The organism is Paenibacillus sp. LK1 (assembly GCF_002750415.1).
Taxonomy (GTDB): Bacteria; Bacillota; Bacilli; order Paenibacillales; family Paenibacillaceae; genus Paenibacillus; species Paenibacillus taichungensis.
The window spans coordinates 230687-287491 of record NZ_PEII01000001.1 but is presented as its reverse complement, the minus strand read 5'-3'; the positions used below and the strand labels follow the sequence as shown (position 1 = coordinate 287491).

At 41.6% G+C, this 56805-nt stretch carries 70 protein-coding genes and 1 pseudogene (2 of these 71 only partly in view); 67 read left to right on the top strand and 4 right to left on the bottom strand.

The window, feature by feature from the left end; all coding sequences use genetic code 11:
* The 26 genes from CS562_RS01295 to CS562_RS01170 all read left to right on the top strand — a co-directional run.
* Positions 1–419, top strand: partial view of a GNAT family N-acetyltransferase gene (locus tag CS562_RS01295; RefSeq protein WP_099853081.1) — the 3' portion only. It extends 106 nt beyond the left edge of the window; the window shows 419 of its 525 coding nt (coding positions 107–525); its start codon lies off the left edge, out of view; its stop codon occupies positions 417–419.
* Positions 420–662: 243 nt separating this feature from the next.
* A complete protein-coding gene (locus tag CS562_RS01290; RefSeq protein ID WP_099853078.1) occupies positions 663–1211 on the top strand; it encodes a GNAT family N-acetyltransferase in 549 nt (182 codons plus the stop codon).
* 24 nt (positions 1212–1235) lie between these two features.
* Entirely contained in the window at positions 1236–1754 is a 519-nt protein-coding gene (locus CS562_RS01285; RefSeq protein ID WP_099853077.1) for a GNAT family N-acetyltransferase, read from the top strand.
* Positions 1755–2279 carry a P-loop nucleotide/nucleoside kinase family protein gene (locus CS562_RS01280; protein WP_076289615.1) on the top strand — a complete coding sequence of 175 codons (525 nt, stop codon included), beginning with the start codon at positions 1755–1757 and terminating at the stop codon, positions 2277–2279.
* A 305-nt stretch (positions 2280–2584) separates the two neighbouring features.
* Positions 2585–3316, top strand: a complete 732-nt coding sequence (locus CS562_RS01275) for an alpha/beta hydrolase family protein (RefSeq protein ID WP_099853074.1) — start codon at positions 2585–2587, stop codon at positions 3314–3316.
* Positions 3317–3553: 237 nt separating this feature from the next.
* Positions 3554–4063 (top strand): DUF1572 family protein, encoded by a 510-nt coding sequence (locus CS562_RS01270; RefSeq protein WP_099853070.1) that lies wholly within the window; start codon positions 3554–3556, stop codon positions 4061–4063.
* Between the two features lie 72 nt (positions 4064–4135).
* Positions 4136–4588: a GNAT family N-acetyltransferase gene (locus CS562_RS01265; RefSeq protein ID WP_257219290.1), complete on the top strand. Its 453-nt coding sequence runs from the start codon at positions 4136–4138 to the stop codon at positions 4586–4588.
* Between the two features lie 103 nt (positions 4589–4691).
* Entirely contained in the window at positions 4692–5165 is a 474-nt protein-coding gene (locus CS562_RS01260) for a GNAT family N-acetyltransferase (RefSeq protein ID WP_099853066.1), read from the top strand.
* Between the two features lie 207 nt (positions 5166–5372).
* On the top strand, positions 5373–6149 hold the full coding sequence (locus CS562_RS01255) for a class I SAM-dependent methyltransferase (RefSeq protein WP_099853063.1): 777 nt from the start codon (positions 5373–5375) through the stop codon (positions 6147–6149).
* Positions 6150–6192: 43 nt separating this feature from the next.
* Complete coding sequence (locus tag CS562_RS01250; protein ID WP_099853061.1) at positions 6193–6678, top strand: NUDIX hydrolase; 486 nt, start codon at positions 6193–6195, stop codon at positions 6676–6678.
* A 16-nt stretch (positions 6679–6694) separates the two neighbouring features.
* A complete protein-coding gene (locus tag CS562_RS01245; protein ID WP_076289621.1) occupies positions 6695–7117 on the top strand; it encodes a GNAT family N-acetyltransferase in 423 nt (140 codons plus the stop codon).
* Between the two features lie 245 nt (positions 7118–7362).
* Entirely contained in the window at positions 7363–7785 is a 423-nt protein-coding gene (locus tag CS562_RS01235) for a DUF1801 domain-containing protein (protein ID WP_099853056.1), read from the top strand.
* A 33-nt stretch (positions 7786–7818) separates the two neighbouring features.
* Positions 7819–8250: a GNAT family N-acetyltransferase gene (locus tag CS562_RS01230; protein WP_099853053.1), complete on the top strand. Its 432-nt coding sequence runs from the start codon at positions 7819–7821 to the stop codon at positions 8248–8250.
* 13 nt (positions 8251–8263) lie between these two features.
* Positions 8264–9151 (top strand): class I SAM-dependent methyltransferase, encoded by an 888-nt coding sequence (locus CS562_RS01225; RefSeq protein WP_099853049.1) that lies wholly within the window; start codon positions 8264–8266, stop codon positions 9149–9151.
* A gap of 125 nt (positions 9152–9276) precedes the next feature.
* Positions 9277–9678, top strand: coding sequence for an NUDIX hydrolase (locus CS562_RS01220; protein WP_099853047.1), 402 nt, complete (start codon positions 9277–9279; stop codon positions 9676–9678).
* An 18-nt stretch (positions 9679–9696) separates the two neighbouring features.
* Positions 9697–10122: an NUDIX hydrolase gene (locus tag CS562_RS01215; RefSeq protein WP_099853045.1), complete on the top strand. Its 426-nt coding sequence runs from the start codon at positions 9697–9699 to the stop codon at positions 10120–10122.
* Between the two features lie 64 nt (positions 10123–10186).
* A complete protein-coding gene (locus tag CS562_RS01210; protein ID WP_099853042.1) occupies positions 10187–10648 on the top strand; it encodes a GNAT family N-acetyltransferase in 462 nt (153 codons plus the stop codon).
* Between the two features lie 60 nt (positions 10649–10708).
* Positions 10709–11263, top strand: coding sequence for a GNAT family N-acetyltransferase (locus tag CS562_RS01205; protein ID WP_099853039.1), 555 nt, complete (start codon positions 10709–10711; stop codon positions 11261–11263).
* 29 nt (positions 11264–11292) lie between these two features.
* Positions 11293–11571 (top strand): hypothetical protein, encoded by a 279-nt coding sequence (locus CS562_RS01200; protein ID WP_099853036.1) that lies wholly within the window; start codon positions 11293–11295, stop codon positions 11569–11571.
* 12 nt (positions 11572–11583) lie between these two features.
* On the top strand, positions 11584–12177 hold the full coding sequence (locus tag CS562_RS01195) for a hypothetical protein (RefSeq protein WP_125477220.1): 594 nt from the start codon (positions 11584–11586) through the stop codon (positions 12175–12177).
* Between the two features lie 46 nt (positions 12178–12223).
* Positions 12224–13030 (top strand): N-acetyltransferase, encoded by an 807-nt coding sequence (locus tag CS562_RS01190; protein ID WP_099853031.1) that lies wholly within the window; start codon positions 12224–12226, stop codon positions 13028–13030.
* Between the two features lie 27 nt (positions 13031–13057).
* On the top strand, positions 13058–13336 hold the full coding sequence (locus CS562_RS01185; RefSeq protein WP_063563283.1) for a hypothetical protein: 279 nt from the start codon (positions 13058–13060) through the stop codon (positions 13334–13336).
* 12 nt (positions 13337–13348) lie between these two features.
* Positions 13349–13495, top strand: a complete 147-nt coding sequence (locus CS562_RS33295; protein ID WP_257219289.1) for a hypothetical protein — start codon at positions 13349–13351, stop codon at positions 13493–13495.
* A gap of 4 nt (positions 13496–13499) precedes the next feature.
* Complete coding sequence (locus CS562_RS01180; RefSeq protein WP_257219288.1) at positions 13500–14144, top strand: phosphotransferase; 645 nt, start codon at positions 13500–13502, stop codon at positions 14142–14144.
* A 30-nt stretch (positions 14145–14174) separates the two neighbouring features.
* Positions 14175–14636 carry a GNAT family N-acetyltransferase gene (locus CS562_RS01175; RefSeq protein WP_099853028.1) on the top strand — a complete coding sequence of 154 codons (462 nt, stop codon included), beginning with the start codon at positions 14175–14177 and terminating at the stop codon, positions 14634–14636.
* A gap of 21 nt (positions 14637–14657) precedes the next feature.
* A complete protein-coding gene (locus CS562_RS01170; RefSeq protein ID WP_099853025.1) occupies positions 14658–15026 on the top strand; it encodes an NIPSNAP family protein in 369 nt (122 codons plus the stop codon).
* Positions 15027–15173: 147 nt separating this feature from the next.
* On the opposite strand, the gene CS562_RS01165 is transcribed toward CS562_RS01170, so the two are convergent.
* A complete protein-coding gene (locus CS562_RS01165) occupies positions 15174–15521 on the bottom strand; it encodes a hypothetical protein (RefSeq protein WP_063563286.1) in 348 nt (115 codons plus the stop codon).
* A 305-nt stretch (positions 15522–15826) separates the two neighbouring features.
* On the opposite strand from CS562_RS01165, the gene CS562_RS01160 reads away from it, so the two are divergent.
* From CS562_RS01160 to CS562_RS01045, 24 genes are all read left to right on the top strand, one after another.
* Complete coding sequence (locus tag CS562_RS01160; RefSeq protein WP_099853022.1) at positions 15827–16363, top strand: GNAT family N-acetyltransferase; 537 nt, start codon at positions 15827–15829, stop codon at positions 16361–16363.
* 211 nt (positions 16364–16574) lie between these two features.
* Positions 16575–17129, top strand: a complete 555-nt coding sequence (locus CS562_RS01155) for a GNAT family N-acetyltransferase (protein ID WP_099853019.1) — start codon at positions 16575–16577, stop codon at positions 17127–17129.
* A gap of 63 nt (positions 17130–17192) precedes the next feature.
* A complete protein-coding gene (locus CS562_RS01150) occupies positions 17193–17669 on the top strand; it encodes a GNAT family N-acetyltransferase (protein ID WP_076289635.1) in 477 nt (158 codons plus the stop codon).
* Between the two features lie 170 nt (positions 17670–17839).
* On the top strand, positions 17840–18775 hold the full coding sequence (gene cysK, locus CS562_RS01145; RefSeq protein WP_099853016.1) for a cysteine synthase A: 936 nt from the start codon (positions 17840–17842) through the stop codon (positions 18773–18775).
* Positions 18776–18910: 135 nt separating this feature from the next.
* Positions 18911–19378: a hypothetical protein gene (locus CS562_RS01140; RefSeq protein ID WP_099853012.1), complete on the top strand. Its 468-nt coding sequence runs from the start codon at positions 18911–18913 to the stop codon at positions 19376–19378.
* Positions 19379–19451: 73 nt separating this feature from the next.
* The gene (locus CS562_RS01135) at positions 19452–20510 is read left to right on the top strand and encodes an alpha/beta hydrolase (protein WP_099853010.1); all 1059 of its coding nucleotides are present in this window, start codon (positions 19452–19454) and stop codon (positions 20508–20510) included.
* Positions 20511–20589: 79 nt separating this feature from the next.
* Positions 20590–21531 carry a GNAT family N-acetyltransferase gene (locus CS562_RS01130; RefSeq protein WP_099853007.1) on the top strand — a complete coding sequence of 314 codons (942 nt, stop codon included), beginning with the start codon at positions 20590–20592 and terminating at the stop codon, positions 21529–21531.
* Positions 21532–21812: 281 nt separating this feature from the next.
* A complete protein-coding gene (locus CS562_RS01125) occupies positions 21813–22334 on the top strand; it encodes a DinB family protein (protein ID WP_099853005.1) in 522 nt (173 codons plus the stop codon).
* A gap of 56 nt (positions 22335–22390) precedes the next feature.
* Positions 22391–23857, top strand: coding sequence for an amidase family protein (locus tag CS562_RS01120; protein ID WP_099853001.1), 1467 nt, complete (start codon positions 22391–22393; stop codon positions 23855–23857).
* A 62-nt stretch (positions 23858–23919) separates the two neighbouring features.
* Positions 23920–24366 (top strand): hypothetical protein, encoded by a 447-nt coding sequence (locus CS562_RS01115; protein WP_099852998.1) that lies wholly within the window; start codon positions 23920–23922, stop codon positions 24364–24366.
* 157 nt (positions 24367–24523) lie between these two features.
* Positions 24524–25381 (top strand): MBL fold metallo-hydrolase, encoded by an 858-nt coding sequence (locus CS562_RS01110; protein ID WP_099852994.1) that lies wholly within the window; start codon positions 24524–24526, stop codon positions 25379–25381.
* 265 nt (positions 25382–25646) lie between these two features.
* The gene (locus CS562_RS01105) at positions 25647–26288 is read left to right on the top strand and encodes a FusB/FusC family EF-G-binding protein (RefSeq protein WP_099852992.1); all 642 of its coding nucleotides are present in this window, start codon (positions 25647–25649) and stop codon (positions 26286–26288) included.
* Between the two features lie 152 nt (positions 26289–26440).
* Entirely contained in the window at positions 26441–26884 is a 444-nt protein-coding gene (locus tag CS562_RS01100) for a GNAT family N-acetyltransferase (RefSeq protein ID WP_099852989.1), read from the top strand.
* 53 nt (positions 26885–26937) lie between these two features.
* Entirely contained in the window at positions 26938–27573 is a 636-nt protein-coding gene (locus tag CS562_RS01095; protein ID WP_099852985.1) for a hypothetical protein, read from the top strand.
* Between the two features lie 38 nt (positions 27574–27611).
* Positions 27612–28112 carry a GNAT family N-acetyltransferase gene (locus tag CS562_RS01090; protein ID WP_099852982.1) on the top strand — a complete coding sequence of 167 codons (501 nt, stop codon included), beginning with the start codon at positions 27612–27614 and terminating at the stop codon, positions 28110–28112.
* Positions 28113–28162: 50 nt separating this feature from the next.
* On the top strand, positions 28163–28675 hold the full coding sequence (locus CS562_RS01085) for a DUF6886 family protein (protein WP_099852979.1): 513 nt from the start codon (positions 28163–28165) through the stop codon (positions 28673–28675).
* A 62-nt stretch (positions 28676–28737) separates the two neighbouring features.
* Positions 28738–29214: a GyrI-like domain-containing protein gene (locus tag CS562_RS01080; RefSeq protein ID WP_099852976.1), complete on the top strand. Its 477-nt coding sequence runs from the start codon at positions 28738–28740 to the stop codon at positions 29212–29214.
* Positions 29215–29313: 99 nt separating this feature from the next.
* Complete coding sequence (locus tag CS562_RS01075) at positions 29314–29862, top strand: glutathione peroxidase (RefSeq protein ID WP_076289649.1); 549 nt, start codon at positions 29314–29316, stop codon at positions 29860–29862.
* Positions 29863–30020: 158 nt separating this feature from the next.
* Positions 30021–30881, top strand: coding sequence for an AraC family transcriptional regulator (locus tag CS562_RS01070; RefSeq protein ID WP_099852974.1), 861 nt, complete (start codon positions 30021–30023; stop codon positions 30879–30881).
* Positions 30882–30933: 52 nt separating this feature from the next.
* Positions 30934–31704: an acyl-[acyl-carrier-protein] thioesterase gene (locus CS562_RS01065; protein WP_099852969.1), complete on the top strand. Its 771-nt coding sequence runs from the start codon at positions 30934–30936 to the stop codon at positions 31702–31704.
* Between the two features lie 182 nt (positions 31705–31886).
* Positions 31887–32132: a hypothetical protein gene (locus tag CS562_RS01060; RefSeq protein WP_099852966.1), complete on the top strand. Its 246-nt coding sequence runs from the start codon at positions 31887–31889 to the stop codon at positions 32130–32132.
* 143 nt (positions 32133–32275) lie between these two features.
* Positions 32276–32878, top strand: a complete 603-nt coding sequence (locus tag CS562_RS01055) for a nitroreductase family protein (protein WP_099852963.1) — start codon at positions 32276–32278, stop codon at positions 32876–32878.
* A gap of 150 nt (positions 32879–33028) precedes the next feature.
* Positions 33029–34660: an S-layer homology domain-containing protein gene (locus CS562_RS01050; protein WP_257219286.1), complete on the top strand. Its 1632-nt coding sequence runs from the start codon at positions 33029–33031 to the stop codon at positions 34658–34660.
* 198 nt (positions 34661–34858) lie between these two features.
* Entirely contained in the window at positions 34859–35788 is a 930-nt protein-coding gene (locus CS562_RS01045) for an NAD(P)/FAD-dependent oxidoreductase (RefSeq protein ID WP_099852960.1), read from the top strand.
* 130 nt (positions 35789–35918) lie between these two features.
* Here CS562_RS01045 and CS562_RS01040 read toward each other — a convergent pair whose 3' ends face one another.
* Positions 35919–36107: a hypothetical protein gene (locus tag CS562_RS01040; RefSeq protein ID WP_099852957.1), complete on the bottom strand. Its 189-nt coding sequence runs from the start codon at positions 36105–36107 to the stop codon at positions 35919–35921.
* Positions 36108–36278: 171 nt separating this feature from the next.
* Between CS562_RS01040 and CS562_RS01035 the strand changes: the two genes are divergently transcribed.
* From CS562_RS01035 to CS562_RS01005, 7 genes and pseudogenes are all read left to right on the top strand, one after another.
* Positions 36279–37679: an FAD-binding oxidoreductase gene (locus CS562_RS01035; RefSeq protein ID WP_257219285.1), complete on the top strand. Its 1401-nt coding sequence runs from the start codon at positions 36279–36281 to the stop codon at positions 37677–37679.
* On the top strand, positions 37676–38230 hold the full coding sequence (locus tag CS562_RS01030; RefSeq protein ID WP_099852953.1) for an MFS transporter: 555 nt from the start codon (positions 37676–37678) through the stop codon (positions 38228–38230). Before CS562_RS01035 ends, CS562_RS01030 begins: the two co-directional genes overlap by 4 nt.
* 116 nt (positions 38231–38346) lie before the next feature.
* Positions 38347–38700, top strand: a complete 354-nt coding sequence (locus CS562_RS01025; RefSeq protein ID WP_072732493.1) for a DUF3243 domain-containing protein — start codon at positions 38347–38349, stop codon at positions 38698–38700.
* A gap of 236 nt (positions 38701–38936) precedes the next feature.
* On the top strand, positions 38937–39500 hold the full coding sequence (locus CS562_RS01020; RefSeq protein ID WP_083678925.1) for a hypothetical protein: 564 nt from the start codon (positions 38937–38939) through the stop codon (positions 39498–39500).
* Between the two features lie 158 nt (positions 39501–39658).
* A complete protein-coding gene (cyoE, locus tag CS562_RS01015; RefSeq protein WP_099852949.1) occupies positions 39659–40516 on the top strand; it encodes a heme o synthase in 858 nt (285 codons plus the stop codon).
* 194 nt (positions 40517–40710) lie between these two features.
* Positions 40711–41193 (top strand): annotated as a pseudogene (locus CS562_RS01010) (tetratricopeptide repeat protein).
* Positions 41194–41240: 47 nt separating this feature from the next.
* A complete protein-coding gene (locus CS562_RS01005) occupies positions 41241–41444 on the top strand; it encodes a hypothetical protein (RefSeq protein WP_099852946.1) in 204 nt (67 codons plus the stop codon).
* A gap of 16 nt (positions 41445–41460) precedes the next feature.
* Here CS562_RS01005 and CS562_RS01000 read toward each other — a convergent pair whose 3' ends face one another.
* Positions 41461–42336 carry a LysR family transcriptional regulator gene (locus CS562_RS01000; protein WP_076289660.1) on the bottom strand — a complete coding sequence of 292 codons (876 nt, stop codon included), beginning with the start codon at positions 42334–42336 and terminating at the stop codon, positions 41461–41463.
* A gap of 165 nt (positions 42337–42501) precedes the next feature.
* On the opposite strand from CS562_RS01000, the gene CS562_RS00995 reads away from it, so the two are divergent.
* From CS562_RS00995 to CS562_RS00980, 4 genes are all read left to right on the top strand, one after another.
* Positions 42502–43449, top strand: a complete 948-nt coding sequence (locus CS562_RS00995) for a DMT family transporter (protein ID WP_076289661.1) — start codon at positions 42502–42504, stop codon at positions 43447–43449.
* Positions 43450–43651: 202 nt separating this feature from the next.
* Positions 43652–44677, top strand: a complete 1026-nt coding sequence (locus CS562_RS00990; protein ID WP_099852944.1) for a LacI family DNA-binding transcriptional regulator — start codon at positions 43652–43654, stop codon at positions 44675–44677.
* 256 nt (positions 44678–44933) lie between these two features.
* Entirely contained in the window at positions 44934–47483 is a 2550-nt protein-coding gene (locus CS562_RS00985) for a beta-mannosidase (protein ID WP_099852940.1), read from the top strand.
* A gap of 203 nt (positions 47484–47686) precedes the next feature.
* On the top strand, positions 47687–49597 hold the full coding sequence (locus CS562_RS00980) for an AraC family transcriptional regulator (protein WP_099852938.1): 1911 nt from the start codon (positions 47687–47689) through the stop codon (positions 49595–49597).
* 104 nt (positions 49598–49701) lie between these two features.
* Here CS562_RS00980 and CS562_RS00975 read toward each other — a convergent pair whose 3' ends face one another.
* Entirely contained in the window at positions 49702–51696 is a 1995-nt protein-coding gene (locus CS562_RS00975; protein ID WP_099852936.1) for a beta-galactosidase, read from the bottom strand.
* Between the two features lie 192 nt (positions 51697–51888).
* Here CS562_RS00975 and CS562_RS00970 point away from each other — a divergent pair, with 192 nt between their 5' ends.
* The 6 genes from CS562_RS00970 to CS562_RS00945 all read left to right on the top strand — a co-directional run.
* Positions 51889–52728, top strand: coding sequence for a helix-turn-helix transcriptional regulator (locus CS562_RS00970; protein WP_180286997.1), 840 nt, complete (start codon positions 51889–51891; stop codon positions 52726–52728).
* A 110-nt stretch (positions 52729–52838) separates the two neighbouring features.
* A complete protein-coding gene (locus tag CS562_RS00965; RefSeq protein ID WP_099852930.1) occupies positions 52839–53516 on the top strand; it encodes an SOS response-associated peptidase in 678 nt (225 codons plus the stop codon).
* A gap of 250 nt (positions 53517–53766) precedes the next feature.
* Complete coding sequence (locus CS562_RS00960) at positions 53767–54897, top strand: NADH-dependent flavin oxidoreductase (protein ID WP_099852927.1); 1131 nt, start codon at positions 53767–53769, stop codon at positions 54895–54897.
* Positions 54898–55047: 150 nt separating this feature from the next.
* Positions 55048–55815: a DeoR/GlpR family DNA-binding transcription regulator gene (locus tag CS562_RS00955; RefSeq protein WP_099852925.1), complete on the top strand. Its 768-nt coding sequence runs from the start codon at positions 55048–55050 to the stop codon at positions 55813–55815.
* A 19-nt stretch (positions 55816–55834) separates the two neighbouring features.
* Positions 55835–56293: an OsmC family protein gene (locus tag CS562_RS00950; protein ID WP_076289670.1), complete on the top strand. Its 459-nt coding sequence runs from the start codon at positions 55835–55837 to the stop codon at positions 56291–56293.
* A 58-nt stretch (positions 56294–56351) separates the two neighbouring features.
* A protein-coding gene (locus CS562_RS00945) for a DUF2062 domain-containing protein (RefSeq protein ID WP_076289671.1) crosses the window boundary here: on the top strand, positions 56352–56805 show its 5' portion. It continues 137 nt past the right edge of the window; only the first 454 of its 591 coding nucleotides appear in the window; the start codon lies at positions 56352–56354; its stop codon lies beyond the right edge, outside the window.

The window sequence follows — 56805 nt, the reverse complement described above, 5'->3', positions numbered from 1 at the left end:
GACCAGAGACTGAGGAGAAAATACTAGCTCGCCATAAGCGCTATTATGAAATCGCCCAAAATGGAACAGGGAAAATGTTTAAGATTCTCTTGCTCCCGCATCTTGAAGTCGTGGGTAGTGTAGGGTATTGGGATCAGTCGTTGAAAGAAGAATCTATTTTCGAGATAGGTTGGAGTGTTTTATCGGAATATCAAGGTAGAGGAATAGCGACAGAAGCAACAGCAAAAGCCATAGCTTCTATCCGTTCTGAAAAGAAGAAACATAAATTCATTCACGCTTTTCCTAAAACCAAGAATCCCGCTTCAAATGCCATTTGTCGCAAGCTGGGCTTTTCGTATATTGGCGAGTGTGATTTTGAATACCCTATTGGGACTACCATACGATGTAATGACTGGAGATTGGCAGTCGAGGAAAATTAAGATCAAGAGCATGGAGGGGATTTTAAATCAGCTGCATGGCTTTCTCCATATTTCAGGGCAGATGAGATACCATCTGTTTTTTTTTGCTTGATTTACTTCATATATGTAATAATATGGTTAGCGATTAGTGCATATAATTTCCTGATTAAAGGGACATGAAAGATCCCAGTTTCTATAGATTTATTTTTATTTGAATCCTAGAGATGCTGAGTGAAACAACTTAAACCATTAAGGAGAATTAAAATGTCGCAGTTTCCCAAGTTAGAAACAAAAAGACTTGTATTAAGAGAGCTAACAAAGAATGATTCCAAAGATATATTTCAATGTTTTTCATTGGATGAAGTTACGAGGTTTTATGATGTGGAGAGTTTTACAAACATCAAGCAAGCAGAAGAATTAATTCAAAGATGGAATGAAAGATATGAAACAGGACAAGCCATTCGTTGGGGAATCACTTTGAAGTCGGAAAACAAAGTCATCGGAACATGTGGCTTTCATGGCTGGATGAAAAATCATTATAAGGCTGTCATTGGATATGAACTATCACCAGAATATTGGCATCAAGGTTTTATGACCGAGGTGGTTGAAAAGGTAATTGAATATGGCTTCAATAATCTTGGGTTAAACCGAATTGAAGCATTTGTAGAACCATCGAATTTGGGGTCAAGAAAGGTTCTTGAGAAAATCGGCTTCAGAGAAGAAGGAATATTGAAGGAAAATTATTATTGGAAGAATCGATTTGTTGATAATGCCATTTATGCATTTCTTAAGAAAGACTATAAAGGTCATTAACAACTAAGAAAGAAGGATAACCAGATGATTACAATTAGATTTGTTTCAAATAAGGATATCCCACACATTCAATCCATAGCTCAAGAAACATGGAATTATACTTATAAAGGCATATACTCCGAAGGCTACATACAAAATTTTCTAAGTAGAGCATATTCAGATGAGAATTTAAGTCGATCTGTCGAGAGAGATCTTCAAAGTGCCCAACGGAGTTTTTTAATAGCTGAATTCAATGACAAAGTCGTTGGATATGCTCAAACAAGACAAGTGAAAGAAGAAGAACACGAATTACTAAGAATCTATATACGACCTGAATATCACAAAATGGGAATAGGAAAAGAATTTATTCAGAGATTCACTCGAGATTTAAAGCCAATAAATAATCTGTTTGCCTGGGTAGGGAAAGAGAATTATATAGGAAGAGCATTTTATGAGAAAAGTGGATTTAAAGAAATAGAAGAAATGATCGAAACCATAGAAGGGCATAGTAAAACGCAAGTTAAATATGAATTGGAAATCTCCAAGGGAAAGGTGGTTTCATAGATGTTTTTTCTTCAAATGTCGGGATTTCCTGGTTCCGGTAAGTCGACTCTTTCAAGAAGGATCGCTAAAATTACGGGTGCCATAATTATTGATCATGATATCTCAAAGTCTTCCATATTAAAATCCATTGGGGATAGTAATTTAGAATTAAAAGTTTTAGGTATGACTTCATATAATATTGATTGGGCCCTGATAGAGTTTTATCTTTCCCAAAGCTATGACGTAATATTCGATAGTCCATGCTTTTATCCTGAGATGATTGAAAGAGGTTCGTCATTAAGTAAAAAGTATAATGCTAAATATAAGTACGTTGAATGTTACCTGAATGACTATCAGGAAATAAGTAAAAGATTACAAAATCGAGAACGGATGATAAGTCAGATTTCGGATACATCTGAAGAAGAGTTTGAAAATAATGTTAATGAAAGTAAGAGACCTAATGATATTCAATGTTTGCGTGTTGATTCGTCACAACCTATAGAGAAGTATTTAAATAACGTTTTAAATTATATTGATGAAGAATAAGGGATGTCTCGTGAAATCGAAAATCCAATGATCCAATGTGAAAAAATGCAAACGCTTTAAAACATTTCCCGAAAGTCATGATTCTAAGAATAAAGAAAGAAGGCTGAATTTGGTGCATGACATCTTATTACATTGGAATATTTCAGAATGTATATGGTTTAATCGTGAATACATTATTTTTAGCAAAACCGATTGGTGGAAAAATTGAATATTGTTTAAGGCCGTAGAAAATATGTGAAGAACTGAGTCGCTTAAACTTTGCGATTTCTTCAATATATAATTACATAAAGAATAATGGAGAGCTAATGGATAGTTATTATGAACAATTAATTGCGCGGATTCCTTGTATATGGATTAAGCCTAACTGTCAATCTAAAGGGATACTCATTTTATATCATGGATGGGTTTCAAACATTAAGGATTACATTTTCTTTGGTTCGTTGATTTCTGATTGGGGATACACGGTTATCATACCTGAAATTCCATATCACGGTACCAGAGGGGAGCTTAACTATTTTGATCCTAAAGAAATACAAAAATATTTTTGGAATGTAGTCATTCAGACAGTTGAAGAGGCTGGAGATCTTATTTCTGAATTAACCTTATATGACAAGATAGTGGGAGTTGTGGGTAATTCTACTGGCGGTTTTGCAGCGGCAGGTGTTTATGCAAATAACATAAGTATCAAATCTGCAATAATAATGAACGGTTCATGCGCTTGGGAAAGGTTTGAAGAACTCATTTGTGAAAGAGATGGAAGGACACCTTGGACTTCTATGGATAAGAATACAATCCTAAAGCTAGATCCGGCTAAATTAACAGGAAATATGAAGAATAAAGCGATGCTTATTTTACATGGAACAGAAGATACAACTATTCCAATTGATAGTCAGAAGTATTTTATGAAGGTCATTGAACAGAACAATAATCTAAATAATTCAGTGCAATTTGTTGAGTACTCCAAAGTAAATCATCAAATTACTTTAAGCATGTTAGAAGAATCTAAGAGATGGTTAGATGAGCGGACACATAATTAAATCCTGAAGATAGTAGTAGCTACTTATAACAAAATAGTCCCATATCAGGGATTTGCACATCCAGGTCTGGCAGGAGTTCGAGGAGTATTAGAAGAACTAATTGGCAGTAGTTGCAATTGATCCGTTTGCTGAACAACAACATTATAGGAAATCAGCGCAAGGATGTAATGAATTAAAGGAAATACTTTTTCGGTTGTTTAGTAGATTAGCTGAAAAATTATAGACTGGAGTGTGCTCATGGAAATTGAATTAGAAGTAATTCAAAGTATGTTAGTGAAATTTATATCTGAAAGAAAATGGATTCTCCAAGCGATCTCACAATTATCAGAAGAAGATATCACCTGGTCACCAAATCAAGAAAGTAATAGTATTGCAAATCTCGTTGCACATATAAGAGGTTGTGTTCACTCAAGAATTGAAACGATATTTTATGATATTGCTGATTCAAGAGACAGGGATAAGGAATTTGAATCAGGACTTAAAATGTCGATAGAAGAAGCCTATAACATGACCAAGGAATCATTCGATATTATCATTCAATATCTCGAACACCTCAGTTTCAACCCAAATTTGTTGTTGTCTCAACCTTTCATTAATCGTCCCCCTCTCACATTCAGTCAAGTAAAAAATGAAACAACGGTTTTGAATCTAATGATCGCAATGGTAAGAGAAATTCACTATCACACGGGTCAAATCATATATGCAGCCAAAACAAGGAGAGGACAGCTGATTTGGCAATACGATTGATATTAACAGAATGTAATAACAAATGTCTGACCTAAAAAGGAGATGGGACCTATCTATTCTTATAGATTTCTAATGAATGAAGACTTAAAAAGTATAAGTTCTTTTCCTCAGTCAAAGGAAGAATTGTTTTATATTAGTCCCCTGTTTAAATATCCTTTAACACCAGATCAGATATTAAAGCTTCTTAAGAATCGATACGAACCAACAGTTATTGTTAATGAGGAGTCAGGTCAAGCTGTAGCTTATGCCAATTTATATGACTATAAAGATGATGTATGTTGGTTGGGCAACTTTATTGTATCGAAGGATTTTAGAGGAAAAGGTGCTGCTAATTATTTGTTGGAAACGATGATAATGAAGGCAAAATCGATTTATAAAGTTAAACACTTATTATTATCATGTCATAGCACGAATTCAAGAGGACTAGCATTTTATCACAAGCAAGGATTTGAACCCATCGATATGCGAATAACGAATTTAGATGAACAAAAAATAATAACTATACTAATGAAGTTAGAGATTTAGAATGCATTCAAGAAGAACGAAACCGCATATTATACGTGGTAATGTTGGGAACTAACATAGAAGCAAAACACTAAATTGCTTTAATAACGGAGGATGATATGAAATGGAAATCTCATTATCCAAAGCAGGACTTAAAGAAGCTTCAATTATTCACGAAATGCAAATAAAAGCATTCATGCCTCTTTTAAATAAATATAAAGACTATGAAACAAGCCCAGCAAATCAAACGGTAGAAAAAATAGAAGATCGAATAAATCAAAGCTATACAGATTATTACCTAATAAGAGAAGCAAATATTCCTGTGGGGGCCATTAGAATAGTAAAAAAGGAGAATAAAAACTATCGAGTAAGCCCTGTATTTATTTTACCCGACTACCAAGGGAGAGGGATTGCGCAAAAAGTATTTTCAATGATAGAAGATAGGTATAGCGATGCGAGAATATGGGAGTTGGCTACAATCTCAGAAGAGCAGAGGAATTGTTACCTTTATGAGAAATTAGGATATAGACAGAAGGGAGATACGAAACAAATTAACGACAAGATGACGATTGTGATTTATGAAAAATGCATGATTTAGGTAATCAAGAAAAAATCAAAGACTATATCGATGCGCGTGAAGGCTAACAAAATTGTATAACGTAATATTCAAGCTTTGGTCCTGACGGAAGTTTGATCTGAGGGATGGAGATTGGAGAAGCATCTCAATTGAGACCCCTTTTTAGGGTTCATAGATACAGAAACGTTATTGGAAATAACCAAAATCATAATAAAGGGAGTATGACCAGTGGAGAGTAAAGAGACGTTTAATTGTATTGCTAGTGAATATGAAAAATATAGACCCACCTATCCAGATGAAATGTTTGACGATATTTTTAATTATTCAAATGCAGGAAAAGAAGATAAAATCCTTGAAATCGGTTGCGGAACTGGACAAGCAACAAGTGGATTAGTTAATAGAGAATATAAAAATATTACATGTATTGAATTGGGGGACAAATTAGCCCAGCTCACTGAAGAAAAATTCAAATCCTATACATCTCTTAAAGTGATCAATACATCGTTCGAAGAGTGGGACGGTGAAGGTAGTCCTTTTAAATTAGCAGTTTCGGGTACTGCATTTCATTTTATTGATCCTCAGTTTGGTTATCGAAGGGTATGGGAGTTACTTGAGGATTCAGGTGCAATTGGTTTCTTCTGGACCATTCATGTGCCAATGTACGATGAAATCCATAATGAAATACGATCTCACTATAAAGAGTTTGCACCACATTTGGACGATTCAACATTACAAACACCTGAAGAAACCATAAATGAAAGAAAAGCGATCACTGAAGGAACAGGTAATTTTAAAAGAATAGAAGTCAAAGAATATAGCCAAATCCTTTCATATACAAGCAGCGATTATATTTCTTTGCTTAATACCAATTCAAAGCATAGACAACTGTCTGAACCGGACAGAAACAATTTGTTAAATAGAATCAAAAATTCTATTGATAGATCAGGTGGATATATTTTCAAAGACCATAGAGTTGCTTTGTTTTTAGGAAAGAAGTTGAAGTAACTGAATTGTTCATTTCGAAAAACCTTATAAAGGACTGATTTGGATGTTCTATGTTAACTCTAGAGCTATCATTGAAAGAATTAATAATGAAGCTATCGAAGTCGTTATACAAAGAAGAACAAAGATAGATTCCTCTTTTCAGTTTGAACTTCCTGGAGGTAGAATTGAACCGTTTGAATCGTTGATCCAAGCTCTGGTAAGAGAGGTTAAAGAAGAAACCGGATTAGATGTTTATGAAATTGAAGGTACTGAAACAAGAATTGATACAACTGGAATTAATCCTGAATTTGAAGTGGAATGTCTTAGACCATTCGCTGCTTATCAAACCATTAAGGGACCAATTGATTCTGTTGGATATTATTTTAGATGTAAGGCAAGTGGAGATTTGCTAGAAGCTGGTGACGAAACAATAGATATTCAATGGATTGACATTAAGAAACTAAATAAATTATTTATGGAGAATCCATTAGATTTTTCTGATGTTGATCGTGCCGGAATTAAGTATTACTTGAATCATCATGGATTTTGAGAGGAGCTGGGATTGAATGGATTTTATATATGGAGAATATCTTATCAGTGATAACAAAGAACTTATGGACATCCATGCGGTAAAGGGTTTCTTATCTAGAAGCTATTGGGCCAATAAGAGATCCGATGAAAAAATTGAAAAGTCCATCCATTCTTCAATATGTTTTGGGATATATAAAGAGGCAATTCAAGTTGGTTTTGCAAGGGTTGTCACAGATGATGCGACAATGTATTGGCTTTGTGATGTTTTTATTCATGAGGAATATAGGGGCCAAGGACTTGGTAAGAAACTAATTGAAGTGATTACACAATCGGATCGCTTTAAAGATTTAATGGGGTTACTCGGAACATTGGATGCACATGAATTATATGAACAATATCAATTTAATAGAAATAGTGAACGCTTCATGATAAGACTTCCTGATTATTTGAGGGCTTGATGGCATTGAAGAGAGCTGTTTATTTTCTTTCTTTGATCATTGGAATCGTTTTCACAGCCCTAGGAGTACTAACAGCTATTTTTGACCATCCATACAATGATGAACCAAACTCCGGGCCGGCAAGTTTTTGGGAACTGATTCTAATCATTAGTTACGAACAATGGATATTGTTTCTGATTGTTGGTCTGATATTAAGTCTGTTCCCTGCGTTAAAGCAACGGAAGACATGAAGGGAGATTTTATCAATGTATAAACTTAAAACAAAAGAAACAGACAACAGCGTCATTGAATTTATTGAAAGTGTTGATAGTCCCAAAAAACGTGAAGACGCGTATCAGCTATTAGATATTTTCACTGAAACAACAGGGTATACAGCAAAGATGTGGGGACCGAGTATTATTGGATTCGGCTCCTATCATTATAAATATGAATCTGGTCATGAAGGTGACGCACCCCTGGTGGGCTTTTCTCCTCGAAAAGCAAAAATCAGTTTGTATTTTGCGACAGGTGATGCAGAGCGAGAGAATCTGTTAAAAGACTTTGGAAAACATACGACAGGAAAAGCATGTGTATACGTCAATAAAGTTGCAGATATCAATCTAGATGTATTACAAGCGTTGATCAACCAATCCATCAAGTTCTTGAAAGAAACCTATCCGGATCATTAATTTCTGTACACTGTTATTATTGGAGGTCACGTAATGAAAGAAGAGAACATTCATATACGTTGGGCGAACGAAAATGATGCAGAGGACCTTCTTAAGCTCAATGATGCTTTTAATGGCGTAGGTACATCCGTAGAAGAAGTAATAGATAGCCTTGCTTTATCTAATGAGTTGATTGCTCTAGCTGTGATTGACGATCAGGCAGTTGGATTCGCTTGTGCTCAATATTTTAAATCTTTTTGTTATCGTGCACTCCAGGGAGAAATCACAGAAATGTATATTGCCGAAGTTGTCCGGAGAAGAGGATTAGCTACGTTGCTAATTGCTTTTATAGAGGAGGAACTCAAAGCAAGAGGTGTTACCAGTGTAAAAATTCTGACAGGCCAAAGTAATGAAAGGGCTATAAAGACATACGAAAAATCAAACTATGCCAGAACGGAAGAAGTATTGCTACAAAAAAAACTATAAGGAGCATAATCGAATGTCTGAATATTATTGGGATAATAAAATTGAATACCTTAAAAATACGAGATGGCTGTACTACAATGACGATTACCTTCAATTTTTAATGCAATTTGTTTGGAAGATAGATAAACCTGTAAGCGTTATCGATTATGGGTGTGGGTTTGGTTATTTGGGTCTTAAACTGCTGCCTTTTTTACCAAAAGGGTCAACCTACACTGGAGTAGATAAGGGTGAAATTTTAATCAATGAAGCTAAGACGATTTTCTCCCAACTTCCTTATGATACAGAATTTATTACTTGTGATATAGAAGACGTTGTATTGGAGAGGAAGTATGACATTGCATTGAGTCATGCTTTTTTATTACATATGGATGACTCTGTGAAAATACTCCAAAGGATGATTGAAAGTGTGCTGGAGGGTGGAAGAATCATTTGTTTTGAACCTCATTGGATTGGAAATATGGCGAACTATCATGTGGAGGGCGTTGAACAAAGTGAAATCATTAAACTAGGCGTTTTACAGAGATTATTTGAAAAAGATCATATACGTACAGGTAAAGATGGAAATATTGGAATGCGATTGCCCATATTAATGAGTCAATTAGGATTAACGAATGTGGAATGTAGAATGAGTGATAAGGTCAACTTTCTAGATCAAAACATGGACTCTACCACAAAAAACATTCTCTATCACTCAATTAAAGAAGATGGTATAGGACAAGATCCTGGCAATTCAGTAGAGGTAACCAAACGATTATCAACTCGGGGCTTAACCCAAAATGAAGCAAAGGCGCAGTATGAAGCGGAATTAACATTTTCCAAAATATTTGATAATGAATCTTGGTTGACTTATGCAGCCAGCATGAAGATTTCATTTGGAACGGTTCGAAGGGAAGGGAGTTAAGAACTGTGGTTTACGGATTGCACTTTATTATTGCTAATTGAATGCAGAGGACCTTTTGATTAAAGGGAGCTTATTATTTTTAATTGGATGTATTGAATCTAAAACATAAAAAAGGAGGACTTTAAATGAAATTTATTGTGTCTGCAAGTGTGATTGTCCTTAATGAGAACGATGAAATCTTACTTATGAAGGGACGGAGAGGCTGGGAAATGCCTCAAGGCTGTGTGGAAGAAGGTGAGACCATCACACAAGCTGCTATTCGAGAGGTGAAGGAAGAGACTGGCATTGATATTGAACTTATTAAGTTTTGTGGCCTATATCAGAATACTACGCGGGGAGTATGTAACAATATATTCACTGGAAAACCGATTGGAGGAACTCTAACTACAAGTATTGAAAGTGATGAGGTTGGTTTCTTTGCATTAGAACAAGCCGATGAAATGATAACCTGGGGGAATTTCAAGGAGAGAATTCACAAAGCATTGGATGAGAGCACTCATCCCATTTTAGTTGAGTTCTCTGAATAACATATGGGTGAAGGTATCTTGAAAAACAACATCGTTGTTGTGGTTAAGGGAGTCATTGAAAATAAAGGCAGGGTATTGATATTAAAACGTTCAGGTGCAGATGAAGTTGCCGCTGGGAGCTGGGAAACCGTTGGTGGAAAGATCGATTTTGGAGAAGAATTAGAAGAAGCTTTGGCTCGTGAAGTGAAAGAAGAAGCTGGGCTTAAAGTGAGTGTTGAGAAGTTACTATTTGCTACTACTTTTTTTACGGATCCGCATAGACAGATCGTATTACTGACATATTTGTGCAGAGCAATAGATGACCGAGTGATACTTTCAGAAGAACATAGCGAGTATATGTGGGCAACCCGATCAGAGTTATATGACTATTTACCACAGACTATTTTAAATGATTTTAAAAAATATAACGTAATCGATACAGTTGAAATCATAGCTAAACAATAAGGACTCAAGTAACTCATTAATCTACTCCAACGAATATAATTCGGCAAACGAAAGGGATATTTGAATGAACCCAATTACTATAGAACCAATCGATAAAACGAATTGGGAAGAGGCGATCGCGATATCTTTACTTGAAACGCAAGTAAATCTTGTACCGACGGTCATCGAATCTTTAGCATATGCCTACGTGAAGCCGTGGGATGCAGCTTTTGATCCATATCTTTTGCGTGAAGGCGATAAAGCTTTCGGTTTTTTCTATTTATCCTACACACCAGCAAGTACGGATAATTATTGGATTGGAGGATTTCAAATAGATAAGGACTATCAAGGAAAAGGATTAGGGAATCAATCACTTTATATGATACTGGAAAGTATTCAGGAAAAGCATCCACAATGTCAAATCATCTCACTAACCGTAGAAAAAAGTAATGCACGTGCAAGAGCCTTATATGAGAAGATAGGATTTATTAATCAGGAATTGGAAAATCAGGATGGTGAAGTGATATATAAAATGAAATTGAAATAAATAGAAATCGGTCATTATGAAGGTACAATGATCCATTTTCATGTAAAAGGCGGTAATAGTATGGTGTACAACGATCTCACTAAAACGATGACCACAGAAAGGCTGCTGTTAAGATTATTTACGCAAGCAGATGCTGATACCGTTACTAGATTATGTAATGACTACAACATTTATAAGAGCACACTCACATTACCCTACCCATATACATTAGATTGTGCAGTGTCTTGGATAGAGCAACATAACGAAAATTTTAATGCAGATAAATTATATGAATTTGCTATTTGTAATAGGGAAACAGGTGATTTGTACGGGGCAATAGCATTATCTAATCAACAACGTTACGATAACGGTGAGTTATCTTATTGGGTAGGTCAGCCGTTTTGGGGAAAAGGTTATGCAACGGAAGCAGCTAAAGCCATGTTAGACTTCGCTTTTGATGTGAAAAAATATCATAAGGTATATGCGCGACACTTTGCTTCTAACCCGGCATCCGGACAAGTTATACAGAAGATTGGCATGATAAAAGAAGGAGTACTGGTGGATCATGTCAAGAAAGAAGACTGGTATGAGGATCTGATTTACTACGGAGTAGTGAGAAATAAAGTGGAAATATAAAATTCAAATCCAACGCGGAGGAATACATATTGAAAATTAAACCGGGTAAAAAAGTTTTACTTTCATGGATGGATTGTTATGTACCGGAAAAAGATTTGTTTTTCCTATCAAAAGAACATCTTGATTATGAATTTGACTTTACCGATGTACTTTTAATGCCAAAAGAGGAGTTCTATAACCACAGCACATATAGGCAAGTGAATTATGTGAACGGTTATGAGTACTGGAATATTAAGAACGATGATTATGTAATCATTGCGGATAAAGAATGGATAGAAGCGATTCCCGAAGAACAGAAACGATTTTGATTAAATGCACAAGTGGACAGTGGTAGAGGGCATGTTTTCCCTGTTAAATTTGTACATGATTTGGCGGAAATACCTGCAAGCTATGTGATTGATGGGCACGTTATCCTTCAGCGCTTCATGTGGGAAAATCTAGACAAATCTTGTAAAGAACAGATACTTACGACATTGGTTTACGAATGGTGGGATAAAGGGGAATGTGAGAAGCCACTTGAGTCGCTACCTGATTTTCTAAAACCATATGCCAATTCGTTTGCTAGTTCCCAAGGTGCAAATTGCCTCGCAGCTGTCTTGTTTGCAATCTCCAAAGGGAAACAGGAGTGGTTTATCTATGAATGGGTACATCAAAAAACGTTTCTAGAGAAATTAAAACAGTATGATTACGAGGAGTTATTAACTGACGAACTACATCATGGGGACGTTGTCCTATGGACAGATGAGAATGGGATCATTCAACATGCAGCATATCATCTGGGAGAAGAACTATATTTCAATAAAGATGGGCAAACGATATTCAACCCATGGAAGATACTCTCTAAAGAGCAGCTGTATAAGGAGTGGGAGCATCTTACCATTGTAAAGTATAGGCCATGTAATGAATTATTTTGATGGGGATTAAAATGGAGTTCCCGTACTTTTATTTGGAGGTAAAGACATGAAGCGACTGATTCCATCCATAGATTTAATTAAAGAAATTGAACTCTCTGAGATCGATTATATGACAGATCGGATGCTTGCTATTCAGAGTCGGGACAACAATCCGGAAGGAATTGAGATTCAGCAATTTGGAAATGCCATCTGTTTCTACAGTAAGACCATGGCATGGCCCACGTTCAATACAGTGAAGGGCTTAACGAATAATGATCTGGAACATCTGGATGCTATCATTGATTTTTATAGACAGCGTGATCGAAAGGTTCAGTTCGAAGTCATTCCATCTGTGGTGGATCAGAACTTCTTGAAACATTTAACCGACTTAGGCATGTATACATCGGGATTTCATTCATCTCTGATCATCAAACCAGAAGAAAAAAAGAATCACTCAGATCATATCCATATTCAAGAACTTGAAGAGGATCAATTCGAGCTATACGCGACCATTCATTGCAGGGGGACCGGTTTGTCGGATGATGGTATCCCTTATGTCGCCCAGAATAATAAGGTTCTTTATCACCGTCCAGGTTGGAAATTTTACATCGCATATGTCAATGACATTCCTGCAGCGGTAAGTGTTCTGTTTATTAAAAATCAAAAGGCATCCTTAACCTTTGCAGCAACATTACCTGAGTTTAGAAATCAGGGTGTACATCAGCAGCTTTTGAATAGAAGAATAACGGAAGCCTTGAATAAGGAATGTAATCTGGTGGTAGGGCAATGTTCTTTTTTATCTCAAAGCCATCGAAATATGGAGCATGTGGGCATGAAGTTGGGATATATCCGAACAGCATGGACGGAAAGATAAAAACTGGATTGAATTAGGAGGTAGCTCATGAACAATACAAATAAAATCCTGGGTGCGGTTCTCATGATTAGCAGTATTTTTATTTCAACCTTAGATAGAATTTCCGTGAGAATATCTACAGCAATAGTGGAAGCGGGATACGCTTCAGGTGGGAAAACACGCGAGATAATCCCAGCAAGTGATAATGGTTTCACAGGTTTTCTCGTATATTTCTTATTTTTCGTCGGATTTGTGTTATTGATTGCGGGATTCCCTGGGAATCCCAGAAAGGATAAAACAAATAGGTACACACAAAACCGATCTTAGGAGGGGTTCATTTTGCCTGAGTACGAAGAAGCTCTAACCGGAGGCAATGTGAATAAGGTTGTAAAAGTAGGTAGCACAGTTCGGCGTGACGCTATACCGAATCCGTATGTATATGAATTGCTTAAGCACCTTGAAACGGTGGTATGCGCATTCCCCTAGATATTTGGGAGTAGATGAGCAGGACAGAGAAATCCTTTCTTACCTGGATGGTGTGGTTTCGGGAAATGAATATCCTGAGATTGAAAGTTATATGTGGTCTGATGAGACCTTAGACAAAATAGCGAAACTTTTAAGAAGCTATCATGATGCTACAGTGGATTTTGTTACATCTACGGTTTCTTTAAATAATTGCCCATTGATATCTTCAGAGGAAGAAGTAGTCTGCCATAACGATTTTGCATTGTATAACGTTGTATTTAAAGATCGGCTGCCTGTAGGAATCATCGATTTTGACATGGCAGGGCCTGGTCCGCGTCTATGGGATATCGTTTACAGCTTGTATACCTCTGTCCCATTAGCAGGTTTTTCACCGGGTAAACATGAAAGAGAAGTCGTTCCATATAATAAACAGGATCATGCATCTGAGCGGAAAAGACGTATAGCGTTATTTTTTAACGCTTATGGTATGGATGTGCCGACAGATCTGAAGGAATGGGTGATTTCTCGAATTCATTTCATGTGTACCACACTATCTGATCGGGCGGCGTCAGGAGAAACAGCTTTTATCAAAATGGTTGAAGAGGGTCATCTGGCTCATTATGAGAAGGAAGTAAGGTTCCTTGAGAAACATTTTGGTGACTGGGGTTAATTGAAATAAAAAAAACGAAACGAGTGATATATTGTGATCAGATTAATACCTACTACTAGAGAGAATTGGAAAGATGCATTAAATTTACAAGTTCAAGCCAATCAAAATCATTATGTTCCATCAGTAGCCGTGTCCCTAGCGAAGGTGCACATTCGTCCAGATGGGGATGAGTACAAGTATCTACCATTTTGCATATATAACACGGAGGATACCTTAGTGGGTTTTGTTATGATCACAGTCGATGAAACAACAGCTTGGTCCTATTGGTTAAATGGTTTTATGATCGATGTAAGCTACCAAGGTAAAGGATATGGAAGAGCAACGCTAGATGCAGTACTTAGCTATATAAAAGAGAACTATGTCCATAGCAAGTGTCTGAATTTAACGGTGTGTGCAGATAATGGAGTTGCCAGAAAACATTATGAAAAAATGGGATTTTCAGAGACCGGAGACGTATATGATGATGAAATTGTATATCGATTCGTATTTTAATTTAACGAAAGAGGTGCAGTGATGATATATAGGAGGAAGACATATGTTGTAGCTTCTTCATTCGTAGAAGAGTTTAATGCTTTATTTAATGATATTCTATTACCTTCACAACTGAAGTACGGAGCGAGATTGATTGGAAGATGGCATACGCATATGGATGATGAAACCAGTGAGATTTTTGCTATGTGGGAATATGATACGTTTGAACAGTATGAAGAGATAGAGCAGAAGATCAAGTCTGACAATGAACATAAAATTCGAGTACAAGACCGTTTTGATCAAATTGGTAGAGATAGATACAAGGAAGTATTTCGAAAAGATATTAAGCAAGATTTCTTTGAATCGACAGTTGACAGAGAGAAGACAATTTTAAAGGCATTGTGTATCTAATACGTAAAAAAATCGCCCCCGCAACTGAGCCGATCAGAGTGGGGCTTGTATGAACAACATTTTTATACTAAATTTCACATAAAAGACTTGTTAGTTGACATCCCTTTCGGTTTGCATTTACGCAGATGAAAGCACTCTAACTAACTCCTACTTCTGTTTAACCAGTACAACACCTATGATGATGACCACAAGCCCAATCCACGTTTTCCAAGAAGGTACTTCCTTCATAAACCAATATCCCATCCATATGGAGATGAGCACTTCTATGCATTTGGCAATGACCAGAACATAGCCCAGTTGGCTGACAGCTTTCATTCCAAACTTGACGCCGTATCCTACGCTCAGATTAGCGGCGAGAAATAAAGGCAGCATCCAAAGATGGAATTTAAATGTGGACCAGAACTGAGTGTCAATATGCTTACTTTGATATGAAAAAATAATGTTGATACAGGCTAAGCCAGCAAACATGAGCACAAAGCTGATAAGGTACAACATAACATCACTCCCAAGGATAAGTAGTATGATTAATGTTTCCTCGAACCAAAAATTTTATCCATGGGCATGAAATGATGTTAGCGAAGATGAGTGGACTAGCTAAACCGATGATAGTGAGGTTGTTTCGACGGGTCAATGATTCCAAAAATCAGACGATGTTCGTTACGTTCAGTCAAGTAATCTGAAAAACATTTCTATGATAAATTTTACATAAAAGCAATATAGAATTCATTAAATTCCACACGTCCTTTTATATACTTAGTTTGTTTGACTCAGCGAACTAAAAGGACTAGGTGGTCGTTTAAATGTTAAAAAAACGAGACTTGCACGAATGCCACTCACTGCATGATTTAATGGTCGACCCCGCTGTTTTTCCATACGTTCGTCATAAGTGCCGATCTTATGAGGAATATTTATTTGCTACTAAACAGGTGATTGATGAAGAAGAGCAAAACACATGTATTTCCAGAACGATCCTTAATGAGCTGGGACATCCCATCGGAACCATTGATTTATATCACATGGAACATAATACAGGTTTTCTTGCAACATGGATTGGAGCCCCTTATTTCGGAAAAGGTTACAATCAACGAGCAAAGGAAGCCTTCTTCGCTGAGTTGTTTCTTCAACATGAAATTGAAACAGTCTTTCTTAAAATTCGAAAACAAAACATTAGATCCAAGAAGGCGGTTGAAAAATTGCCTTATGTCAAATTAGCCAATGAGATATACCACGAAGTGTATAAGTTGATAAATAATACGGAACAAATCTATGATTTGTATTATGTGAATCGTTCTGACTTTATGGCAAATGAAGAGATGAACCATGTAGTTGCTACGTAACAACTAATTTCGATATCTATTCAAACGAAATCCCGCCAGGTTTGTCTTGTCGGGATTATTATTATTTCTTTGACAGTGCATGATGTAGTAGATAGGAAACAATAAGTAAGGATGCAGGAATATGGAAATTAAGGTCGAAAGAAGAGATATAAGCAATAATGAAACAACGTTATAAGCAAATCGTAAAGTATTTTAATTCTGAGGTGATGCAATGGAGATCAAAAAAATAGAGAAACTATCCAATGAAGATTGGCTTCAACTTGGAAGCTTTGGATATAAATCAACTCAAAAATATGAGCTTACCAGAAAAGAGACACAAGATTCTTTTAGTATGAATTTAACGTTGATAAATTTGGATGACATCTACGAAAAAGAAGAATTGAACAGCACAGATGATTTGGAACGATATGAAGAAATCATACAATTGGGATTTTCTTATGCAATATATATAGATGGGAAAATCATAGCGCTCGCCATTTCTGAACCACAAACTTGGAATAATACGCTGATGATATGGCACCTTCAGGTGAATGAAAAATACATAAGAAAAGGATATGGGAGACTGTTGATCAATAAAGTGAATGAGATTGCCCAGGAACAAGGTTTCAGAGCGATCACGTTAGAAACCCAGAATACGAATGTTCCAGCCATTCATTTTTACAAGCAATGTGGTTATCAAATTGAAGGAATTGATGTATCACTGTATTCAAATAATCATAGCCAAAAGGAAGAAATAGCTTTGTATATGAGAAAGAAGCTCCAATAAGAGTAACTGGGTATTACCTTGAAACCGCTTAATTCTATAATGTTTGGTGAGGAGAGAGTCTGCATGATTACGCTCAGAAAAATAACACTAGATAACCGACGATCTATATTTAACTTGGAAGTTTCAGAAGAGCAGCGACAATATGTTGCATCAAACCTATCAAGTGTAGCATCGTGTTATGTTCTTGCAACCAATGGCGGCTCCCCATTCCCACTTGCAATTTACGCAGATGAGCAACCTGTAGGTTTTGTAATGATAACTTACGGAATCACGGGTTATGATCTTCCTGTCATTGCTGACAATAGCTATTGTATTTTGCGACTGATGATTGACAAGCAGTACCAGAGCATGGGTTATGGCCGGGAAGCATTAAAGAAAATATTGGAGTTTATTCGAACTTTCCCAGCTGGACCTGCACGTTATTGTTGGATTCCATATAGTCCTGATAACTTGGCTGCCAAAAAGCTATATGAGAGCTTTGGATTCCATGAAAATGGTGAGGTGTGCCATGATGAGCTCATAACAGTATTGGATTTGTGATCTCAATTTTTAGAGGGGGATTTTATAACAAAGGTTTCACGCTCAATTTATAACTCTTGCTTTCCTATGTTATAAAGTAGAAGTTCAATAGTTGTATTATTTTACCATAAATGATAACGTGATATTAAAACCAACTAATTTAGTTGGAAATGTATTTTGGAGGTATGACCATGACTAATATTGCGAAGAATCTTACAGATCTGATTGGAAATACACCGCTATTGGAGCTTTCTAATTTTGCGAGAAAGTATCAAGTCGAGGCGAAGATCATTGCTAAATTGGAATACTTTAATCCAGCAGGTAGTGTAAAAGATAGAATCGGATATGGAATGATTAAAGATGCTGAAGAGAAGGGGTTAATTAACCAAAATTCAGTGATCATAGAACCGACTAGCGGAAATACAGGTGTAGGACTTGCTTTTGCAGCTGCTGCATTAGGATACAGATTAATCATAACACTACCTGAGAGTTTCAGTGTAGAACGTAGGAAGCTGTTGATCGCTCTGGGAGCAGAACTAGTTCTTACACCTGCCACAGAAGGAATGTCTGGAGCCATCAAAAAGGCTGAAGAAATTGCGGCTACAATCCCTAATTCATTTATACCTCAACAGTTTAAAAATCCAGCAAATCCACAAGTACATAAGGTAACAACCGCAGAGGAGATTTGGAGAGATACCGAAGGCAAAGTGGATATTTTTATTGGTGGAGTTGGTACAGGCGGAACCATATCAGGAGTTGGCGAAGCACTTAAACAAAGAAAAGAAGATGTGAAGATTATAGCTGTAGAGCCTTCGGATTCCCCGGTGCTTTCTGGAGGAACTAAAGGAGTGCATACCATTCAAGGAATTGGTGCCGGTTTTGTTCCCGACAATTTTAATAGATCTGTAGTTGATGAGATCGTACAGGTAAGCAATGAAGATGCATTTGAAACAGCACGTTTTTTAGCTAAATCCGAAGGGTTATTAGTTGGTATTTCGTCTGGTGCTGCTGCATATGCAGCAGTGCAAATTGCCAAAAGGCCAGAGAATAAAAATAAAAGTATAGTTGTTCTATTTCCAGATACAGGTGAACGATATTTATCAACAGACCTTTATCCAGAAGCATAAGACGGAAATGTTAAGCTGCCCTAACCGCTTAAAAGCATCGTTGCCGTTTCTTTGAAGAATTTAAACTGGTGAGGGCATGGATTCACAAACGTAATATGCAACCTCGGAAATCGATAAGTCTTGGAGGTAGTTTCGGTGAAGAGAAGGCGGAAGATAGTAGTTGCTTTATCACTCATTGTATCTGGAATCATTGGTGTATATTTAATATTGAATCAATACATAGTGCTTGATCGAACGAGTCAAGAATTGGGCATTTATGAATTCGTTTCATCCCAAGCTGATGTGGAGGTTTTAGTTGAAGGAACAGGTAAACAAAATATACTAGGAGACAGAGTCTCTACCAAGATAAAAATTGTAAACATCTTATTTAACAATACCTCCAGTAATCTTGTTGAGGGAAATGAAATTAAAGCTAATGAGTATTTAGTAGTGCATCATAATAGACAAGTGAGTGGACTGCAATGGACCCCAGGAAGAAGTATCTTCAGTATGGGCACAAGCTACAAACGCTTGAAGAAAGGTGAACAACAAACAATTCACTTAAAACTTAATAAAGAAACAAATCAATTTTGGATAATGCCTGAAGAGTTAATTATAAAATGAATTTAAGGCTAATCAATGAAGTTATGGAATCATACATTCAAGTCAATCTACAAATATTATAAGGGTGAATGCAATGACTGTTGGAAAAAAGGTTTTTGTTTTAAAGGATGAATCACGTATTGATCCGATAAGTAAGGAAACCAGAGAAGTGCTCATTAGTATATACTATCCTTCCAATTCAGTGGAGCATGAGTCGAAGTATATTTCGTTATTTGAACCTAATATCTCTTCCGCTGTTGATATGCTCTCTAGTATGGGAGTGGATAAGGATTATATTCGTAATCTGGATACAAAAATACATAATGATGAGAGTGTTGATATTACGGCTAAAAACTGTCCCATTATTTTTGTAGCTCCGGCTTTTGGTGTCGTTAGAGATATGTATTCCTTTTGTGTAGAACATTTAGTCAGGTGCGGATTTGTTGTCATTACTATAGGAGCCACTCATGAATCTATATTTTCCATTTTTCCTGACGGTCGCTTTGTCCAGCAATCCAAAGAGAGATCCGAAATAGAAAGTTTAGATATTCATTCTTGGAAACAATTATTGAAGCTTAGAGTTGAAGATATCAGTTGGGTTTTGAAAAATGTAGATAAAGTCTTGGATTCAGATAAGGGTCTTAAGGCCATAGTGGATGTGAATGAAATGGGGATCATTGGACATTCATTAGGTGGGGCTGCTGCTTATGAATTGCTTAAAAGAGAAAAGAGAATTAAGGCTAGCATTCTATTAGATCCTAGTTTCCATTTAATGACGACGAGTAAGGAAGAGAGAGTAACTATTCCGTTATTGGTAGCTCGGCAAGAGAAATGCTCGTTTGAAGAACTGGAAAATGAAATCTCTCCAGACCTATTACCTTTGTTACTAAGTGGGTATGAGTCTTTGTTTAACTCGAGTGATCTGAATAGTTCATTTATTAAATTAAACGGTACTCATCATATGACTTTTAGCGATATTCCGATACATTACAACGAAGATGGGATAGAACAAAAGCATTCCACTATTAATAAGTATATCTCTGCTTTCCTTGAGGAGCATTTAAAGAAGGAAGAAAGTAAATTTCATGAGCTGCTGAAAAATAAGATTAATGATGGAATTGATCAATTAAATAGTAAAGGACATGTTATTTAAGGAGGGGACTAGAAATGTTCAGATAACACATGCCTTAAATATTTTGTGGGTAGTTAGCATTGATGAGGAGGAATGACGCATGGAATTAAATAATTGGTCTGAGGAACTTTATTCTTATGATTTATCAAATGAATATTCCATTCAAAAGGCTGAGCCCGAAGAATGGGGACTGTATTGTTCCGTCTATTATAATATGGCCTATACTGGATTTTTTAGAGAGGAAGACTACTTCAATGTTTCGCGGAATAACTCTTTCTGGATTTATAAAGGAGAGTCAAAAATCGGTGGGGTAAGGATGGCACCCAATACGTTATATCATCTATTCTTTATGCCCCCATTCAATGATTCATTTGAGGTACTGAAGCTTCTTAAAAGAATACTCATAAAATGGTCTGATGCAACTCAACGTATCAAGATATATGAAATTCTCCCCGATCAAGTACATTTATTTACGAGGGCTGGATTCTGGCCAGATGAGTTCAGATGTCGCTGGATGCAGCGCCCGACAGATCATTTCAATGTGCGTTGGGATCATGATTTTATAGTTAAGAGCCCCGAAATTATTGAGAATGAAACGGGTGCTAACCAATACATTAATGAAGATGAAATCGCTCAGTGTGACTTTGACAGCTTTGTAGGAGGTTTTGAAGCCTTACGCAGAAAGAAAACATCCCTTGAAGACTTTATCCCGAACGAAGAAATCTATTTTACCAACGAGGACCTAACGCAAGCTTCTACACTTGTATATGATAAGGTTACTGGACAGCTCGTAGCCAACTGTCGCCTTTGTTTGCAGGATAATCAAGCAGCAGTATACAGCATCGGAGTCAACCCCGCTTACAGAGGAAAAGGACTTGCTACACACATGCTGCAAAGAGCCCTGACTTCTCTTAAAGACAAGTATCCAGTTCTAAGGTTATATGTCATGGAAGGCAATGATGCCGAATCAGTTTATTTTAATCTTGGATTTGTTCCTGGCGTTCAAGAGATACAAACGATGTATGTTCCTGTACATGAGTAGTCACGGTTAAATAATCAACTATCAACCCGAATGGATCTCTTTGAATGGGGCAGCATCGCTGTTTCTAATCTCTCGGGTTTCTGTTGCTTGAGGAAAGGATGGTTATTATTGGGAATATATTAATGTTGGTAGTGTCTATGTTTTTTGGTATTTTTGTTGTGAAAATCGGAATGGATAATTCCAAGAGTAATCAGTACACCAAAGAAATATTGCAAGAACTAAGAGAAATCAAGGAGATTCTAAGGGAAGAACGATGAAGACAACCTCAAGGAGGCGTTAGGGTGCTTTATGATTTAAAAGGCGAAGCCAATATGTCACCTGTTGTTGGGTTGTTATTTGCTGCGGTTATAGAAAACAGCCAACGACTCCAACGAATTACAGACGGTATGTTGCAGGAAGAACTAGATTATAAAGGACCTAATAACAACTTCAATAGTACCGCTCAATTAATAAAACATATCACCTACGTCGATCTGAATTGGGCTTATCGAATAAAGGGACAACCACTTCCTCAAAACTTAAGAGAGCAACATGGTCCTATAATTGATGAAAATGGCAGACTTCCGATGGTTCAGGAAATATCTTTGAGTACACTTATGTCGACATATGTAGGTGTCATAACCATGTTAAAGGATGCGTGTACACAATTAACGGATGATGATCTAGCGAGGATTGTCACTTTTGGACATGAGAATGAGAAGCAAGCGACCATACGCTGGGGTATATGGCATATCGCTGATCATAGTCGTTATCATCAAGCCCACATTAATCAACTTCGAAGATGGTATCATGAGGCTCACTAAAGAACGTTGAAAAAGCGTTGTGGTGATAAGTTGAGGCACAAAGAAGAGGTGAGGGTATGGAAAATTTATCTGAACTGAGCCATGTTAATGTTGAAGAAAACACGATTTTTGAAATACAGGCTGCCCTGGAAAAGGGAGAGCTTTGCTCAAGAGACCTGATTCTGTATTACTTATATCGTATTGCACAATATGATCAAAATGGACCAAAGATCAATTCTGTTTTGGAAATAAACCCGGATGCGATTTTTATTGCAGAGGCCTTGGATGCTGAAAGGAAATCAGTGGGACCCAGAGGACTTCTACACGGGATTCCGGTTCTGTTGAAAGATAACATAGAAACCAACGACAGAATGCATACAACTGCTGGAGCACTGGCTTTGGAAACCCATATTAGTTCTAAGGATTCTTTTCTTGTTGGTAAACTGAGGGAAGCTGGGGCAATCATACTTGGAAAAACTAATATGACAGAATGGGCAAATGGCATGTCTTCGGATATGTGGGCAGGGTACAGTGCTAGAGGTGGACAAGTTTTGAATCCTTATGGTGATTTTTTTCCAGGGGGTTCAAGCACAGGTTCCGCTGCTGCGGTAGCTGCTAACTTTACGATGGTTTCTGTAGGAACGGAAACATCTGGTTCCCTATTAAGTCCATCCATTCAGAACTCTATTGTTGGTATCAAGCCAACTGTAGGTTTAATAAGTCGTGCTGGTATAATACCGTTCTCACACTCGCAAGATACTGCTGGTCCAATGGCAAGGACTGTGACAGATGCAGCAATCCTATTAGGGATACTTTCTGGAAAAGACGAAGATGACCCTGCTACTTGGAAAAATCCGTATTCTACAATAGACTATACAACATGTTTAGACCTTAATGGGTTGAAAAATGCAAACATAGGCATCTTCCGTAAAGCCCCCCTTACACGATATCGTGATAACGAAGAATATGATGAAGTTCTATTTGAGAACGCTGTAATTCAGATCAAAGAAGCTGGGGCTAATATTATTGAAAATATAGACATCCCATCGTTTGACCGGAAGTGGGAGTGGAACAAGTTGAATAATGAATTTAAGCATAGCGTTGAACATTATCTGCAAAGTCTTCCATCGCATTTACCTGTGCATACCCTCAGTGAATTAATCGAATGGAACAAGAAAAATGCAGAAAGGGCTTTAAAATATGGGCAAAACCATCTCGAATATAGAGAACAGTTGAATAATCCATTGAATAATTCGAATTACATCTTAGAGTTAATAACGGATCTATATCATTCGCAAAATAACGGCATAGATTATGCTTTACATAACTTTGGACTGGACGCCATTGTTTTCCCCTCCTATGTTGGTGCTGATCTTTGTGCAAGAGCTGGGTATCCATCGATCGCTGTACCTGCGGGATATAAGGAAAGTGGAAGGCCATTTGGTATCACATTTGCAGGTAAAGCCTTTAGTGAATTAGTGTTGATTCGTATTGCATTTGCTTTTGAACAGCTAACAGCTCATAGAAAAAAGCCGAACTTATAACATTGGAAGTGCGTCTAATATATAACATCGTTAAAATTTCGGTTTTTAGGAGCTATTCAATAATGAAGAAAATAAGTACTTATATTATAGTTTTATTAACATTGAGCTTAATCATTCTGGGTTTTAAATTTGTTGAATCTCAAAATCAAAGAAGAGAGCTTCAGAATTCTATTGATAATTCATTCAGATATGAAATAAGTAATGTCCTGCACAGCTTTAGTATGGTTGTTAATGATTATACGTATAGATCAATGATATCAAGTGTGTCTAATGCAGCTGCGATATCGGAACTAACTTCTTTTGAGAAACTGAATGATGATTTAGATATTAGTTTGAACCAATTATATATCTCTCTTAGAGAGGAAAGATCCAAAGACAAAGTCTTATCACGAATAGAAGAACTTAGAGAAATATTTAGTGTGTTGGTCAGGGATCCGATAAACCATGAGGCAACAGACAGAATATTTCAGATCACCAATGATACATTTTTTAATGCAAAAGAAAAATGAGCATCTGGTGAGATGAGGAACATTCAGTTCATGTGAAAAACAAAGGAGGTGATTCCATTGGTAAACAAATAAAATGAGAAAATCTAAATGTTGATTTAAATAAGCATGCAGATTTTCTCTCTTATGGATCAAGAATTTATTATAGAGGAGAATGAACATGCTAAAACAAATAAGTGAATCCATCTATTATCTATCTAACCAAAATGATAAAGAAAGACCGACATTGGGGTTAGTTTGCGGTGATAAATACAGCCTCGTCGTTGACGCTGGAAATTCGGTTCAACATGCAAGGGATTTCTTACATGAGATAGAGAAGTTAAACGTTCCGCCCGTTAAATATGTGGTCATCACTCATGCCCATTGGGATCATTTTTTAGGAATGAATGAATACGGAGCTACGATTATTATGAATAGTCTAACTAACCAAAAGATGAATGATTGGCGGAACTATTCTTACGATGACCACTCTCTACAGGAGTATGTGCATTCCAAGAAGATGACCACACTGTGCATGGAAACGATACAACATGAAATACCGGACAGAGACACATTTCAATTAAGCCACCCGGATATCATTTTTGAAGAATCACTTCATGTGGATTTAGGTAATAAAGTGTGTATTCTGGAAACCATTCGCAGCACCCATACCGATGATTCAACCATTGTATATATTCCGGATGAAAAGGTCATTTTTCTGGGCGACAGTGCTTACAATACAACTACCAATTCGTTATATCATATTAACCAAGACAAGTTATTGCCTATGATTGAGGACATTCAGCAATATGATGCCGTTCATTTCTTGCTTGGCCATGAGTCGATCTGTGACGTGGAGGAGATGGATACGTATTGGAGAGAGCTCATCTCCGCCAATAATGCTGTAAAATCCACATCTTTAGAGGAAGCGATTGAGCGATTTGAGGCAGCCAATGATCGGAAAGCAAATGACAATGAGCTTTTCTTCTTACAAGGATTTGTGAATGATCAGATATTACAATCAAAAACAACGGCATAAAAGAACATCCATGAAAACTCATTTCAATTGATCCATATGAAGTTCTCTGATATACTTTTCGCATGATATTTGATTGGGGGTTACTCAGATGGCAATGCTGAATTGCTCGTTAGCTAGAAATAACTCATGCAAAGCCTGATCGGGGGCGATACTTTGCGTGGGGCGCGATAGCTTAGATTCTTTCGCCCATACTTAATATTATCGTTTCTAATAACAGGCTTTGCCCTTATTGATTTTTTCTATGAAAAATAAGGAGCTGAAAGCTATGAGTACACCATTTATTAGAAACCACCAATATAATTTGATTAAAAGACAAGCGGAATTTGTTCGCAAAACCGTGCAATCCGCCGCGGATCGCAGGGTTCTGGAGACTGTAAGATACAGTGCTGCAACAAACATCATTGATGCATTTACGGATCTGACAGAGGATCAGCAGCAAATGCTGGAGCAAATCTCGTCGCTGGAGACAACAGACGATTTTCAACGGTATATGAGAGGATTAGAATCATACCTGGAGTTGTATCCACCGATTACGTTGAAACAAATTCAGAAGTTATTTCCGAAGAACAAAAAGATGAAAATGCCTGATCTACAATCCATTGATTTTCGATATATAACGTATCTGAGCTGGGTAGATATTGCAACGAACAAATTATTCATTGTATATCCGTTCGAAGGACAGTTTATCGGTATTGAGGGAAGAATAACGCCGACACACAAGAAGGGATACTGCCTATTCTGTAATCGGCATCAAGAGCTTGCATTCTTCACGGTCAAGACCAAGAACGCTTTACCGGATAATTATTCTGCGATTGGTCAATACGTATGCATGGAGAACCAAGGATGTAATCACAGCATCACCAATACAGAATCGCTGGAGAAGTTCATTCTCTCCGTTCGTAAATAAGGTTTTATCAAGTAAAGGGCTGCCAGCAAAGGCGGCCTTTTTTGCTTATGTTTTCATTCCTAAAGGGTGTACAGAAATCATTGGAAAAAGAGGTTGAACATTGTTAACATGTAATCATAGACAAATACTATGAAATTGTGAGGACGTTAAAAATGAATAGCCCTGCTGTTAACGACGAATTGAAAATTGTATTTGAAGATCATGAGGAGGATTACCATGCTGTCTGTAGCAATCTGTATCAATACAATTTAAGAGAAACAAATGGTCTGTTAAAGAAACCTGGCAAAAGCATCAATTTGTTTCTAAGGGATAAGACAGGCAAAGCAGTAGGTGGAATCTTCTGTGCTACGTACTGCTATACTTTATATATTGATAACTTTTGGATTGATGAAGAATACAGAGAAAATGGGTATGGGAAATCATTAATCATGCAAGCAGAGAGCATTGCTGTTAGTGAGGGCTGCAAACTTTCACATACAAGTACATTTTCTTATCAGTCTCCTGAATTTTACAAGAAGATGGGTTACGAAGTGTTTGGAATGATCGATGAATACCCGGAAGGAATTATTCAGTACTTCTTGAAGAAAAGATTATAGACCTACATAGGAATCTCAGCAACATTATATAACATCTACAAAGGAGAAATGATATGACGGTCGTTGGAATCTTGGGGACAATTCATAATCAAGAATTAAGAGAGAAATATAATAGTTCACTTACCCTGTATGAGGATCTGATTACAGAATTCAACCCGGATATTATCTGCGGTGAAGTGCATCCCCAGAGTTGGAAGAAGTATATCAAGGATAAACAGGATAAGGGATATTGGGGGGAGCCAGCCAGTGAGTATTGGGAGCTTATCTTTCCATTATGCGAAGAACGAAATATAGAGTTTGTGCCTATTGACTGGTTTGAGTTAGATGTCTGGAATGCTTTTGATCCATTTAACGGCTTCTCAGAAGAGCAGCGTGAAGCGTTGGAGAAGATCGATGATGAATGGTTTGCTAAACAAATGAATACACATGACGTTGGGTCGATTCCCTTTAACTCGGATGCGTTTGATGCTATGACGAAACAAAAATATGAATGGTTGGATCAGATTAATCCAAAAGCAAATAACTTTAGATGGATCGTACGAAATCAGATTATGATTCAACGTGTGAAGAATGCTTATCATTCGAATCCGGGTAAGAAAATTCTATGTGTTGTGGGAGCAGATCATAATTATATTTTCAAAGAGGAATTGATCAATGAACCTATTGAATTGGTATATCCATTACGATAATTCAATGAATAGATTATAACCTTCAGGAGGTATATTCAATGATCAGATTGTGCAACAGCATGGACGCAGATGCAATGGTTGAGATCATTAATGATGCAGCAAAGGCATATCAGGGTGTAATTCCTGAGGATCGCTATCACGAACCCTACATGCCATTGCAAGAATTGAATCAGGAAATCCGTGATGGCGTTGTATTCTGGGGCTTTGAAGAAAATAATAGATTATGGGGCGTTATGGGAATTCAGGATAAAGGTGATGTTGCTTTAATCAGGCACGCATATGTAAGAACTCACCAACGGGGGAGCGGAATAGGCACAAAGCTGTTGGCTCATCTGGTGACATCCACCGATAAACCGATATTAATAGGAACCTGGGATTCAGCAGAATGGGCTATAAAATTCTATTTGAAGAATGGCTTTACCCTAGTTTCGTCCGATGAGAAGAAGCAGTTATTAACTCGATACTGGAACGTTCCCGAAAGACAAATCGAGACCTCTGTCGTTTTATGTGACGAGAAGTGGAGCAGTGTTGGAATGTAAGAGCATTTTACCCAAGGCTTAAGAATCACTAAATGATGTGAGGTGCTTGAATGCTTTATCATTTTAGCGAGGTTTCAGATATCCAAGTTTTTATTCCAAGAGAGAAACAAAACAGAGCTGAATTTCCAGCAGTGGTGTGGGCCATTGATGAAGAGCATGAATATTCTTATTACTTTCCAAGAGATTGCCCAAGAATTATCTGTAAAATGACAGACACTTTAAGTGATGAGAATAACGAGAAGTTTTTCAAACATACTAATGCGGATATCATCATTACGGTTGAAAGCTCATGGTATCCGAGGATTATGAATCAGGTTATATACAGGTATCATTTCGATAACACCAATTTTGAACTCTTTGATGCAACGGCTGGATATTATATTTCTTATCAGGTTACCAAACCTCTACATATAGACCGCATGGAGGGTTTAATAGAGAGATTATTTAAGAAAGGAATCGAACTCAGATTTACTCCAAATCTGTACCCACTGAGAGAGGCCATACTTACATCGGATTTCAAAGAATTTGGAATACATAGATTCGATAACGCTACGAAAGTTTAGAGTGATTACATTTCGCTTTGATTCATTGAGTTATGACATGTTCTAAAAGGAGGGGATCATATATGAAAGCTAAAGTTGTGACTTTGCCCGCTTTTCAGGTGGTAGGGTATAAAATTGAAGCCACGGTTGAAGCATTTGAAGCGGGTCTTGGCAAGATACATCATGAACAACTGCACAAAAGAAAAGAGGAGATTCAGCTTCGGAAAAATGATAATGTCATATTGATGCAGATTTATCCTATGGACGCAGATTTCAATCCCAAGGAGGATGTATTTACACATCTGATTGGTTATGAGGTACTCGCAGACAGCGCTGCCCCACCTGATATGATTCTTCATGCAGTCAAAGAAAGCCAATATGTGACTTGTACGCACAAAGGGTTTGAATCGGAGCTTGATGCTACATATGATTATTTATATGGCCAATGGATAAGTGAAACGGGATATGAACTGAAGGACTATGATTTTGAAATTTGGGATGAACGATATCAACCTGATCATCCCAATAATGAGATTGATTTGTTCGTAGCGTTGCAGTAGTTATAGGCTTTTTTACGATACAGAATCTTCTATTTCGTATATAATAGAAATTCATATGAGTCTATATAACTACATAACATCGCGAGGTGCACCAATTTTATGCCAACCATCTATGACTTTAGCGTAACCAAAACGAGTGGAGAACGTTTCCCACTCTATCAATACGAAGGAAAACCTGTATTGATTGTGAATACAGCGAGCAAGTGTAAGTACACACATCAGTTTGACGATATGCAGAAGCTTTATGATCGGTATAAAGAGCAAGGGCTTCAGATCATTGGTTTTCCGTGTAATCAGTTTGCGGAGCAAGAACCGGGAAGTAGTGAAGAGGCGGAGTCCTTTTGTCAGATTAACTATGGTGTGAAATTCCCCATGTTCTCCAAGATGGATGTCAATGGAGAAGCGGCGCATCCGTTGTATGACTTTTTGAAAAAGTCGGGACCTTTTGCAGGTTTTGATGAGTCAGATGTGCAAGCGAAACTGCTAAAGCTGATGGTGGCGGACAAAGCGCCGGAATGGTTGCATGGTGATGCGATCAAGTGGAACTTCACGAAGTTTCTGATTGATGGCGAAGGGCATGTGGTTAAACGTTTTGAACCTGTTGATTCGATTGACGAGATCCAGACGAGTATTGAACAACTACTGTAAGTTATCTTTCACAATCCTAAAGGGCCATGACACGTACCGTACAAACAAACGGATATGTGCATGGCCTTCTATATTTCAAAGTCTGTCCAGTACTATCCGACATGATGTGAAACGGGTAAAATGGTAAGAAACCTCTCCAGAACAGGAGGTACTTGAACGTGCCAAGTGTAATGCAATTTAGTGGTCCATTGGAATATAGCTATCGCTCCACCAGCACGTACGACCCAGGAGCATCGGATGGATTTCATTCGCATCCGCAATATGAGGTGTACTATTTTCATGATGGCGAATGCACCTATCTGATTGGAGATAGAGTCTACAACCTTGAACCGGGTGACCTGGTCCTAATGCACGGCATGACCCTTCATCGGCCACATCCAATGCCAGGCAGACCTTATGTGCGAACGACGCTGCACTTTGATCCCTCGGCCATCCGCAGCAGTCTGCACCCGGACCGGGTGAGCGAAGTGTTAAAGCCGTTCGAAGAACTGAGAAACTGCCGGATCAATCTGACAGGCAATATTCGCTCCGAATTCGAAGCCTTGCTGCTGAGTTTGCATCAGCTTATGGTGAATCCGGGTGATTTCAAAGAGGAACGCATGAACGTTCGCTTATGTGACCTGCTGTATGTTATAGCTGGAATCTGCCGAGGCAGGGTCGAGGACCACCTTCCCTCTTCCGATAAGGAGCGGCATGTACAGCATATCATTGGTTATGTCGAAACTCATTATATGGAGGACATTGGGCTGGATGATCTGGCAAGTGAGCTTCATCTGTCCAAGCCTTATCTGGCCGGATTGTTTAAAGAAATGACAGGCAGTACCATATTTAAATATGTGTATGACCGCCGCATTAATCAGGCCAAGCTGTTGTTCCAATACCAGCCGGATATCAGTGTGACAGAGGCTAGCCGGTTGGCCGGGTTCAAACGTTTATCCCATTTCAGTCGCATGTTCAAACAAAGCGTAGGGTGTGCACCTGATCTGTACCGCAGTCGATTACATCGATCGTTTGATTAATGTAGTGTTACCGATCAGAAATTATTGCTGCACAGCCTGAGGAGGTTACTAAGTGCAATCAGAACAACCATTCAAGCTTGATTACCGAATTGGATCAGCCGATGCCGATTACAGATCACAATGTCGTGTATCTGCTTTACTGGAACATATGCAGTTGGCAGCAGACCGCGATTTAGCAGGCATGGGAGTTACCGTATCGGAGATGCTCGATCAGGGATTGGGCTGGATGCTATTAACGACAGATGTCACGATCATACGCCCAGCCCGATTGGAAGAAGAAGTATCCTTGCTGACATGGCATAAAGAAAATAAAGGTGTGACATGGTTAAGGGATTATATCCTCACAGATCGAGAGGGCACACATCTGGCTGAAGCTCGTACAGCTTGGGCATTGGTCGATCTAAAGAGACGCAGAGTCGTCAGACCTTCAGCTTTACCTTTTGAAGTGAAATCGCATCCTGATTTATCTTTAGGTGAAGCCCCTTCTAAGGTGACGCTTCCTTCTGAACTCAGCTTGCAGGAACAATATCGTTTAACTGTACAATACAGCAGCACAGACAGTAATGGTCATATGAACAACGCCCGATATGCAGACGTATGTTGTGATGCATTAACACTGGATGAAATGGCTTCAGGTATGAGCCGCCTGCAAATTTCATATCATCGTGAGATTCGTATGCAGGAGCAAATGATTGTTGAGCGTTCAGAGGTTACAGAGGGAGCTGTGTGGGTCCGAGGAAGATTGGCTGAAGAGAATGAGAGCATTATTTTTGAAGCCAAATTAAGTCTCGCAGACTCAACCGCTTCGCCCAGTAATCAATAAAATGGAACTGAATACAAGTAGATGAAGTCAACCAGACCGTTCTGGTTGGCTTTTTTTCTATTTTTACCTCCTGATGCAGATATAGATGCACCTGTTACGTTCATCGCATAGTTCGCGCCGTGTTTAGAAGGCAGACAGAAAAGGTAAAAGAAGGGTAAATGAAAACTGAGGAGGAATCAGGAATGAAAGAGCGCACACCGGATCAAAATAACAAGGATACACATAAGGATCGTTCCCATGATAATCCGGAGCAGTATCCAACGGAGCAGGAAAGTTTGCTTGATCGGCATGAAGAAGAGCAGACGGTGGACCCCATTCCGATGGAAGATCTGAACATGGAGAAGCAGGAAGAGAAGAATAAAGATCAGACCAAGAGCAATTCGTCAACGGAAGATAAATATCGCGCAGATTACCGCGAAACCAAGTGATCAGATTTATGCAATAGCTGTTTGAAAAAAAATAAAATGTACATTTAGTGAAAATAAAATAGTTTGTTGACTAATGTATGTTACTATATTATAGTTACTGTGTTGGCAAATTAGGAAATACCATTTTGGGAGGCGAATGTTTAATGTCTACATCTTTCTTTGAAGCGTTGAAAAACAGAAGATCTTATTATGGCATCAGCAAGGAATCCACAATCTCGGATGCTAAAATCCAGGAAATCGTGGAAGAAGCGGTAAAATACACTCCGACTTCATTCAACTCACAAACATCTCGTGCCGTAGTATTGCTCGGTGAACAACACGACAAATTGTGGAATCACACCGAAGAAATTTTGCGTGAAGTGGTTGGCAATGAAGAGGCGTTTAAATCTACAGCTGAAAAAATGGCCGGATTCCGCAGCGGATACGGTACAGTACTCTTCTTCGAAGACAACAATGTGATTGCGCAGCTTCAACAAAATTTTGCAGCTTATGCGGATAACTTCCCGATCTGGGCGAACCAATCCAACGGTATGTTGCAACTGGTGATCTGGACTGCTTTGGAACAAGAAGGTCTGGGCGCTTCCCTGCAGCACTATAACCCGTTAATTGACGAGAAGGTCAAACAAGAGTGGAACATTCCGGAGAACTGGAGACTGATCGCTCAAATGCCATTCGGCAAACCAACAGCAACACCAGGCGAGAAAGAATTCCAACCGATTGAAGAGCGTGTAAAAGTACACAAGTAAGACTTTCGCCAGAAGCCGAAGGTGACCTCGATTCACAAAAAATGGAGGAGCACTCGCTCTGCGAATTTCCCAATATTTAACCACATACGGCCTCGCTTCAATTTGATACGATGATGTAGATCGTACTCCAATGAAGCGAGGCTTTTTGATGTGAATAATAGAATATTTAAACGTACCCGGCGAAAGCTATGGAATGCTATTTTGTGCGGTGTACTGGTGATAGTATCAATCTCCATCGGTGAATCCACAGCTCAGGCAGCAGCAACACAACAGGTGTTCAAGGATACAAGCTCCAGTTATGCCAAGGATGCCATTGCACATCTGGTTAAGGCGGGAATTGCTGCCGGCACCTCCGAGAATACGTTTGAACCCAAAAAGGCAGTCACTCGTGCTGAATTTTCAACATTTGCTGTGAGACTACTGGGTCTGAAACCTGTTAAAAACAATATTAATCCTTATAACGATGTTAGCATGAGTGCTTGGTACTACGGAAACGTTGCAGCCATGACCAATCTTTTCATACTTGAGGGCAAAAGTCAGGGCGTGTTCCAGCCCAACGCCTCCATTACTCGGGAAGAGGCGGCTGCATTGCTGGTGAGGATGCTGAAACAATCCTCCAAATCAACGAATCTTCTGTCATCCACGTATGACGATGCAGCTGAGATATCCGACTGGGCGCGTCCTTATGTGCAGACCGTATATCAACTTGGCTTGATGCGCGGCAGTGATGGCAAGTTTCGACCTCATGACCAAGTGACCAGAGAAGAGGCAGCAGTGATGCTGGATGCTATTTTGCAAAAGAAAACCTGGTCAGATCAGCTGAAAAGCGAGGATCAGCTCGGTATTCAGCTAGGATGGCAATATAACGCCTCTACTGCTGAGTTCAAGAAACAGATCGAACAGTCGGAAGCAAACACACTGGTTCCCCGTTGGTTTTTCCTGAATAGCAGCATGAAAGTCACAGATCTCACGGACACGTCGTTAGTATCATGGGCATCTGCTACAGACCGACAGGTATGGCCGTTGCTTGGCAATCGTTCGAACCCCGACCTTACCCACCAAATGTTATCGAGCTCATCCAACCGGGCGTCGGTGATCTCACAGGTCACATCTTATGTGAAAACATATAAACTGGATGGCATTAACGTGGATTTCGAGAACGTACTGCCAGCTGATCGTGAAGGAATGACTGCATTTATTACTTCCCTGACAACGGCTCTGCATGCGCTGGGTGCTGTTGTGTCTGTAGATGTATCACCCGATCTGGGGACAGACTGGACCGATGCATTTGATTATGCGAAATTGGGCGCCGTATCGGATTATATGGTACTGATGGGATATGAGGAGCACTGGAACGGCGATCCACAAGCAGGGTCTGTGGCATCTCTTCCTTGGGTTGAAAGGGCTCTGGATACGATGCTCGCTGAGGTCGTTCGCGCCAAAACAATTCTGGCTTTACCTTTGTATACACGGGATTGGTCTTCCGTTAATCCGGCTGCCAGTTCATGGGACATCACCTTGGCAGAACAGGGCACTCGTGCACGAGCTTCAGGTTCCGTGAGACGATGGGATGCAGAGCTGGTTCAATATGTCATCGGCTACAACAGTAATGGGACACCGAGATATATATGGGCAGAGGATAGTCGTTCATTATCCGCGAAAGTAATGATGAGCGGAGAACGTAACATTGCCGGATTGGCCTACTGGTATATGGGCGGAGAGACGGCAGATGTATGGAATGCCATTTCGAATGCTTCACGATTTGAATCATACATTTTCTGAATTCCGGTATTATAATCCTTCCTAAATTTCGACCCAAACGCACCGTTATTTAGACGGATGGTTTGGGTTGTTTTATTTTGGTAAAAGCTAAGTTGTACTGGATCACGTTTGATTTTGGTTGAACGGTGTAAATGGATAGAAGGATAGTGAACTGTCCAATAACATATAAGAGATAGAAGCATAGGAGGGAGATGGAGCATGCGAGAGTATGATTGCATCATAGTAGGTGGAGGACTCGCAGGACTTCAGGCAGCCATTCAGATGGGGCGTTACTCTTGCCATCGGGTGTTGGTAGTGGACGCAGGAGAAGGCAGATCAACGTTATGCCGAACCTATCATAATATTCTTGGTTTTCCTGATGGAGTATCCGGTGAAGAGCTGCGCTCCAAAGGAAGAATGCAGGCAGAGCGGACAGGAGTATCTTTTGAGAAAGACCGTATCATCAAGGCAGGACGCCGGGGAGAACAAATTCAATTGTTCGGCTCTTCCGGCTCTGAATATATGGCAAAAACAGTCCTACTAGCAACTGGACTAACGGACAGGATACCGGCCATTCCGGGATTAAGGCCTACGTTGGGACGAACAGTATATGTGTGCCCGGATTGCGATGGATATGAGATTCAGGATCAGAGCACGATATTGCTGGGTGCAGGCGAAGCCGGTGCAAATATGGCTATGGTTTTGATTCAACGTACGACTGAATTGTTGTACATTAACCATGAGCAGTCACCAATCTCTGCTGAGCTTCATCGAAGCATGAAAGAGGCAGGAGTTCGTTACCTTGAAGCCGCCGTCCAAGAAGTGCAACAGATGGAAGATGGTCATATTACGGGTGTGCTGACGGAAGATGGACAGATTTATGAGTCAGAGCGTGGATTCATCGCGTTTGGAGGCAATCGTGTACATTATGAACTGGCAGAGCAGCTTGGAGCCGTCATCGCGGATAATAAACACGTGGAAACCAACCCACGCAGTATGCAGGCCGCGCCTAATGTATGGATTGCCGGGGATCTGGGCCTTCACGCGGAACAAGCTACGGTTGCCATGGGCGAAGGTTCGATTGCTGCGATCTGGATTCACAAGGCATTGCAACAGATGAAAAAGGAAAACAAGGTGAATCAGATTTAAAAGCAAATTAAAATGCCGTTGGTGAACATCCATATTCATAGAAAAAACAAAAAAGTCCCCGACCGTTGTGACTAAGGTTGGAGGACTTTTTGCGTTGTACGCAAGCTGTTTGCAAAAGGAGGGTCTGAATTTATTTGCTGTTTGTATCGCGGGTCTCGGCCGTTTTGCCTTTGTGAGGATGGGTGATGTTGTCTACGATTTCTCCTACGGCCTCTTCAATCATGTCGGTTGGGCCGGGATTGTCCGGATCTGGGTGCAGAATTGTATTAACACCAGGCTCAAGATCTTTGTTTTTTCGCTCTTTTTTATATTCATTCATGGAAAATCCCTCCTTATTCAGGTATGTTTAAGGTGTTCCTTAACATATCCAATCCTTGTAATCTATATGTAAACGATTAACCAATTGAATCAAAATGAAACGCTAAGTGTTAGGGGAGGAGTTCATCTGTTCAAAAAAATGACCATGCTCCTGTTACTTCTGATTTTATGTATGTGGACATATTGGAGAACGGATAGTGATGATCAGAATCCGTATCTGATTACCGACTACAGCCGCCTTCATCCGGTTAAGGTTGAACGTGTAGTTGAAGGTCATGAAGAGCAGCAGCTCGTTGAACTTCTTCGGGACGCCCGAGAGCGGAACCTGACGATATCGATTGCCGGGCAGCGGCATAGTCAGGGAGGACACACCTATTATAAAGATGGCATTGTCATAGACATGACCTCGTATAACAAAGTGCTGGAAGTCAATATCGATGCCAAAAAGGTGTGTGTGCAAGCTGGGGCGACCTGGGCTGATGTACAGCGAGCCATTAACCCATATGGACTGGCGGTCAAAAATATGCAGTCCCAAAATATTTTCACCGTAGGCGGATCTATCAGTGTAAATGCACACGGTCGTGAACTTCAGCAGGGTTCCTTGATTGAAAGTGTCGATTCCTTTCATCTCTTGACAGCAGATGGTCAGATTCGGCTAGTCAGTCGCACCGAGAATGCCGAGCTTTTCCCGCTTGTTCTCGGCGGTTACGGACTGTTTGGCGTGATTCTGGACGTTACGTTGACGTTAACGGATGACGAAGTCTACCGTCTCACAACTGATCAGGTGCAGGTTGAGGAGTATCCGTCTTATTTTCAAAAGAATGTCCTGGGAGATCCGATGATGAGTATGCATCTGGCCCGAATTTCAGTTCAGCCTGGTGCAGGCTACTTTCGCGAGATGTATGCATTGAATTATGCCTCTGATCCAACGGTTTCACTGGATGATTATAATCATCTGGATGAACGTGAAAGGGGCGTGCTTCCCAGCAAACTTCTGTTCAACCTGAATCGTGAATTCGAATGGGGGCGGGCCTGGTTTTGGCCGCTGCAGCAGCGGTACTTCGAGTCACAAGATGGCAAGAGGCTCAGCCGCAACAATGCGATGGCTTCTGCTTCTGCCTTCATGGAGTATCATCAGCCGGGAGAAAATGATCTGCTGCAGGAATATTTTATTCCGGTTGAAGCCTTTCCCGCATTTGTTCAGGAGATGGGTGAGATCGTATCACAGGAGCAATTGGATCTGCTTAACATTACAGTCAGGTATGTGAAACACGATGAAGAAGCTGTGCTTTCCTATGCGACGCAGGATATGTTTGGTCTTGTCTGTTTATTTCACGCTTCATTGTCCGAGGAAGAACAAGGGAAGTTCAAGGACAGTATGCAGCAGCTGATAGATGTCGTCCTTCGTTATAACGGAACATATTATCTGCCCTATGCAGGTTATGCAACTTCAGAGCAATTCGAACAGGCCTATCCACGAAAGAATGAGTTTTTTGCAGCTAAAGAAAAAGTTGACCCCAATCATCTTTTTATGAACTATTTTATGGAGCAGTATGGAGGAAATCATCCATGAATATCAAGTGGCTTGTTCGATCTCAAAGTATTGTTACGCTCGCTTCGGGCATGATCTATCCGTATTATCTTTTGTTTCTCAAAAATCTGGGTAACAGCTTCTCCAAATATGGGCTTGCCTTTGCCGTATTTACAATCAGCTCGGCTGCTGCTTCACAATGGCTCGCTCCCCGGATGGATCGACACGCCAAGCAGTGGCTCATTGTAAGTTCGATGGGGATGGCTACAGCCATGATTGCCTTTCCATGGGTCATATCCTATATCTGGGTGCTGCTGCTGCAAATGATGATGGGGATATGCAATGCGATGCAGCGAATGAGTGAACGGGTGCTGCTCGCCGATTATACGGTGGCTGGGCAACGAGGCCCAGCTGTAGGTAACTATCATTTCTGGACATCCGCCGCGTCTGGATTTGCGGTTATTGTTGGCGGTGTGCTGATTGATTGGCTTACGATCGATGTATTATTTTATCTGAGTGCCATACTGTATATGTGGGGAGCTCTGGCAGTATGGCGATTACGGAGCATTTCTGAGGAAGCAATAGATGGATAAAGGATAGAAATGGTCTGATTAATCTCCAGCGAGAAGTTTATATTATAGATAACCTGGTATGATTAAGCATTTTGCTTACATTCCACAAAGCGATTATACTCAAGGAGGTTTTTCAGATGAATGAACAAAATCATGTTATCCATAAAGATGGCCAAGTTTCAACGGACAAAGTAGACAATGCGATTGATAAGATTGCGCCGGAGGAACGGGAACAGATTTTACAGAATTTTGATGCCTTTAAAGGATATCTGGGCAAACGAATTGCAATGGGAGAATCGATTGGACTGGGTGAGGAGCAGATGGCCAAAATCGCCGAGAAAGTAGCCGACTATTTGGCAGCTCGGGAAGAGCCGCGTAACCGTGAAGAGAAGTTGCTGCAAGAACTGTGGAATGTCGGGAAAGAGGAAGAGCGCCATATGCTGGCTCATATGCTGGTGCGTCTAGCACAAGGTTCAACTCCGAATCATTAAGATTGAGCTGAAACTAAAGCTAAGCCAATAGAGACTCTGGATGCCGTGGCATTTGGGGTCTCTTTTTTTGATGACATCTATTGTAACTATTTTTCATCTGGCTGATACTTTTACAGTGTGTACACCCAGTATGATAGGGAGAGTAGAAAGAAAGATTAAATATTCATATGAGCGTTTGAAGAGAAAGCCTTCCGGTTAAGGAATAGTAACGTTCATAATAAGGAGAGATGCTGCCTATGAAGAACGCGGCGAAACAATGGAAATTACGAATGCTGGGTGCGGCTGTTGCTTTGCTTGGCATGATTGTGCTTGCTACATATTTGCTTACACCAGCGAACGCTGAGGAGAGCTCAGACTCTGTACAGGCTTCTGCCAAAGCGCAGGCTGCAAACTCTGAGATGTTTACAGCGTATGTGGAAGACATACAGCATGAGGATGGTAAGTTATATTTGATTGTAGACAAGATTGGATGGTACCAAGGTGCAGAGGCAGATAAAGTTTTTGAACAACGCAATCCGGACTCCGGTATAGATGGTGCTCCTGATGGTTATTATATTGTCAATGACAGCAAAGAGCAGGAAAAGGTAGAAGTAAGTGCTAATGCTGAAGTGTTGATGCAGTTGTATGATCGTGATGGTACAGTGTCGGGTACCAACATTCAATGGAATGAGTCAGTTGCGCTCAGCAAATTCGAATCCTTGTATGAGAATACCAATATTCTCGATCTGTCCGTATTCCCGTATCACCTCACTGTGCAGGATGGCAAAGTGACCAAAATTGTACAGCAGTACATTCCATAACTTTAGATCAAAATGCAACGGTTAAGCATTCCTCCGGTTCCGTTGAACCGGCAGGGATGCTTTTTGGTTATGACAAATTCATGAAGGAGATTGTAATTCATGGTATGTACATGTATCATTATAGGAATGGTGTTTTTACATAGTTCAGGAGGCTTCTCATGCTTAAAGACATGATTGCGTTAACGAAACCCGGACTTTTGCGGCTGAATGTGTTTGCGGTAGCGGTAGGGTTCTGGGTCGCTTCAAAATGGGATATCTCGTGGATATCTCTGCTCATGGTGTTGATTGGATCAACCTTGGTCATCGCTTCGGCTTGTGTCATTAACAACTATTGGGATCGTGAATTGGATCAGAAGATGGAGCGTACCAAAAAACGGATTGATTACATCAATCATCTCAAACCCAAGTTTGTATTGGGGTATGGAATTGTTCTTGGAGTGGCCGGTTTTGTACTGCTCTACTTCCTGGTCAATCCGTTATCCGGTTGGATGGCACTGCTCGGATGGTTTGCTTATATCGTGATCTACACGATGTGGCTCAAACGCAGTTCGACCTGGAGTACTTCATTGGGTGGAATTGCGGGGGCTATGCCGCCTGTAATCGGTTATTGTGCGGTAACCAATCAGATTGATGCAGGTGCCTGGTTGCTGTTTGCGCTGTTATTCCTGTGGCAGCCACCTCACTTCTGGTCACTCGGGATTCGCAGGGTGGAAGAATATCGTGCAGCCGGTTTCCCACTGTTGCCGGTAGTCAAAGGTGTGAAGCGTACAAAGGTGCAGATGATTCCTTACGTGTTTCTGTTGCTTCCTGCTGTATTTCTGTTGTATTACTACAACTACGTTGGACTTGTGTTTCTGCTTGTATCCGTCATTGGTGGTCTGATCTGGTTTGTCCATACATTAAGCGGATTGAAAACTCAGGATAATGAGAAATGGGCCAAGGTTAACTTTCTGATCTCCGTCAATTATCTCATGGTTGTATTCATTGTCATGGTGGCAAATACAACCTGGTCCTGAGCAATTCATCACTTTTGTATGTTTGTGAAATATTCGAATATGAAGACGCCGAGTTAGCTGTGGCATCTTACGAAAAAGCACGCTGTAGAATAGGCTTGGACAACCTCTGGTTGTCCCGGGCGTACTTCTCGGGGTGTTTTTTTGCTATAATTATACTATGGAAAATGATTTTGGAAGAATGGGAAGTGGAGTAGATGAATGATTTACAGCAGGCTATCCTCTTGAGAACGGAGGGGAAAATGCAGGAGGCGATAGAGCTGCTGCAGGAACTGGCGTTACAGGAACCGGACAATGCACAGGTTTGGTAGCAGCTGGCTTGGGCTCATGATTCACTTGGACTGGAGCGGGAAGCGGTACCGCATTATGAGAAGGCTCTAAGTCTTCGGCTTCCGGTTGAGGACAGGACAGGTGCCATACTTGGACTTGGCAGCACGTATCGGACTCTGGGGCAGTACGAGCAGGCGAAGGCCTGGTTTGAAAAGGGGTTAAGTGAATTCCCGGAGAACCGGGAATTTGAAGTTTTTCTTGCCATGGTGCTCTACAATCTGGGCGAGCATGCGGATGCTATGAGACGGCTGCTTGTACAACTGGCCGATACATCAAAGGATAAGGGAATAAACGACTACAGCAGAGCCATCCGTTTCTATGCAGATCAACTGGATCGAGTATGGGATTAGAACTGTTGTATTCGAGCGATAACACCTAATCTAAAGAAGAGGATTGGATGAATTCGAATCACAAACAAGAACAAGTGCACGAAAGACTTGACCGGCTTGAGCAGAAGTTGGATTACCTGGCAGAAGCTCAACAGGCGAACAGACGCTCACCCGGTGTACGCTTTCTGATTGGTTTTGCAATTGTGATTGCCGTTGTATTTATTCTCATGCTGGTCATTGGCATTATACAGTTTATTAGTAGTGGCAGTTGAGTCAACGGAGGACCGATTATAACGATGGAGCTAGCCATTCCTGTACCGCTTCAATGAAACGACGCGAAGCGGGGGACAGATTGGTGAGAGACGGGCAAGCGATGCCAATGGTACGATAAGGATTTCCAGTGAGTGGAACAAGAGCGAGTTCATTCGTATGGTGTTGAAGAACCATTTCAGGCAAAAGACTGATGCCAAGACCGTTTCGAACCATCGCCATGATGGCCTGATCTTCGGCGACCTCATAGACCACATTCAGCTTGGCCGCATGCTGTCGGATCAACCGTTCGATCTCGTTATCACCGCCCCATTTAGGCAAAATAAAGGGCTGTTCCAGCAGAACATCAAATGAGACAGCCTTCTCCGTAGCGAGTGGATGTTCCAGAGGCAGGATGCACATCATCCTGTCTTTTTGTAGTGGAATCGTCTCAAAAGGCGAAGAATCGCCAAGGGACAGAAAGCCAAGATCGATGGCACCTCCAGCCAGCCAGCCTTCAATTTCTGCGTAGTCCCCTTCCCACAGCTTAATTTCGATTCCAGGATGACGGAGGCGAAATTGCTTCAGGATGCCAGGCAGCCACTGCGTGGATACACTGGCGAATGTGCCAATACGAACGGTTCCAATCTCGGCGCCGCGAATTAATGAAATTTCCTGGTTCATCAGTTCCGTCCAACGCAGAATTTCACGAGTATAGCCCAGAATGCGTTCCCCTTCAGCAGTAAGTCGTACACCGGAGCGGCCTCGATTCAGCAGCGAAAAACCACACTCGGTCTCCAGACTGGCGATCGCATGACTGACCGCTGATTGGGTAATATTCAATGCTTCTGCTGCTTTGGTGAGGCTGCCGTATTCCACTACGGCATTCAAAATTTCGTATTTGACCAATGACATGAAAGATTCTGTTCCTCTCTTCATTTAATACATGAGTTCGTTTCATATATATCATTATAAATATTCATTTTTATAATGCAAAGAGATCGTTTATACTTGCCAAGGCGAGTTAGTTCGACAGAGCCTCGGTTAGATTACAATACATAGAATGAAGGTAGAAGCAAGATGAACGGAGTACGTGCACCACAAGGTCAGGCATCAAGAAGAGCGGATTTGCAGATGCTGCTCGCAACGGTAATATGGGGATCATCCTATCTATTTATGAAATCAGGACTGGAGTCCATGCAGGAATTGAATCTGGTCGCTTTCCGGTTTGGAATTGCCTTTATTGCGGCAGCTGTCCTTTTCCATCGGCGACTGTTCAGAATGGATCGAGGAACGCTTGCAGCAGGGGCTATTATGGGAACAGCGTTATTCGCGGCCTTTGTATTTATCACTTATGGAGTACAGCGCACAACGGCTTCCCAGGCAGGATTTTTGATCAGTTTGGCAGTGATCTTTGTGCCCATCCTGACGACAATTCTGCATCGACGAATGCCAGACTTGCGGTTAACGATAAGTATTCTCGTGGCGGTAATTGGGCTCGCATTGTTGACACTTCAACATGAGCTTAGCCTGCATATGGGGGATATCCTTTGCATTCTCGCAGCATTAATGTACGCGATCTACATTATGATTGCTGGCAAGTATACGCCGAAGCATGATCCACTAACGCTGGGGACGGTGCAACTGGGCGTTGCAGCCCTGTGGGGGCTGGCTGCTACATTTGTGCTGGAGACACCACGTTTACCTGATACACCTCAATCTTGGGCAGCCATTCTGGGTCTGGGAGTACTGTGCAGCGGTATTGGTTACATTTTGCAGACTCTTGCCCAGCGGCATGCTTCACCAACGAGAACGAGTCTGATCTTTTCGCTCGAACCGTTGTTTGCCGCAGCATTTGCTTTTAGCTTTCAAGGGGAGTCACTTACGCTGCAAGGGTATGCGGGTGCAGCACTGATGCTCATTGGTGTTCTGATTACAGAGATCAGAGTCCCCTATCCGGTATTCTGGCGCAGAAAGCGGACAGCATTACAGACCGAACTGGGAGATCAGGGAGCACCAGGCGTATAATTTAGAAATAAAGCAAGAGTTCTTCCATCAACTTCATTGTGAAGGTGGTGGAGGAACTTTTTTTTGTTATTTATTTGAGGAATTTTAAGAATCTATAGCAAATCCTCAACCTAACAAAATGAAACTTTTCATAACTTGTTTTGTTGAATCTCTTTTTTTATGCTACACTAAATGAAAAATAAAGGAAAAACGGGTGAGAAAGATGGCCAAAAGAGTAACCATGCAGCAAATTGCCGACGCTGCGGGGGTATCCAAATTCGCAGTCTCTCGTGCGTTGACCGGTAAACCTGGTGTCAGTGAACATACCCGGGAGATGATTGTCAGGACGGCAGGGCAGCTCGGATATTTCAAAGCGGAACCGAAACGTTATCTAGTGGAAACCCCTGCTGAACAGGAGATGAAGATAGATAGACAGGGGACTATTCTGATCTTGTTTCCTAACATTCGATCGCAGAATCGTTCCTCCCTGTACTGGGGTCCTATCTTTGACGGAATATCTGCACGCCTGAATGAGAAGGGCATGGATATCCTGACCTTGACGGAACCTTCCTCGGATCGTATGTTTTCGGTGCTGAATCCCGAAGCTATTAGCGGAATTATTACCGTAGGTTCCATCTCCACATCCGTATTGCTTGAGATTTATCGACTGCACATTCCACTTGTGATGGTTGATCATGAAGATCCGGCAATTCATGGAGATACGATATTTACAGATAACATGAAATGCATGCAGGAACTGGTTTTGATGCTCGTTGGAAAGGGCTACAGACGGCTACAGTTTGCTGGCGAATTGCCTGATGCAGCCAGTTTCAGAGAGCGATGGCTCGGCTATCGTTCAGTACTGGAAGAGATGCAGCTGCAGGTCTCGCAGCAAGCAGATTTGCTGGGACCTGATCTGGATCACATTCGGGAATCGATTGTCGCCATGAAGATGGAGGATATCCCCGAAGTGATGGTATGTGCCAACGACCACATGGCCGCTGTTGTGATTGGTGCACTCCAAAGCAGGGGCATCGAGGTGCCGGAGCGCTGTGCAGTAACCGGATTCGATAATACCCGTACAGAAGAGCCGATTCTTGCTACGATGCATATCGATAAGGAGAATCTGGGCAGACGTGCGGTGGACCAGTTATTGTGGCGGTTGGAACATCCGGACGGGCCTTTTGAAAGAAAGCTGATCTATTCGGAACTAATCATTCGTGATGAGTACAATGCTATTTTGCCGTGAAGCTAACGAACGTGAATTTAGAAATGATAAAAATAACACACGCCATCACGCTATAAACATGGGGTGAGAAGACATGGAGAGTTTGCTTCATGTCTTTTTTTGTTATCGGATATGTTTATTTAAATAATCCACAAAACAGATTGACTAAATTGAGTATATCGTGTTAATTTTGTTTTGTAAGTTATTTGTTTTTATAATAACAAAACCTAACAAATTGTTTTTTTAAACTACTTCAATAATGATAACGGAGGCTGTCATGAGCAAATTACAATCGCAGACTTTTCAGAATTGGACGTTCAAGGCTTGTGAGGATCAGGAATGGATGCCGGCTCACGTACCCGGCTGTGTGCATACGGATTTGCTGAAATTGGATAAAATACCGGACCCTTTCTATGGAACTAACGAAAAAGAAATTCAATGGGTCGATAAGAAAGACTGGGAATATCGCACGGAATTTGATGTGAATGAAGCACTACTGTCGCAGCAGCATCTGGAGCTGGTCTTTGATGGTCTGGATACATATGCAGATGTTTACGTGAATGAACAACATGTGTTGTCGGCAGACAATATGTTCCGGGTGTGGACAGTCGATGTGAAATCTGTTGTAAAGGCAAGTGGCAACGTTCTCCGAATACGTTTTCGTTCCCCGATCAAAGAAGATCTGCCAAAGCTGGAGAAGCTCGGATATGCCCTACCTGCATCGAATGATCAATCTGACGTGGGGGGACTAGGCGACAAAAGAGTGAGTATTTTTGCACGAAAAGCCCCGTATCACTATGGTTGGGACTGGGGTCCACGTTTTGTAACCAGTGGAATCTGGCGTGAAGCACGCCTTGAAGGATGGACAGACGTACGAATTAATGATGTATTCATTCAACAAAATGAAGTAACCGCTGCTTCCGCTTCGCTCACTGCAGTCGTGGAAGTGGAGTCTACGCAATCGATAGAAACGCTTATTCGAGTAGGAACGGATGAACAGAGCTGGGAGCAGGTTGTAACCCTGAAACCGGGCGTGCAGACTGTGGAAGTTTCAATCTCCATTGATGAACCGAAGCTGTGGTGGAGCCGCGGATTGGGTGACCCGCATATGTATTCTTTCCATACGGAAGTGATCCAGGGCGAACAGGCTGTGGCTGAGTCCACAGTAAAAACGGGTATTCGGTCCATTCGTCTGGTTCGTGACAAAGATGAAGCGGGAGCATCCTTTTATTTTGAGTTAAACGGAGTTGCTGTGTTTGCCAAAGGTGCGAACCACATTCCCAATGATAGCTTCATAACAGAAGTGACACGTGAGCGCTATCTGCATGAGATTGTATCTGCTGCCGAGTCGAACATGAATATGCTCCGTGTATGGGGTGGTGGCTTCTATGAAGAAGACGTATTCTACGAATTGTGTGACGAATATGGTTTGCTCGTATGGCAGGACTTTATGTTTGCATGCAGCATGTATCCTGGAGACGAGGCTTTCCTGAACAGTGTGAAGCATGAGGCGATTGACAATGTGAAACGTCTGCGTAATCATCCAAGCATTGTGCTGTGGTGTGGCAATAACGAGATTGATTCAGCGTGGGCACATTACATTGAGGATGGCGGCTGGGGTTGGAAAAAAGATTACAACGCGGAGCAAAGAGAACGCATTTGGGCGGATTACGAAGCTATTTTCCATGATCTTTTGCCTGAAGTGGTTGAAGCCTATGCTCCTGGTGTGGATTATTGGCCTTCTTCACCACTGGTATCACTGTCGGGAGACGAGAAACAGCATGCTCACCCATCCACATCAGAAGGGGATATCCATTATTGGGGTGTGTGGCATAATGTGGAGCCCTTTGAGAACTACAACGTTCATGTGGGTCGCTTCATGAGTGAGTATGGCTTCCAGTCCTTCCCTGAATACGCTTCGGTTCGCAAGTATGCGGAGGAAGAGGATCTAGCATTGGAGTCTGAAGTCATGCTGGCCCATCAGAAGAACGGGGCAGGTAATCGTCTGATCAAACAATACATGGATATGTACATGCATGAACCGAAAGATTTCCCATCCTTCCTCTATATGAGCCAAGTGCTTCAGGCTGAGGCAATGAAAACAGCCATTGAGGCCCACCGTCGTCGCAAACCGTTCTGTATGGGAACGCTCTACTGGCAGATGAACGATTGCTGGCCGGTGGCTTCCTGGGCGGGTATGGATTACTTTGGACGCTGGAAAGCATTGCAATATTACGCGAAACGCAGCTTCAGCGATATCTTGGTATCGGTAGATGGTACGAAGGAAGATGTGACAGATATTTACCTCATCTCGGATCAGCTTGAACCTGTGAAAGGCAAACTCCAGGTACGCCTGATTGGCTTTGATGGCACAGTATATCGTGAGGAAGAGCATGAAGTCGCTCTGGCATCCAACTCTGGTCAACAGGTGCTGTCATTGAGCCAGGCGGAATGGCTGGAAGGCCGCGATGCTGCAACAACATTGCTGCGTATTGATCTGAAGCAGGATGGGGTAGCCGACATCGTACAGGAGCATTATTTTGCACCATCAAAGGACATTGCACTGCAACCAGCGCAAATTAAAGTAACCGAAGTTACCGAGAATGATGGCGTGCATCTGGTTTTGGAAAGTGATGTGCTTGCAAAACAAGTATGGATTTCTACTGAGGCAGAAGGGGTGTTCTCGGACAATTTCTTCGACCTCATTCCTGGCATTCCGGTAAAGGTCAAGTTTACATCCAGAGAGGAATTGCAAGGATCTAATGGTGCTGTCTCCAAGGCGGGGGCCATCCAGGTTCGTTCCATGGCTGACTTTATCAAATTGTAATTATAGACGAAGCAGCAAAATCGTTGAGATCTCCCATAGGGGGATTTCGACGGTTTTTTATTTTCCAGTGCTAAAAGGGAAATGGACTTCAAAGTTATGAACAAGATTGTTATAATTGATAATCATTATCAATTATAAGTGAGTATCTCTGTCACAATGGTTGGGCATTGGGCGTGTTATATCGCTTAAGAAAGGAAGTCTATATGGGAATTCAGGATGATATCAAGCTGTGGGATCAGGTTCAGGTACGGGTGCTTGATGTCCGTCTTATATCATTAACAACGAACGAAAGTTATCGAAATTATGTATTACCAACCAGTGCATTTGTGTATGTAAATGGCAAGGGTCAAATTTGGTTGGATGAAGAGGTGTGGTCTACAGGCAAATTTCTATTGGTGCATGGAGGCAAAGGAAGGCGTCTTACGCTTGAAGCAACCGGAGTTATAGAGGTATATCTGATTTTCTACAAATCAACGCTGCCCTCCAACGTTCTTCTGGACTACCGGATGATGCTGTTACAGAGCAATCCCTTTGAACGTTCCTGGGGACTAGAGCCGGACACTGCGCTTCAGTTGCATGAACTTGTTCGGAATATACATATTTGCTGGACCCGACAGGACCAACTGGGTCTAATCCAGGTGAAAGGGTACTTCTTTCAACTGATACAGCTTGTATTGAACCAGCAGATACGAGTGGCATATGAAGGTCAACAACTTTCTTTGACGGATCAGGTTTTACGTTACATAACAACTCATTTTCGTGAATCGATCTCGCTTGATTCCCTTGCTCAGTCTTTGAATTACAGCCCGCAATATTTGTCACGAAAATTCAAAGAACAGACCGGCGTTACACCGACCGAATATTTGATCCGGTTGAGAATTGGAGAGGCTAGGTCTCTGCTGTCCGCTACGGAGGCTTCACTACAAGAGATTGCAACCTATGTGGGTTATCCGGACCCTTTTTATTTCAATCGGATTTTTAAGAAAGAGATGGGAATCACTCCAGGACAATATCGAGTGAAGCAGCGGGAGAACACGAGTGGAGTTTCAAAAAGTACAGTAAATGCAACAAATGAATCCATTGTAACAGGAGGAACAGAACGTTATCCTTTAATTGATGATGATTATCATTATCAATATAATAGAGATGAGGAAATCAACATGTTTAACCAGTTAAGATCAGCCATCATGTCATTAGTGCTTGTGTTTACATTAAGTGCTTGTGGGACAACCGGGCAAGAGGCAGGAACACCAGAGACTGCGTCTGAACCCGAACAACCGACAACGATGGAAACGAAAACCGTAAATACAACATTTGGAGAGGTGGAGGTTCCTGTACATCCAGAGCGAGTCGCTGCCATTGACTATTTGGGAACGGTTCTTGCTCTTGGTGTCAAACCCATTGCTGGAGGACAATTTCTCATGAATAGCCCTTATCTGGAAGGGCATTTGGATGGATTAGAAACGATCGGTGACTCCATTGAACAGCTCATGGAACTGGAGCCAGATCTTATTATTACCTTGAATCCAGACAAAGCGGCTTTTGAAAAATACAGCAAGATTGCACCAACAGTCTCTATTGCATCGATTACTTTCCCAACACTGAAGGAAGAGGTCACTTATTTTGGCGATGTACTTGGCAAACAGGCTGAGGCAAAGCAATGGCTCGAGGAATTCGATCAAGAGATTGCTAAAATAAAGAAGGAAGTGCATGACGTCGTTCCAGCTGATACTACATTCTCTGTGATGCAGGAATATGATCGCCAAGTATTTATTTTTGGCAATCAATCGGGCCGAGGAGGGCGTAACATCTACGAGTTGCTTGGTTTGCAGGCACCCGCAGTTGTACCTGCCGATTTAATGCAAGGCGCCTATCATGAATTTTCAATTGAGCTGCTCTCCAAATACGCAGGCGATTACATCATTCTGACGAGTGAATCAAATCTTGAAGCTTTACAGGCAGACCCTGTATGGGGGTCATTGCCTGCTGTCAAAAATGGAAGAGTGTACATATGGACTGAAAAGCAGTCCTGGTTCCGTGACCCAATTGCTCTCCTGAAACAGACACAGGATTTGGCTGAATGGATTATTAAAATGAATAAAGAAACACAATGAGGACAGGCTGTTTCTGCCCATTCTTTAAGGCCCGGATGCACTTGATGTGCATACCCGGGCCTTTTCGTGGTTCATTTTCTTTTAAGCTGCAGAGAGGTTACATATTATTGAATCTCCAAGATTTCGATATCATACGGCTCCAGTTCCAATCGAGGTCCTTTCATAGTTCCATTCAATGCACTTTTGTATGATGCTTGCAACGGAATGAAGACAGATTCAGGACTTAAATTCAGGATGAAACGAAACGTTCCATTCGGTCCTGAGCGGGTTGTCACCTGGACACCGTCTGGCAGGGTTTGAATCCCGGATAGGCCACATTGTTCAGCGATGTTTTGCAGTAACTGGCTCAGATAAGCTTCATCCGGCTGGGTCGCTACATAATAGACAGCACCTTTACCCCAGTTGTTTTGGGTGACAGCCGCACTTTCGGCATAAAATTGATCCACATAAACTGCAATCGCCTGTGCCGTGTCCAGTTCCAACACATCAGCCCATTGTGAGGCAGCATATGTATTGCCCTTCTCATCCCGAATCTGAATTTGGTCAGCACCGATGGGATCATATTCGGCAACCCGCACGCCCGAGCAAGCAGATAACATACCTGGAAGTGGCGCCATGACACAGACGTTGTTATCGTTTTTGACACCGGTGCGATGCGTTAAGACCAATATGCCACCATCCGCTGCAAAAGCTTGGAGACGTTCTGCGGTGTTCTCGTCCAGCAGATACAAGTGCGGTGCGATGATGATTTTGTAGCCATCCAGCGCTTCCGAGGAATGAATAACATCTGTACTGATTCCCCATTTGGTCAGGGCACGATGCCATACTTTTATATTTTCGTAGTACTCCAGTCCTTCCGCCTGTGGCTGAATTCGTAGAGCGTTTAACTGATTATGCGAATGCAGGATGGCAACTTCGTTCTGCAATGTAGAGCCTTGAAGGCGTTCACCCAGACTGTTCACTTCGGTACACAATTGCTGAAACTCCTTGAACCGTCGCCCTGGAACATTGCTGTGATCAATTAGTCCATGCCAGAACTGTTCTGCTCCTATAGTGGCACTGCGCCAGCGGAAATGCACAACCGCATCCGCTCCACGGGCAATAGTCTGCCATGAGTAAGCACGCAAGAAGCCGGGCTGGGGTGTGCGCCACATCGGAAACCAGCATCCCGGAGGTCCGCTAAGTTGCTCCATAATCCAGAAATTGCGGCGTTTGATGCCACGTGTCAGATCTAACGACAAAGCACCACTGTAAGGTGCGGTGTCCGTTTTGTTCGGTGAAGGGTTGGGATAGTAATCAAAAGAAGCGAAATCCAGATCCTGACCGATTTTATATTGATCTGCCTTTTGCGGATAGCTATGAAAATTATGAGTGACAAAATGATCGGGACAGTTATGCCGAATGATCTCGATTTGGATGCTTTGAAAAGCCACAATAGAATCCGACTGAAAACGGGAGTAGTCCAGCAGGAACGAAGGATTCTGAAACGGAGAGCCGCCATATGGTGGCGTCACCTGTTTCCAATCGCTGTATTCTCCACTCCAGACAACCGTACCCCAAGCCTGGTTGAGCTGCCCTAATGAAATGTAACGGGCACGAACCCACTCGCGAAAAGCCTCTGAACAAGCAGTACACTGACAATCCGTGAAACTGAACTCATTATCAGTCTGCCAGCCAATCACAGCCGGATGTCCTGCATATCGCTCGCTCAGTTTCTGGACAATTCGTGCACTGTACGTCCGCATGCTCGGACTGTTATAACAGCGGTGACCGCGGACTCCTTCGTGGTACAACTGTCCACTTGCTAAGGCCGGCAGAATATCAGGACATTTTTCAGTGAGCCAGCGTGGTGGTGTCATCGTTGGTGTACCGATCACCACCTGGAGCCCATTGCGATGAAGGGTATCGAGCGCCTGATCAAGCCATGTCCAATCGAATTGTCCATCGGCAGGCTCCATTCGACTCCAGGCAAATTCACCCACACGTACAATACGTACACCACTATCGGCCATTAATCGGGCATCCTGCTCCCACAGATTAGGGTCCCAATGTTCAGGATAATAATCAACACCCGTTTGAATAGGTCGGTTTTGGTTCATGTATGTTACTCTCCTTTGGTCTGGAACATAATGATTTTCGTGCACGATCAAGGCCGTGCTTAATGACTCCACTATCATCATCTTGTGGAAGAGTGTCGAGTCTATTTCATTTTATAATGGATAATGAGAGGGGAATATAATAACATGTTGCGATAGGGTATCATGATCTTGCTATTTTTGGGGGAAGAACATATGCGAAACCATTGGTTTATGCCGGAGCCCGGGCATGCAGGGTATGCATGTTATCCAGTAGCCTACGGAAGATATCTCGATCCAGAGCACAGGGAACATCGTCCGCACGGAATACGAGAGTATAATTTGCATCTGGTTTTCAACGGACAGGGTGAAGTGAGAATCGAGCAGGGCAGTGTTCGATTAACGGCTGGACAAGGTTTTCTATATGCGCCAGGACAGGCGCAACATTATAATGCCGATCCATCTGATCCCTGGGATATCAGATGGATTCATCTGCAAGCCCACGATCTGAAGCGGCTGCTAGGCTTGCGGAATTCGGATAAAGTGTGGCTCTTTTCATTCTCTGGAGAGGACCGTTTCGAGGAGCTGCATGAACAATTATGCCAGCTCGGTGAAGGTTATGAGAGTGTACATGAACCGAAGTTGTCGGCGGTACTGTATGAGTTGCTAGTTGAATTGGCACGAAATTCGGAGTCCATCGAAGGGACGTCTTTACTGAACCATCAGGATACAATCCGCTCAACAGCCGATTATATTCGTCGTCACTGCACACAACCGCTAAGTCTTGCTGAAATGGCGGATATAGCTGGATACAGCGTGTATTATTTTAATCGCATGTTCAAGAGTATCATGGGTGTTCCGCCCGGCAGGTATCTGCTGGACTGCCGCATTCTGGCCGCGAAGAAAATGCTCGTAGACTCGGAACTATCCGTAAAACAAATTGCTTCTCAGTGTGGATTTACACACAGCAGTTATTTTATTCGTATGTTTCGGATGGATATCGGGATGACCCCGCAGCAGTTCAGGCTTCTCTATAGCTCAGGCAGTGGGAAATAGGAAGATTTCACACGATTACTAATGCTTTCTATACAAGCATGCATAATTTCCCTGCAATTACAAACAATACAATCAAATTCAATTCAAGCAGGGAAAGGAAGTGCCTGAGCATGTGTAACCGTTTTTCATTGGCAGCCGATTTGGATGAGGTCAGGGATCATTTTAAGATTCAACGGGTGATGTATTATTACAAAAACCGTTACAATATCAGCCCAACCCAGCATACACCGATTATTTTGCATCAGGATGGTGAGCGGGTATTGGACGAGTTCCGATGGGGATTCATTCCGTTCTGGGGACGCGATGCAGTTAACGCGAACCTTATGACGGTGCATGAGAATCCATCCTACTACAAGCTGGTAGAGACGAAGCGTTGTGTAATCCCATGTAATGGTTTGTATTACTGGCGTCAGGAAGGTAAGAAAAGCTATGCGGTGCGTGTCGTTATGCCGGATCGCGGATTGTTTGGCATTGCGGGATTATACGAGGTATGGAAAGATACACGCAAACAGCCACTGCGCACCTGCACGATGCTGATGGCGGGGGCAAACATGGTTACACGGGAGTTTGGCAGCAAAATGCCGGCCATTCTGTCTGAAGAAGAGATCAATACTTGGCTGGATCCGGCGAACACACGTGTGACACAGCTGCTGCCGTTGTTGAAATCCTACAACAGTACAGAGATGAATCTATATCCGGTTACTCCGATGGTAGCCAATGATGAGCATGACTGCTATGAATGTGTGGAAGAGATGGATCAGAAGCTGGCATACGTACGCAGTTTCTAAGCTGAGCAAGCAGTTTTATGAGGCGGAGAGTCGTAAGACACTCCGTCTTTTTGGGTTGAGAAAGAAGAAAAAAGTGTAATGGACAAAAGGCGGATAGTGAATGGATCAGTGAGCTTTAAGCATGGAATGGATATGGGTTGAAAATGAAAAGTTGCAATGTGTGTGAAACGTAACTATAATCATTACAGTAAGCGAACGCATATATTCATATATCTATTAAAAGAGATATTTAATCAGGAGGGAACCACGAATGAATCCAAAGTATAGCCAAATGTTTGAACAAGTTTCACTGCCAAGCGGCATTACGCTGAAAAACCGGATCGTGCTCGCTCCCATGACCCATATGTCCTCGAATCCAGATGGTACTGTCTCAGACGATGAACTTGCTTATTATGCACGTCGTACTGGTGGTGCGGGTATGTCTGTTACAGCGGTAACTCATGTAACTGCGAATGGAATTGGTTTTCCGGCTCAATTTGGTAGTTATGACGATAGTTTTATTCCCGGTCTGAAACGTCTGGCCGATACGATTAAGCAGCAAGGTTCCAAAGCCGTACTCCAAATTTTCCATGCAGGTCGTCTCACGCCGGAACAAGCGGTGCCAGCGGGTCAAGTTGCTGCTCCAAGTGCTGTTGCTAGTGAGCGTCCGGGATCTCCTGTACCAAGAGAGTTGTCTGACGAAGAAATTACGTCCATCATCAAGGACTTTGGGGAAGCAACCCGCCGCGCCATTGAAGCTGGATTCGATGGTGTTGAGATTCATGGTGCGAACGGTTATTTGATCCAACAGTTCTTCTCTCCGCATTCCAACCGACGTGAAGATCGTTGGGGTGGAAGCATCGAGAAACGTCTCGCATTCCCGCTGGCTGTAGTGGATGAAGTCCAGAAGGCTGTAGCTACACATACGAAACTGCCGTTTATCGTTGGATACCGTTTCTCACCAGAAGAGCCGGAAACACCGGGATTGACCATGGAAGAGACGTATGCATTGGTGGATGCGCTGAAAGATAAAAATCTGGATTACCTGCATGTATCCGTCAACGAGTTCTGGTCCAAGCCAAGACGAGGAGAGGCAGATACTCGCTCCAGAATTGAATTTATCCTTGACCGTGTTGGTGGTAAAGTGCCTGTGATTGGCGTAGGAGCCATCCATACCGCAGATGAGGCAGCAGAAGCTCTTCAAAGTGGTGTGGCATTGCTTGCAATCGGTCGTGAGCTGATTATCGAACCAGACTGGGTTGAGAAAATCGAAAGCGGACGTGAGGAAGATATCGAGACGATTCTCACCAAATCGGATCAGGAACGTCTGGTTATCCCTGACGGTTTGTGGAATGCAATTATTCACACCCCGGGCTGGTTCCCTATGGCTGACGATAAATAAGACACAATTTCATTCGAAATAGAGGGAGCGTAAGCTCCCTCTTTTTTGCACCCTCTGCGCCCTTGATGAAATTCTCCTTCCGGGGTCACTGTGGTATGATGGGATGAACAGGATTCATCTTGGATAATCAACGGTTTGGAGTGAATGAAGATGCTCGTGGCTGAACGTTATGAGAAAATTGTGGAATGGGTAGATGCACAGGGAAGCATGCGCGTAACCGAGCTTAGTGAGCGCTGCGGTGTGACGGAAGAGACGATCCGTCGTGATCTGGACAAGCTGGAGCAGGCGGGAAGGCTCAGACGTTCCCATGGCGGGGCTGTCAGCGTAAAATATAAAGAAGAGGGGCAGTCGGAAATCCCTTATCCGGAGCGGGCTGTAACTCATGCAGAAGAGAAACGCAGAATTGCGGACGAAGCGGTGAAAATGGTAGAGCCTGGTGAGCGGATAGCACTGGATGCCAGTACAACGGCGTGGTATATGGCTGCTGGACTGCCAAACATCCCACTCACCGTGTTGACCAACTCCATTAAGGTCGCAGCGGAGCTGAGTAACAAGGAACAGATCCGTGTAATCGCGACAGGCGGGCAGCTTGCTTCGAAGTCCCTATCGTTTGTAGGGCCGCTAGCTGAACGGTCGCTTGATGCTTATCATGTGGATAAAGTTTTCTTATCCTGCAAAGGCGTACATCTGACCAAGGGCATCAGTGAGTCGAATGAATTGCAGGCGCTGGTGAAGCAGAAGATGATCAGCATAGCTGATGAAGTTATATTGCTGGCGGATTCGAGCAAGTTTGGCGTGCAGGCTTTTACAAGAGTGGCGGAACTTAGCAGTGTGGCAAAAGTAATAACTGATCTAGGCTTAGCTGAAGAACAGGTTAGTGCATTGAATGAACAATCGATAGCATGTGTCCGTGTCTAATTAGAAAGGAATGAATATAATGAAACATCCTTTTCATCTGAAAGCTACTTGGAATGGTGGACGTAACAGTGAAGGGCATATTGATGCAGGTGGGTTAAAAACAGTTATTTCGATTCCACAGGAGATGGGTGGCCCTGGCACCGGAACCAATCCAGATGAAATGCTGCTGGGTGCAGCGTCTACCTGTTATTTGATTACGCTGGCAGCAATGCTGGAACGATCGGATATTACACCGAATGAGCTGACACTGGAGTCCGAAGCGACAGTGGATGTTACAAATAATATATTTACGTACGAACGGATCATACACAGACCTCGCATTGTGCTCAAAGCCGATGCATCTGATGCTGATGTGACGAAGGCAGAGCGCCTGGCACATAAAGCAGAAGAGTCCTGCATGATCTCCAGAGCGGTGGCAGGTAACGTCGCCATCCAGACACAGCCAGTGATTATAACAGCAGGCGTTAACGCGGTGTGATATACTGAAGAATAGGCGGCTTGAGCCGTCATTTGTGTAAGATAAGGGGAAGTTCGGTATGAACCTACAGAAAAGCAAAAACTCACGTTTTGCACGTTTAACACGTGCTTTGAAGCTTAATTTTCTCAAATTGTTACGTGCTCCCGGCGGAGCACATAAAGTATCTACCGGATTTGCTTTGGGTTTTGGTTTGGAACTGATTGTTATTTCTACTGCATCACTGGTATATCTCGTGTTCTATCCAATTGTACGTTTGTCCGGTGGCTCGCTGCCAGCGGCTATTGTGGGCAACGTGGTCGGCAAGCTAACGTTCCTGCCCATCATATTGATGCCGCTTGCCAAGCAAATTGGTTCCTGGATATTGCCGGCGCACAGTATGGGTCAGGGGCTTGTTCATGAAAGTGCCTTTATGGAGCTGTTTCGTGGCAACTGGTCCGCGCTAAGCGAACTTTTGCTGGGTGGTCTGGATATTTTGGCAGGCATGTCCGTCTTTGGAGTCATCCTGGGTGTGA

Excerpts from the sequence above, each read along its gene's own strand:
- CS562_RS01290 (WP_099853078.1), top strand. The coding sequence starts at position 663 with ATGTCGCAGTTTCCCAAGTTAGAAACAAAAAGACTTGTATTAAGAGAG.
- CS562_RS01285 (WP_099853077.1), top strand. The coding sequence starts at position 1,236 with ATGATTACAATTAGATTTGTTTCAAATAAGGATATCCCACACATTCAA.
- CS562_RS01280 (WP_076289615.1), top strand. The coding sequence starts at position 1,755 with ATGTTTTTTCTTCAAATGTCGGGATTTCCTGGTTCCGGTAAGTCGACT.
- CS562_RS01275 (WP_099853074.1), top strand. The coding sequence starts at position 2,585 with ATGGATAGTTATTATGAACAATTAATTGCGCGGATTCCTTGTATATGG.
- CS562_RS01270 (WP_099853070.1), top strand. The coding sequence starts at position 3,554 with ATGGAAATTGAATTAGAAGTAATTCAAAGTATGTTAGTGAAATTTATA.
- CS562_RS01265 (WP_257219290.1), top strand. The coding sequence starts at position 4,136 with ATGAATGAAGACTTAAAAAGTATAAGTTCTTTTCCTCAGTCAAAGGAA.
- CS562_RS01260 (WP_099853066.1), top strand. The coding sequence starts at position 4,692 with ATGGAAATCTCATTATCCAAAGCAGGACTTAAAGAAGCTTCAATTATT.
- CS562_RS01250 (WP_099853061.1), top strand. The coding sequence starts at position 6,193 with ATGTTCTATGTTAACTCTAGAGCTATCATTGAAAGAATTAATAATGAA.
- CS562_RS01245 (WP_076289621.1), top strand. The coding sequence starts at position 6,695 with ATGGATTTTATATATGGAGAATATCTTATCAGTGATAACAAAGAACTT.
- CS562_RS01235 (WP_099853056.1), top strand. The coding sequence starts at position 7,363 with ATGTATAAACTTAAAACAAAAGAAACAGACAACAGCGTCATTGAATTT.
- CS562_RS01230 (WP_099853053.1), top strand. The coding sequence starts at position 7,819 with ATGAAAGAAGAGAACATTCATATACGTTGGGCGAACGAAAATGATGCA.
- CS562_RS01225 (WP_099853049.1), top strand. The coding sequence starts at position 8,264 with ATGTCTGAATATTATTGGGATAATAAAATTGAATACCTTAAAAATACG.
- CS562_RS01220 (WP_099853047.1), top strand. The coding sequence starts at position 9,277 with ATGAAATTTATTGTGTCTGCAAGTGTGATTGTCCTTAATGAGAACGAT.
- CS562_RS01210 (WP_099853042.1), top strand. The coding sequence starts at position 10,187 with ATGAACCCAATTACTATAGAACCAATCGATAAAACGAATTGGGAAGAG.
- CS562_RS01205 (WP_099853039.1), top strand. The coding sequence starts at position 10,709 with ATGGTGTACAACGATCTCACTAAAACGATGACCACAGAAAGGCTGCTG.
- CS562_RS01190 (WP_099853031.1), top strand. The coding sequence starts at position 12,224 with ATGAAGCGACTGATTCCATCCATAGATTTAATTAAAGAAATTGAACTC.
- CS562_RS01185 (WP_063563283.1), top strand. The coding sequence starts at position 13,058 with ATGAACAATACAAATAAAATCCTGGGTGCGGTTCTCATGATTAGCAGT.
- CS562_RS01170 (WP_099853025.1), top strand. The coding sequence starts at position 14,658 with ATGATATATAGGAGGAAGACATATGTTGTAGCTTCTTCATTCGTAGAA.
- CS562_RS01165 (WP_063563286.1), bottom strand. The coding sequence starts at position 15,521 with ATGTTGTACCTTATCAGCTTTGTGCTCATGTTTGCTGGCTTAGCCTGT.
- CS562_RS01160 (WP_099853022.1), top strand. The coding sequence starts at position 15,827 with ATGTTAAAAAAACGAGACTTGCACGAATGCCACTCACTGCATGATTTA.
- CS562_RS01155 (WP_099853019.1), top strand. The coding sequence starts at position 16,575 with ATGGAGATCAAAAAAATAGAGAAACTATCCAATGAAGATTGGCTTCAA.
- CS562_RS01150 (WP_076289635.1), top strand. The coding sequence starts at position 17,193 with ATGATTACGCTCAGAAAAATAACACTAGATAACCGACGATCTATATTT.
- cysK (WP_099853016.1), top strand. The coding sequence starts at position 17,840 with ATGACTAATATTGCGAAGAATCTTACAGATCTGATTGGAAATACACCG.
- CS562_RS01135 (WP_099853010.1), top strand. The coding sequence starts at position 19,452 with ATGACTGTTGGAAAAAAGGTTTTTGTTTTAAAGGATGAATCACGTATT.
- CS562_RS01130 (WP_099853007.1), top strand. The coding sequence starts at position 20,590 with ATGGAATTAAATAATTGGTCTGAGGAACTTTATTCTTATGATTTATCA.
- CS562_RS01120 (WP_099853001.1), top strand. The coding sequence starts at position 22,391 with ATGGAAAATTTATCTGAACTGAGCCATGTTAATGTTGAAGAAAACACG.
- CS562_RS01115 (WP_099852998.1), top strand. The coding sequence starts at position 23,920 with ATGAAGAAAATAAGTACTTATATTATAGTTTTATTAACATTGAGCTTA.
- CS562_RS01110 (WP_099852994.1), top strand. The coding sequence starts at position 24,524 with ATGCTAAAACAAATAAGTGAATCCATCTATTATCTATCTAACCAAAAT.
- CS562_RS01105 (WP_099852992.1), top strand. The coding sequence starts at position 25,647 with ATGAGTACACCATTTATTAGAAACCACCAATATAATTTGATTAAAAGA.
- CS562_RS01100 (WP_099852989.1), top strand. The coding sequence starts at position 26,441 with ATGAATAGCCCTGCTGTTAACGACGAATTGAAAATTGTATTTGAAGAT.
- CS562_RS01095 (WP_099852985.1), top strand. The coding sequence starts at position 26,938 with ATGACGGTCGTTGGAATCTTGGGGACAATTCATAATCAAGAATTAAGA.
- CS562_RS01090 (WP_099852982.1), top strand. The coding sequence starts at position 27,612 with ATGATCAGATTGTGCAACAGCATGGACGCAGATGCAATGGTTGAGATC.
- CS562_RS01085 (WP_099852979.1), top strand. The coding sequence starts at position 28,163 with ATGCTTTATCATTTTAGCGAGGTTTCAGATATCCAAGTTTTTATTCCA.
- CS562_RS01080 (WP_099852976.1), top strand. The coding sequence starts at position 28,738 with ATGAAAGCTAAAGTTGTGACTTTGCCCGCTTTTCAGGTGGTAGGGTAT.
- CS562_RS01075 (WP_076289649.1), top strand. The coding sequence starts at position 29,314 with ATGCCAACCATCTATGACTTTAGCGTAACCAAAACGAGTGGAGAACGT.
- CS562_RS01060 (WP_099852966.1), top strand. The coding sequence starts at position 31,887 with ATGAAAGAGCGCACACCGGATCAAAATAACAAGGATACACATAAGGAT.
- CS562_RS01055 (WP_099852963.1), top strand. The coding sequence starts at position 32,276 with ATGTCTACATCTTTCTTTGAAGCGTTGAAAAACAGAAGATCTTATTAT.
- CS562_RS01045 (WP_099852960.1), top strand. The coding sequence starts at position 34,859 with ATGCGAGAGTATGATTGCATCATAGTAGGTGGAGGACTCGCAGGACTT.
- CS562_RS01040 (WP_099852957.1), bottom strand. The coding sequence starts at position 36,107 with ATGAATGAATATAAAAAAGAGCGAAAAAACAAAGATCTTGAGCCTGGT.
- CS562_RS01035 (WP_257219285.1), top strand. The coding sequence starts at position 36,279 with ATGTGGACATATTGGAGAACGGATAGTGATGATCAGAATCCGTATCTG.
- CS562_RS01030 (WP_099852953.1), top strand. The coding sequence starts at position 37,676 with ATGAATATCAAGTGGCTTGTTCGATCTCAAAGTATTGTTACGCTCGCT.
- CS562_RS01025 (WP_072732493.1), top strand. The coding sequence starts at position 38,347 with ATGAATGAACAAAATCATGTTATCCATAAAGATGGCCAAGTTTCAACG.
- CS562_RS01020 (WP_083678925.1), top strand. The coding sequence starts at position 38,937 with ATGAAGAACGCGGCGAAACAATGGAAATTACGAATGCTGGGTGCGGCT.
- cyoE (WP_099852949.1), top strand. The coding sequence starts at position 39,659 with ATGCTTAAAGACATGATTGCGTTAACGAAACCCGGACTTTTGCGGCTG.
- CS562_RS01005 (WP_099852946.1), top strand. The coding sequence starts at position 41,241 with ATGAATTCGAATCACAAACAAGAACAAGTGCACGAAAGACTTGACCGG.
- CS562_RS01000 (WP_076289660.1), bottom strand. The coding sequence starts at position 42,336 with ATGTCATTGGTCAAATACGAAATTTTGAATGCCGTAGTGGAATACGGC.
- CS562_RS00995 (WP_076289661.1), top strand. The coding sequence starts at position 42,502 with ATGAACGGAGTACGTGCACCACAAGGTCAGGCATCAAGAAGAGCGGAT.
- CS562_RS00990 (WP_099852944.1), top strand. The coding sequence starts at position 43,652 with ATGGCCAAAAGAGTAACCATGCAGCAAATTGCCGACGCTGCGGGGGTA.
- CS562_RS00985 (WP_099852940.1), top strand. The coding sequence starts at position 44,934 with ATGAGCAAATTACAATCGCAGACTTTTCAGAATTGGACGTTCAAGGCT.
- CS562_RS00980 (WP_099852938.1), top strand. The coding sequence starts at position 47,687 with ATGGGAATTCAGGATGATATCAAGCTGTGGGATCAGGTTCAGGTACGG.
- CS562_RS00975 (WP_099852936.1), bottom strand. The coding sequence starts at position 51,696 with ATGAACCAAAACCGACCTATTCAAACGGGTGTTGATTATTATCCTGAA.
- CS562_RS00970 (WP_180286997.1), top strand. The coding sequence starts at position 51,889 with ATGCGAAACCATTGGTTTATGCCGGAGCCCGGGCATGCAGGGTATGCA.
- CS562_RS00965 (WP_099852930.1), top strand. The coding sequence starts at position 52,839 with ATGTGTAACCGTTTTTCATTGGCAGCCGATTTGGATGAGGTCAGGGAT.
- CS562_RS00960 (WP_099852927.1), top strand. The coding sequence starts at position 53,767 with ATGAATCCAAAGTATAGCCAAATGTTTGAACAAGTTTCACTGCCAAGC.
- CS562_RS00955 (WP_099852925.1), top strand. The coding sequence starts at position 55,048 with ATGCTCGTGGCTGAACGTTATGAGAAAATTGTGGAATGGGTAGATGCA.
- CS562_RS00950 (WP_076289670.1), top strand. The coding sequence starts at position 55,835 with ATGAAACATCCTTTTCATCTGAAAGCTACTTGGAATGGTGGACGTAAC.